The 56018-nt window shown below is 71.4% G+C and carries 57 protein-coding genes (1 of these 57 running past the window's edge); 37 read left to right on the top strand and 20 right to left on the bottom strand.

Translation table 11 applies throughout. From position 1 onward, the window contains the following. The 12 genes from RB608_RS24560 to RB608_RS24505 form a co-directional block, all read left to right on the top strand. Window positions 1-748 carry the 3' portion of a shikimate dehydrogenase gene (locus RB608_RS24560; protein WP_308090716.1) on the top strand. The gene continues 71 nt to the left of window position 1, outside the view, so 748 of the gene's 819 nt are visible here — the last part of the coding sequence; its start codon lies beyond the left edge, outside the window; it ends in the stop codon at window positions 746-748. A gap of 9 nt (window positions 749-757) precedes the next feature. Next, window positions 758-1462: an A24 family peptidase gene (locus tag RB608_RS24555; RefSeq protein WP_308090715.1), complete on the top strand. Its 705-nt coding sequence runs from the start codon at window positions 758-760 to the stop codon at window positions 1460-1462. A gap of 43 nt (window positions 1463-1505) precedes the next feature. Further along, on the top strand, window positions 1506-1760 hold the full coding sequence (locus RB608_RS24550) for a ribbon-helix-helix protein, CopG family (RefSeq protein WP_308090714.1): 255 nt from the start codon (window positions 1506-1508) through the stop codon (window positions 1758-1760). Further along, entirely contained in the window at window positions 1757-2053 is a 297-nt protein-coding gene (locus tag RB608_RS24545) for a type II toxin-antitoxin system RelE/ParE family toxin (protein WP_308090713.1), read from the top strand. Before RB608_RS24550 ends, RB608_RS24545 begins: the two co-directional genes overlap by 4 nt. Window positions 2054-2077: 24 nt before the next feature. Continuing rightward, a complete protein-coding gene (gene aroC / locus RB608_RS24540; RefSeq protein ID WP_308090712.1) occupies window positions 2078-3256 on the top strand; it encodes a chorismate synthase in 1179 nt (392 codons plus the stop codon). After that, window positions 3253-3777: a shikimate kinase gene (locus tag RB608_RS24535; protein ID WP_308090711.1), complete on the top strand. Its 525-nt coding sequence runs from the start codon at window positions 3253-3255 to the stop codon at window positions 3775-3777. Before aroC ends, RB608_RS24535 begins: the two co-directional genes overlap by 4 nt. Continuing rightward, window positions 3774-4907, top strand: a complete 1134-nt coding sequence (gene aroB, locus RB608_RS24530) for a 3-dehydroquinate synthase (protein WP_308090710.1) — start codon at window positions 3774-3776, stop codon at window positions 4905-4907. The genes RB608_RS24535 and aroB overlap by 4 nt, the downstream gene beginning before the upstream one ends. 3 nt (window positions 4908-4910) lie before the next feature. Beyond that, window positions 4911-5360, top strand: coding sequence for a type II 3-dehydroquinate dehydratase (locus RB608_RS24525; RefSeq protein WP_308090709.1), 450 nt, complete (start codon window positions 4911-4913; stop codon window positions 5358-5360). An 84-nt stretch (window positions 5361-5444) separates the two neighbouring features. Then, window positions 5445-6011: an elongation factor P gene (efp, locus tag RB608_RS24520; RefSeq protein ID WP_308090708.1), complete on the top strand. Its 567-nt coding sequence runs from the start codon at window positions 5445-5447 to the stop codon at window positions 6009-6011. A gap of 8 nt (window positions 6012-6019) precedes the next feature. Then, a complete protein-coding gene (gene nusB, locus RB608_RS24515) occupies window positions 6020-6427 on the top strand; it encodes a transcription antitermination factor NusB (RefSeq protein ID WP_308090707.1) in 408 nt (135 codons plus the stop codon). Between the two features lie 69 nt (window positions 6428-6496). Next, window positions 6497-7876, top strand: a complete 1380-nt coding sequence (locus RB608_RS24510) for an NAD(P)/FAD-dependent oxidoreductase (RefSeq protein ID WP_308090706.1) — start codon at window positions 6497-6499, stop codon at window positions 7874-7876. A 54-nt stretch (window positions 7877-7930) separates the two neighbouring features. After that, a complete protein-coding gene (locus RB608_RS24505) occupies window positions 7931-9085 on the top strand; it encodes a hypothetical protein (protein ID WP_308090705.1) in 1155 nt (384 codons plus the stop codon). Window positions 9086-9152: 67 nt separating this feature from the next. Here the strand turns inward: RB608_RS24505 and RB608_RS24500 are convergent, their stop codons facing one another. Beyond that, window positions 9153-10316 carry a steroid 3-ketoacyl-CoA thiolase gene (locus RB608_RS24500; RefSeq protein ID WP_308090704.1) on the bottom strand — a complete coding sequence of 388 codons (1164 nt, stop codon included), beginning with the start codon at window positions 10314-10316 and terminating at the stop codon, window positions 9153-9155. A 158-nt stretch (window positions 10317-10474) separates the two neighbouring features. On the opposite strand from RB608_RS24500, the gene RB608_RS24495 reads away from it, so the two are divergent. From RB608_RS24495 to RB608_RS24475, 5 genes are all read left to right on the top strand, one after another. Then, window positions 10475-11710 (top strand): cytochrome P450, encoded by a 1236-nt coding sequence (locus RB608_RS24495; RefSeq protein WP_308090703.1) that lies wholly within the window; start codon window positions 10475-10477, stop codon window positions 11708-11710. Window positions 11711-11796: 86 nt separating this feature from the next. Continuing rightward, window positions 11797-12474: a response regulator transcription factor gene (locus RB608_RS24490; protein ID WP_308090702.1), complete on the top strand. Its 678-nt coding sequence runs from the start codon at window positions 11797-11799 to the stop codon at window positions 12472-12474. A 1-nt stretch (window position 12475) separates the two neighbouring features. Next, a complete protein-coding gene (locus tag RB608_RS24485; RefSeq protein WP_308090701.1) occupies window positions 12476-13810 on the top strand; it encodes a HAMP domain-containing sensor histidine kinase in 1335 nt (444 codons plus the stop codon). An 86-nt stretch (window positions 13811-13896) separates the two neighbouring features. Then, entirely contained in the window at window positions 13897-14454 is a 558-nt protein-coding gene (locus RB608_RS24480; RefSeq protein WP_308090700.1) for a PepSY domain-containing protein, read from the top strand. Window positions 14455-14543: 89 nt separating this feature from the next. Beyond that, window positions 14544-14696, top strand: coding sequence for a hypothetical protein (locus RB608_RS24475; RefSeq protein WP_282404558.1), 153 nt, complete (start codon window positions 14544-14546; stop codon window positions 14694-14696). A gap of 4 nt (window positions 14697-14700) precedes the next feature. Here RB608_RS24475 and RB608_RS24470 read toward each other — a convergent pair whose 3' ends face one another. From RB608_RS24470 to RB608_RS24450, 5 genes are all read right to left on the bottom strand, one after another. Beyond that, complete coding sequence (locus RB608_RS24470; RefSeq protein ID WP_308090699.1) at window positions 14701-15798, bottom strand: glutamate--cysteine ligase; 1098 nt, start codon at window positions 15796-15798, stop codon at window positions 14701-14703. An 82-nt stretch (window positions 15799-15880) separates the two neighbouring features. Beyond that, the gene (map, locus tag RB608_RS24465; protein WP_308090698.1) at window positions 15881-16648 is read right to left on the bottom strand and encodes a type I methionyl aminopeptidase; all 768 of its coding nucleotides are present in this window, start codon (window positions 16646-16648) and stop codon (window positions 15881-15883) included. A gap of 64 nt (window positions 16649-16712) precedes the next feature. After that, window positions 16713-17876 (bottom strand): thiolase domain-containing protein, encoded by a 1164-nt coding sequence (locus RB608_RS24460; RefSeq protein ID WP_308090697.1) that lies wholly within the window; start codon window positions 17874-17876, stop codon window positions 16713-16715. After that, entirely contained in the window at window positions 17876-18931 is a 1056-nt protein-coding gene (locus tag RB608_RS24455; RefSeq protein ID WP_308090696.1) for a thiolase domain-containing protein, read from the bottom strand. The genes RB608_RS24460 and RB608_RS24455 overlap by 1 nt, the downstream gene beginning before the upstream one ends. A gap of 114 nt (window positions 18932-19045) precedes the next feature. Then, window positions 19046-20011: an OB-fold domain-containing protein gene (locus RB608_RS24450; protein ID WP_308090695.1), complete on the bottom strand. Its 966-nt coding sequence runs from the start codon at window positions 20009-20011 to the stop codon at window positions 19046-19048. 80 nt (window positions 20012-20091) lie between these two features. Between RB608_RS24450 and RB608_RS24445 the strand changes: the two genes are divergently transcribed. Continuing rightward, window positions 20092-21150 carry an LLM class F420-dependent oxidoreductase gene (locus tag RB608_RS24445; protein WP_308090694.1) on the top strand — a complete coding sequence of 353 codons (1059 nt, stop codon included), beginning with the start codon at window positions 20092-20094 and terminating at the stop codon, window positions 21148-21150. Between the two features lie 64 nt (window positions 21151-21214). Then, window positions 21215-21604 carry a hypothetical protein gene (locus tag RB608_RS24440; protein ID WP_308090693.1) on the top strand — a complete coding sequence of 130 codons (390 nt, stop codon included), beginning with the start codon at window positions 21215-21217 and terminating at the stop codon, window positions 21602-21604. Between the two features lie 12 nt (window positions 21605-21616). Here RB608_RS24440 and RB608_RS24435 read toward each other — a convergent pair whose 3' ends face one another. Beyond that, the gene (locus RB608_RS24435) at window positions 21617-22132 is read right to left on the bottom strand and encodes a hypothetical protein (protein WP_308090692.1); all 516 of its coding nucleotides are present in this window, start codon (window positions 22130-22132) and stop codon (window positions 21617-21619) included. Window positions 22133-22182: 50 nt separating this feature from the next. Here RB608_RS24435 and fadD8 point away from each other — a divergent pair, with 50 nt between their 5' ends. Next, window positions 22183-23781 carry a fatty-acid--CoA ligase FadD8 gene (fadD8, locus tag RB608_RS24430; protein WP_308090691.1) on the top strand — a complete coding sequence of 533 codons (1599 nt, stop codon included), beginning with the start codon at window positions 22183-22185 and terminating at the stop codon, window positions 23779-23781. Window positions 23782-23825: 44 nt separating this feature from the next. Here the strand turns inward: fadD8 and RB608_RS24425 are convergent, their stop codons facing one another. Both RB608_RS24425 and RB608_RS24420 read right to left on the bottom strand, forming a co-directional pair. Continuing rightward, window positions 23826-24548, bottom strand: a complete 723-nt coding sequence (locus tag RB608_RS24425; protein ID WP_308090690.1) for an FCD domain-containing protein — start codon at window positions 24546-24548, stop codon at window positions 23826-23828. A 12-nt stretch (window positions 24549-24560) separates the two neighbouring features. Next, window positions 24561-26003: an APC family permease gene (locus RB608_RS24420; RefSeq protein WP_308090689.1), complete on the bottom strand. Its 1443-nt coding sequence runs from the start codon at window positions 26001-26003 to the stop codon at window positions 24561-24563. A 297-nt stretch (window positions 26004-26300) separates the two neighbouring features. On the opposite strand from RB608_RS24420, the gene RB608_RS24415 reads away from it, so the two are divergent. From RB608_RS24415 to RB608_RS24390, 6 genes are all read left to right on the top strand, one after another. After that, a complete protein-coding gene (locus tag RB608_RS24415) occupies window positions 26301-27044 on the top strand; it encodes a gamma-glutamyl-gamma-aminobutyrate hydrolase family protein (protein WP_308090688.1) in 744 nt (247 codons plus the stop codon). Further along, window positions 27041-27811, top strand: a complete 771-nt coding sequence (locus tag RB608_RS24410) for a glucose 1-dehydrogenase (protein ID WP_308090687.1) — start codon at window positions 27041-27043, stop codon at window positions 27809-27811. Before RB608_RS24415 ends, RB608_RS24410 begins: the two co-directional genes overlap by 4 nt. After that, the gene (locus RB608_RS24405) at window positions 27808-29184 is read left to right on the top strand and encodes a glutamine synthetase family protein (RefSeq protein WP_308090686.1); all 1377 of its coding nucleotides are present in this window, start codon (window positions 27808-27810) and stop codon (window positions 29182-29184) included. Before RB608_RS24410 ends, RB608_RS24405 begins: the two co-directional genes overlap by 4 nt. 1 nt (window position 29185) lies before the next feature. Beyond that, window positions 29186-30637 carry an aldehyde dehydrogenase family protein gene (locus RB608_RS24400; RefSeq protein WP_308090685.1) on the top strand — a complete coding sequence of 484 codons (1452 nt, stop codon included), beginning with the start codon at window positions 29186-29188 and terminating at the stop codon, window positions 30635-30637. 66 nt (window positions 30638-30703) lie between these two features. Next, complete coding sequence (locus RB608_RS24395; protein ID WP_308090684.1) at window positions 30704-31183, top strand: hypothetical protein; 480 nt, start codon at window positions 30704-30706, stop codon at window positions 31181-31183. A 10-nt stretch (window positions 31184-31193) separates the two neighbouring features. Then, the gene (locus tag RB608_RS24390) at window positions 31194-31784 is read left to right on the top strand and encodes a cytochrome b/b6 domain-containing protein (protein ID WP_308090683.1); all 591 of its coding nucleotides are present in this window, start codon (window positions 31194-31196) and stop codon (window positions 31782-31784) included. A 12-nt stretch (window positions 31785-31796) separates the two neighbouring features. On the opposite strand, the gene RB608_RS24385 is transcribed toward RB608_RS24390, so the two are convergent. From RB608_RS24385 to RB608_RS24375, 3 genes are all read right to left on the bottom strand, one after another. Then, window positions 31797-32489: a hypothetical protein gene (locus RB608_RS24385; RefSeq protein WP_308090682.1), complete on the bottom strand. Its 693-nt coding sequence runs from the start codon at window positions 32487-32489 to the stop codon at window positions 31797-31799. A gap of 95 nt (window positions 32490-32584) precedes the next feature. Continuing rightward, complete coding sequence (locus RB608_RS24380) at window positions 32585-33538, bottom strand: hypothetical protein (RefSeq protein WP_308090681.1); 954 nt, start codon at window positions 33536-33538, stop codon at window positions 32585-32587. Between the two features lie 132 nt (window positions 33539-33670). Further along, entirely contained in the window at window positions 33671-34483 is an 813-nt protein-coding gene (locus tag RB608_RS24375) for a crotonase/enoyl-CoA hydratase family protein (RefSeq protein ID WP_308090680.1), read from the bottom strand. Window positions 34484-34530: 47 nt separating this feature from the next. On the opposite strand from RB608_RS24375, the gene RB608_RS24370 reads away from it, so the two are divergent. The 6 genes from RB608_RS24370 (at window position 34531) to RB608_RS24345 (ending at window position 41104) form a co-directional block, all read left to right on the top strand. Further along, entirely contained in the window at window positions 34531-36162 is a 1632-nt protein-coding gene (locus RB608_RS24370; RefSeq protein WP_308090679.1) for an acyl-CoA synthetase, read from the top strand. Beyond that, on the top strand, window positions 36162-37268 hold the full coding sequence (locus RB608_RS24365) for a nitronate monooxygenase family protein (RefSeq protein WP_308090678.1): 1107 nt from the start codon (window positions 36162-36164) through the stop codon (window positions 37266-37268). The genes RB608_RS24370 and RB608_RS24365 overlap by 1 nt, the downstream gene beginning before the upstream one ends. A 69-nt stretch (window positions 37269-37337) precedes the next feature. Then, window positions 37338-38279 (top strand): hypothetical protein, encoded by a 942-nt coding sequence (locus RB608_RS24360; RefSeq protein WP_308090677.1) that lies wholly within the window; start codon window positions 37338-37340, stop codon window positions 38277-38279. 47 nt (window positions 38280-38326) lie between these two features. Further along, a complete protein-coding gene (locus RB608_RS24355) occupies window positions 38327-38833 on the top strand; it encodes a hypothetical protein (RefSeq protein WP_308090676.1) in 507 nt (168 codons plus the stop codon). Between the two features lie 28 nt (window positions 38834-38861). Continuing rightward, the gene (locus tag RB608_RS24350) at window positions 38862-39515 is read left to right on the top strand and encodes an SDR family oxidoreductase (protein WP_308090675.1); all 654 of its coding nucleotides are present in this window, start codon (window positions 38862-38864) and stop codon (window positions 39513-39515) included. Window positions 39516-39604: 89 nt separating this feature from the next. Next, window positions 39605-41104, top strand: coding sequence for a hypothetical protein (locus tag RB608_RS24345; RefSeq protein ID WP_308090674.1), 1500 nt, complete (start codon window positions 39605-39607; stop codon window positions 41102-41104). Between the two features lie 18 nt (window positions 41105-41122). Here the strand turns inward: RB608_RS24345 and RB608_RS24340 are convergent, their stop codons facing one another. The 3 genes from RB608_RS24340 to RB608_RS24330 are packed head-to-tail and all read right to left on the bottom strand — an operon-like array spanning window position 41123 to window position 44897. After that, the gene (locus RB608_RS24340) at window positions 41123-42634 is read right to left on the bottom strand and encodes an AMP-binding protein (RefSeq protein WP_308090673.1); all 1512 of its coding nucleotides are present in this window, start codon (window positions 42632-42634) and stop codon (window positions 41123-41125) included. Then, window positions 42631-43674, bottom strand: a complete 1044-nt coding sequence (locus tag RB608_RS24335) for an acyl-CoA dehydrogenase (protein ID WP_308090672.1) — start codon at window positions 43672-43674, stop codon at window positions 42631-42633. The genes RB608_RS24340 and RB608_RS24335 overlap by 4 nt, the downstream gene beginning before the upstream one ends. 17 nt (window positions 43675-43691) lie before the next feature. Then, window positions 43692-44897 carry an acyl-CoA dehydrogenase family protein gene (locus RB608_RS24330; RefSeq protein ID WP_308090671.1) on the bottom strand — a complete coding sequence of 402 codons (1206 nt, stop codon included), beginning with the start codon at window positions 44895-44897 and terminating at the stop codon, window positions 43692-43694. A gap of 61 nt (window positions 44898-44958) precedes the next feature. Here RB608_RS24330 and RB608_RS24325 point away from each other — a divergent pair, with 61 nt between their 5' ends. Genes RB608_RS24325 through RB608_RS24315 form a run of 3 tightly spaced genes read left to right on the top strand, consistent with a single transcriptional unit; the run spans window position 44959 to window position 47570 of the window. Further along, the gene (locus RB608_RS24325) at window positions 44959-46119 is read left to right on the top strand and encodes a Rieske 2Fe-2S domain-containing protein (protein WP_308090670.1); all 1161 of its coding nucleotides are present in this window, start codon (window positions 44959-44961) and stop codon (window positions 46117-46119) included. A gap of 13 nt (window positions 46120-46132) precedes the next feature. Next, window positions 46133-46435, top strand: a complete 303-nt coding sequence (locus RB608_RS24320; protein WP_308090669.1) for a hypothetical protein — start codon at window positions 46133-46135, stop codon at window positions 46433-46435. 37 nt (window positions 46436-46472) lie between these two features. Then, complete coding sequence (locus RB608_RS24315; RefSeq protein WP_308090668.1) at window positions 46473-47570, top strand: ferredoxin--NADP reductase; 1098 nt, start codon at window positions 46473-46475, stop codon at window positions 47568-47570. Window positions 47571-47732: 162 nt separating this feature from the next. On the opposite strand, the gene RB608_RS24310 is transcribed toward RB608_RS24315, so the two are convergent. Together RB608_RS24310 and RB608_RS24305 are read right to left on the bottom strand one after the other, a co-directional pair. Further along, window positions 47733-48125: a hypothetical protein gene (locus RB608_RS24310; protein WP_308090667.1), complete on the bottom strand. Its 393-nt coding sequence runs from the start codon at window positions 48123-48125 to the stop codon at window positions 47733-47735. A 95-nt stretch (window positions 48126-48220) separates the two neighbouring features. Beyond that, complete coding sequence (locus RB608_RS24305) at window positions 48221-50161, bottom strand: GMC family oxidoreductase (protein ID WP_308090666.1); 1941 nt, start codon at window positions 50159-50161, stop codon at window positions 48221-48223. Window positions 50162-50206: 45 nt separating this feature from the next. On the opposite strand from RB608_RS24305, the gene RB608_RS24300 reads away from it, so the two are divergent. After that, window positions 50207-50812: a DNA-3-methyladenine glycosylase I gene (locus RB608_RS24300; protein ID WP_308090665.1), complete on the top strand. Its 606-nt coding sequence runs from the start codon at window positions 50207-50209 to the stop codon at window positions 50810-50812. On the opposite strand, the gene RB608_RS24295 is transcribed toward RB608_RS24300, so the two are convergent. The 3 genes from RB608_RS24295 to RB608_RS24285 are packed head-to-tail and all read right to left on the bottom strand — an operon-like array spanning window position 50796 to window position 52653. After that, window positions 50796-51305, bottom strand: a complete 510-nt coding sequence (locus tag RB608_RS24295) for an NUDIX domain-containing protein (RefSeq protein ID WP_308090664.1) — start codon at window positions 51303-51305, stop codon at window positions 50796-50798. The two genes, RB608_RS24300 and RB608_RS24295, sit on opposite strands and share 17 nt — an antisense overlap. Further along, window positions 51302-51973: an MBL fold metallo-hydrolase gene (locus RB608_RS24290; protein WP_308090663.1), complete on the bottom strand. Its 672-nt coding sequence runs from the start codon at window positions 51971-51973 to the stop codon at window positions 51302-51304. Before RB608_RS24290 ends, RB608_RS24295 begins: the two co-directional genes overlap by 4 nt. Then, a complete protein-coding gene (locus tag RB608_RS24285; protein WP_308090662.1) occupies window positions 51970-52653 on the bottom strand; it encodes a maleylpyruvate isomerase family mycothiol-dependent enzyme in 684 nt (227 codons plus the stop codon). Before RB608_RS24285 ends, RB608_RS24290 begins: the two co-directional genes overlap by 4 nt. 157 nt (window positions 52654-52810) lie before the next feature. Between RB608_RS24285 and uvrA the strand changes: the two genes are divergently transcribed. Then, on the top strand, window positions 52811-55834 hold the full coding sequence (gene uvrA, locus RB608_RS24280) for an excinuclease ABC subunit UvrA (protein WP_308090661.1): 3024 nt from the start codon (window positions 52811-52813) through the stop codon (window positions 55832-55834). Window positions 55835-56018: the final 184 nt, after the last annotated feature.

The following is a 56018-nucleotide window of genomic DNA, read 5'->3' as shown; positions in this document are numbered from 1 at the left end:
GGCCGGGTACGCCGCGCTCGGCATCGCGGCGACCTACGACGCCGTGCGCGTGCCGGCGGGCGAGCTGGCCGGGTACGTGGCCGGGCTGGGGTCGGAGTGGCGGGGCCTGTCGGTGACGGCGCCGCTCAAGCGCGAGGCGCTGGCGCTCGCCGACGAGGTGAGCGACGTCGCCCGCCTGGCCGGGGGCGCCAACACCCTCGTCCGCACCGCCGGCGGCTGGTCCGCCGACAACACCGACGTGCCGGGCGCGATGGCAGCGATCCGCGAGCGCTTCGCGGGTGCCACGACCGCGGCCACCGTCCTCGGCGGCGGCGCCACCGCCGCCAGCGTCGGACTGGCGCTCGCGGAGCTCGGCGCCACCCGGATCACCGTCGCCGCGCGCACGCCGGACAACGCCGCCGAGGCGGTCGCCGCGATCCGTCGCCACCCGACCGCTCCCGACGTCGTCGTGCTGAGCCTCGACGAGGTCGGCGGCACCGGTGGAGTCCTGATCTCGACGATCCCGGCCGCCGCCCAGACGGCCGAGCTGGTGGCGCGGGTGCTGCCGGCCGACGTGGTGTTCGAGGTGACCTACAACGAGTGGCCGACCCCCCTGGTCGACGCGGCGCTGCGTGCGGGCGCCCCGGTGGTCTCCGGGCTCGACCTGCTGGTGCACCAGGCGGTGCTCCAGTTCGGCATGTTCACTGGTCAGGACGGACCACTCGACGCCATGCGCTCGGCGGGCGAAGCCGCCCAGGCCGCCCGGTAGCGTCGCGGCATGCACGCCGTCCCCGCGCTGGCCTGCGCCCTGATCGGGGCGCTGGGCGGGCTCCTCGTCCCGTGGCTGATCGCGCGGTGCCCGGAGCCCGAGCACGATCCGGCCGAGAACCCGGACGACTACCCCGACCACGTGCCGTTCGCACAGCTGGCCGCACGTCCCGGCCTGCGCCTGCGCTCCGTCGTGGCCTGCGCCGTCGCCGCCGGGATCCTCGGCCTGGCCCTGGGCTGGAACTGGGGCCTGCTCTGGCTGCTCGCTCTCGTGCCGGTGTGCGCCGCGCTGACGGTCATCGACTACGTCACCTGGTACCTCCCCTCCCGCCTGATCCGACCGGCCTGGCTGCTCACCGGCGCGCTGGTCGCGGCGGTGGCCGTGGCGGTCGGCGACCCGTGGGTCGCCGGGTGGGGCCTGATCGGGTTCCTGGCGCTCGGTGGCTACTACGGCGTGATGCGTCTGGTCAGCCCGCGCGCCATGGCGGGGGGCGACGTCCGCCTCGGGGCGCTGCTCGGCATCGCGATCGGGCCGTACGGCGTCGGGGTGCTGGTCGTGTCCGTGCTGGCGGCCGCCGTGCTCGGCGTCGTGGCGATGGTGCCGATGCGGCGCAGCGGCACCATGATCCGCCGCCGGGTGCCGTACGGGCCCTTCCTGGTGCTCGGCGCCCTGGTCGCGGTGGTCGTGGGACAGGTCCTCGGCAGCGCAGCGTAGGTCCTCGCCCACGGTATGCTGATGTCATACCGAGGAGGTTCTGATGGCTGTACGCAAGGTCGCGGTGACGCTGCCCGAAGAGCTCTACGACCTGGTCGAGCGTGCCCGCGCCGTGGAACACCGCTCCCGCTCGGAGATCATTCAGGAAGCCATCCGAACGCACTTCGGGGAAGCGGTCTACGTGCCGTCCGAGGACGAGCGCCGGCGGCTGGTCGAGGCACTCGACGAGGTCGACGCCCATCCCGAGCGCCTCCGTTCCTGGAGTGAGGTGCGATCGGAGCTGTGGACCGGCCGGTGAGAATCCGGCTCTCGGCGTTGGCCGTGGCCGACATCGAGGAAGCGGTCGGCCACTACGACGAGCAGACCCCGGGGCTCGGCACCGAGTTCCTGGAGGCGATCGACCGCGTCGTCGAGCGCCTGGAGATGTTCCCCGATGGTGCGCCGCCCGTCGATGGGTTCCCCGGCGTCCGACGTGCGCGGGTGAGGCGATTCCCGTACGGCATGTTCTACACAGTGGCGTCGAACGACGTTGTGGTGCTCCGGGTCCTGCACGCTCGGCGCGATGTCGTGGGACAGGTCCTCGGCGGCTGAGCCCAGCGTGGGACACTGGTGCCCATGTTGCGCTGGCTGACTGCGGGGGAGTCCCACGGCCCCTCCCTGGTCGCGATCCTCGAGGGCCTGCCGGCCCACGTCGAGGTCACGACCGACGACATCTCCGACTCGCTCGCTCGCCGTCGTCTCGGCTACGGCCGGGGCGCCCGGATGAAGTTCGAGGCCGACGAGGTGACCATCACCGGCGGCGTCCGGCACGGCCGGACCCAGGGTGGGCCGGTCGCGATCCAGGTCGGCAACACCGAGTGGCCCAAGTGGGAGACGGTGATGTCGGCCGATCCGGTCGACCCCGCGATCCTCGAGAGCCAGGCCCGCAACGCGGCGCTGACCCGCCCGCGGCCGGGCCACGCCGACCTCGCCGGCATGCAGAAGTACGACTTCGCCGACGCCCGCCCGATCCTGGAGCGGGCCTCGGCCCGCGAGACCGCCGCCCGGGTCGCCCTGGGCCGGGTCGCGAGCAACTTCGTCGAGCAGGCGACGGGTGCCCGGATCGTCAGCCACGTGCTCGAGATCGGCGGCGTCCGCACCCCGTCGGCCGACCTGCCCTCCCCGGGCGACGTCGCGCGCCTCGACGCCGACCCGGTGCGCTGCTTCGACGCCGACGGCTCCAAGCTCATGGTCGAGCGGATCGACCAGGCGCACAAGGACGGTGACACCCTCGGCGGCGTCGTCGAGGTCGTCGTCCACGGCCTCCCGCCCGGCCTCGGCTCCCACGTGCACTGGGACCGCCGCCTCGACGCGCGCCTCGCCGGCGCGCTCATGGGCATCCAGGCGATCAAGGGCGTCGAGGTGGGCGACGGCTTCGAGCTGGCCGCCACGCCTGGCTCGCTGGCCCATGACGAGATCGTCCCGACCGAGGAGGGGCTGCGCCGGGTCTCCGGCCGCTCCGGCGGCACCGAGGGCGGGATGACCACCGGCGAGATCCTCCGGGTCCGAGCGGCGATGAAGCCGATCGCCACCGTGCCACGCGCGCTGCGGACCGTCGATCTCGCCACCGGCGAGGAGGCCGTCGCCCACCACCAGCGCTCCGACGTGTGCGCGGTGCCCGCGGCCGGCATCGTCGCCGAGGCGATGGTGGCACTCGTGCTCGCCCAGGCCGTGCTGGAGAAGTTCGGCGGCGACGCCGTCCAGGAGACCCGTCGCAACGTGCAGTCGTACCTCGACACGCTCCGGTTCAGGTGAGCGATGCGGGCGGGCCGCGCGCGGTCCTGATCGGGACCATGGGCGCCGGGAAGACCACCGTGGGGCGCCGGGTCGCGGCAGCGCTCGGTGTGGGGTTCGCCGACAGCGACGAGCTGGTCGAGGAGCAGGCCGGCAAGCCGGTGCAGGACATCTTCGTCGAGGACGGCGAGTCCGCCTTCCGGGCCCTCGAGCGCGCGACGGTCGCCCGGGCCCTGGCCGACCACGACGGTGTGCTGTCGCTGGGCGGCGGCGCCGTCCTCGACCCGGCGACGCAGGAGCTGCTCGGCTCCTACCCGGTCGTCTTCCTGCGCGTCGGTCTCGCGGACGCCGTCAAGCGGGTCGGTCTCGGCACCGGGCGCCCGCTGCTGCTCGGCAACGTCCGGGCCCGGGTCAAGCAGCTCCTCGACGAGCGCACCCCCGTCTACGAGGGGCTCGCCCGGATCACCGTCGAGACCGACGGCCGCGAGCCCGACGCCATCGCCGCCGAGATTCTCACCGCCCTCCAGGGAGACCGTGCATGAACGCACCCAACGACAGCACCGTCCTGAGAGTGGCCACCGCGTCGCCGTACGACGTCGTGGTCGGTCACGACGTCCTCGACCGCCTCCGCGGCCTGCTCCCCGAGGGAGTGCAGCGGGTCGCGATCATCACACCGGAGTCGCTGGAGGACCTGCTGGAGCCGTTCGCGGACCTGCTCGAGGGCCTCGACGTCATCGTGCTCCAGGTGCCCGACGGCGAGGAGGCGAAGACCTGGGAGGTCGCGGCGGCCTGCTGGGAGTCGCTCGGTGAGGAGGGCTTCACCCGCTCCGACGCCGTCGTCACCCTGGGCGGCGGCGCGACCACGGACCTCGGCGGCTTCGTGGCCGCCACCTGGCTGCGCGGGGTCGCGGTCGTCCACGTCCCGACCACCGTGCTCGCCATGGTCGACGCGGCGGTCGGCGGCAAGACCGGCATCAACACCCCGGCCGGCAAGAACCTGGTCGGCTCCTTCCACGAGCCGGCCGGCGTGCTGTGCGACCTCGCGCTGCTCGCCACGCTGCCGCGGGCCGAGGTCGTGGCCGGGCTCGGCGAGGTCGTGAAGTGCGGCTTCATCGCCGACCCGCGGATCCTCGAGCTCGTCGAGACGACCGAGCCGGCCGAGCTGACGGCCGACTCGCCGGTGCTGCGGGAGCTGGTCGAGCGCGCGATCCAGGTCAAGGCCGACGTCGTCGCGGGCGACCTCAAGGAGACCGGGGGAGTCGATGGCCACCCCGGCCGCGAGGTCCTCAACTACGGCCACACCCTGGCCCACGCCGTCGAGAAGGCCACCGACTACGCGATCCGCCACGGGGAGGCCGTCGCCCTGGGCTGTGTGTACGTCGCCGAGCTGGCGGCCCGCGCCGGGGGGCTGTCGCCGGAGCTGGTCGCGCGCCATCGCGCGGTGTTCGGCCGGGTCGGGCTGCCCACCTCACTGCCCACCTCGCTGCTCGGAGGGGAGGGCGTCGACTTCGACACCCTGCTCGCGACGATGCGGGTCGACAAGAAGGCCCGTGGCAACCAGCTCCGCTTCGTCGTCCTGGAGGATCTCGCCCGCCCGGTCGTCCTGGCCGGCCCGTCCGAGGCCGACCTGCGCGCGGCGTACGCGGCGCTGTCGGGTCTGGCAGGATCCTGAGCCATGGGCAAGCAGGAGGTCTACGTCCTCAACGGCCCCAACCTGGGCCGGCTCGGCAAGCGCCAGCCCGAGATCTACGGGACCACCACCCACTTCGACCTGCAGGACCGGCTGATGCCGCGTTGGGGCAAGGAGCTCGGGCTCAAGATCCACTTCTCGCAGACCAACCACGAGGGCGAGCTGCTCGACTGGCTCAACAACGCGGCGGACCGCAGCTGGCCGGTCGTGCTCAACGCCGGCGCCTGGACCCACTACTCCTACGCGCTGTACGACGCCTGCGCGCAGCTGACCGCCCCACTCGTCGAGGTGCACATCAGTGCGCCGTCGAAGCGGCCCGAGGAGTTCCGGCACACCTCGGTGGTCACCCCGCACGCCGCGAAGGTGATCGAGGGCCAGGGCATCGACGGGTACCGGCAGGCGCTCGAATTCATCGCAGCCCACGGCGCGCACTAGACTCGTCCGCTGGCCCCGGTGCGCCCCGTCTGAGGTGGCGCTGCGGCCACCCCGATCTTCGACATCTCCAGAGAAGGCTGACGCATGGCAACGACGAACGACCTCAAGAACGGCATGGTTCTCAACCTGGAGGGCCAGCTCTGGCAGGTGGTGGAGTTCCAGCACGTGAAGCCGGGCAAGGGCCCCGCGTTCGTCCGCACCAAGCTCAAGCACGTCGAGTCCGGCAAGAACGTCGACAAGACCTTCAACGCCGGCACCAAGGTCGAGACGGCCACCGTCGACCGCCGTTCGTTCCAGTACCTCTACAACGACGGCACCAACTTCGTCTTCATGGACGTGCAGGACTACGACCAGGTCGAGGTCGAGCCGTCCATCGTCGGCACCGCCGCCGGCTTCCTCCTGGAGAACCAGGAGGTCATCCTGGCCACCAACGAGGGTCGGGTCCTGTTCATCGAGATGCCCGCCTCCGTCGAGCTCCTCGTCTCCTACACCGAGCCCGGTGTCGTCGGCGACTCCGCCACCGGCCGCACCAAGCCCGCCACCCTCGAGACCGGCGCCGAGATCCAGGTCCCGCTGTTCATCGAGCAGGGCGAGAAGATCAAGGTCGACACCCGCGACGGCGGCTCGTACCTCTCACGCGTGAAGGGCTGATCCACCTCGTGGGAGCCCGGACCAAGGCCCGCAAGCGCGCCCTCGACGTCCTGTACGCCGCCGACCTGCGCGGTGAGACGGGCGCCGAGGCGCTCGAGCGGGTCACCGCCGAGGGTGAGGCCCCGGCGAACCCCTACACCGCCGTCCTCGTGCGCGGTGTCAGCGAGCGGCGCGAGCGGATCGACGAGGTGCTCGAGGAGTTCTCCACCGACTGGAGCCTCGCCCGGATGCCGGCCGTCGACCGCAACGTGCTCCGGATCGGCGTCTGGGAGCTGCTCTGGGCCGACGACGTCCCCGACACCGTCGCCGTGACCGAGGCCATGGGTCTGGTTCGTGAGCTGTCGACCGACGACTCGCCGGCGTTCGTGAACGGCGTGCTCGGCGCGATCCAGCGGAAGAAGGCCACGCTGGTCTGACCGGCGGTGCCGGTACGACGCCCGCCGGGACGCTGGTCGGGGCCTGGACAGGTGTGCCAGTGTGGCGCCATGACAGGTGAGCTGGACGCCGACGTCGTCGTGATCGGGCTCGGGCCCGGCGGTGAGCACCTCGCCGCCACGCTGGCCCGGGCCGGGCTCTCCGTGGTCGGGGTCGACCGTCGCCTCGTCGGCGGTGAGTGCCCCTACTTCGGCTGCATCCCGTCGAAGATGATGATCAGGGCCGCCGACGCGCTCGCCGAGGCCCGGCGGGTGCCGGTCCTGGGCGGCGCGACCGAGGTCCACCCCGACTGGGCGACGGTGGCCGACCGGATCCGCGACGAGGCCACCGACGACTGGGACGACACCGTCGCGGTCGAGCGGCTGGAGCAGGCCGGCGCACGGTTCGTGCGCGGGCACGGCCGGCTCGCCGGACCCGGCCGGGTGGTGATCGCCACCGACGCGGGGGACCGGGAGGTCGTCGTGCGCCGGGGCGTGGTCCTCAACACCGGCACCGAGCCCGCGGTCCCGCCCATCGACGGGCTGGCAGACACGCCCTACTGGACCAACCGCGACGCCGTGCGGCTGCGCGAGCTGCCCAGCAGCCTGGTCGTGCTCGGCGGCGGCGCCATCGGCTGCGAGCTGGCCCAGGCGTTCTCCCGGTTCGGCGTCGAGGTCACGGTCGTGGAGGCGGGGGAGCGGATCCTCGGGCCCGAGGAGCCGGAGGCCAGCGCGGTCGTCGTCGCCGCGTTGGAGGCCGAGGGCATCGTCGTCCGGGCCGGGGTCGGGGTCAGCGCCGTCGCCCACGACGGCGCCTTCCACATCGGGCTCGCCGACGGCACCTCCCTCGACGCCCAGGCGCTGCTGGTGGCCGCCGGGCGGCGTACCAACCTCGGGGACGTCGGGCTCGAGACGGTCGGTCTGGACCCGGCGGCGCGGTCGGTCGACGTCGACGAGCGGATGCGGGTGGCCGGCGCCGGAGGGCTGTGGGCGATCGGCGACATCACCGGCAAGGGCGCGTTCACACACATGTCGATGTACCAGGCCGACGTCGCCGTCCGCGACCTGACCGGCGAGGACGGCCCCTGGGCCGACTACCGTGCCGTGTCCCGGGCGACGTTCACGGATCCCGAGGTCGGCTCGGTCGGCCGGAGTGAGGCCCAGGCCCGCGCCGCGGGCATCCGGGTCGGCACCGGTACGGCGCCGCTGCCTGAGTCGAGCCGCGGCTGGTTGCACAAGGTCGGCAACGACGGTCTGATCAAGGTCGTGGCCGACCTCGACCGCGGTGTCCTGGTCGGGGCGACGGCGGTCGGTCCGGCCGGCGGCGAGATCATCGGCATGCTCGTGACGGCCGTGCACGCCGAGGTCCCGCTCGCGACGCTGCGGGGGATGCACTTCGCCTACCCGACCTTCCACCGGGCGATCGAGACGGCGCTGTCGGACGTGTCCTGACCTCGCGCGGCGGGGTAGGTTGGCGGGCGACCGCTGCCTATCTCGGAGGTACACGTGAGTCACTCCTCGACCGACCCGTTGTTCGATCCGCTCAGCGATCCGATCGGTGAGCGCCCGACGTCCCCGCCACCGGCCGACGAGCACACGGCGGTCCGCGGCCTGCACGTGGGCGCCCCCGCTCCGACCGGACCGCCGCCGAGCAGCCCGCCGCCCGGTGTACGGACGGCGTCCGCGCCACCGCCGGTCGCACCGTCCCCGGCCGAGCCGCGGCGGTTCATGACCGCCACCGACTTCCTCGACCGGCGCGACCAGGAGCTGGCGCTCGGCGCGGCGACCTGGGGCTGGCGGGGCCGGGTCCGCCGCTGGACCGGTGGCCTGGTGGCACCCGCGATGGGGCCGAAGGAGCGTGCCTACGAGGCCGACCGCGCCGCGATCCAGAAGGACTTCGACGGCCCGCGCACCATCGCGTTCGTCAATCCCAAGGGCGGTGCCGCGAAGACGACGGGAGTGCTGGCGGCCGGCTACACGTTCGGCACCGTGCGCGGCGGCGGCGTGATCGGCTGGGACAACAACGAGACCCGCGGGACGCTGGGGATCCGCGGCGCGCGCAGCACCCACCGCAACACCACCCGCGAGCTGCTCGACGACCTGGGCCGCTTCGAGGACGTCCACCAGTCACGGATCGGCGACCTCGGCGCCTTCGTCCGGTCGCAGGGTGACGCGCACTTCGACGTCCTCGCCTCCGACGAGCGGCCCGATGTCACCGGCGTCATCCACGCCGCCGACTTCGCCGAGGTCCACCGGCTCCTCGAGCGCTTCTACCGGATCCTCCTCGTCGACACCGGCAACAACCTGCGCGCCGAGAACTGGCTCGCCGCCGCCGACGCGGCCGACCTGCTCGTCGTCACCAGCACGATCCGGGAGGACACCGGTTACAGCGGCCTGTGGATGCTCGACGCGCTGCAGGACGCGGGGCACGAGAACCTGAAGTACAAGACCATCACGGTGCTCTCCGACCCGAGCCCCAAGGTCGACGAGGCGCTCGCCCGTGACCTGGTCCAGGTCTACGAGCAGCGCACCCGTGGCGTCTATCGGGTCCCGTACGACCCGGCCCTGGTCTCCGGCTCGGTCGTGCCGTACGCCGAGCTGTCCGCCGGCACCCGCCGGTCCTGGCTGCGGGCGTGCGCGGCGATGACGGCGGCGCTGTAGGTCGCGCAGGGCTCAACGACCAGGCCGCAGGCGAGTTGGCGGCCCGGGGCCGGCCGGTCCGGCCGGGTCAGATCCGCTCGATGATCGTGCCTGTCGCCATCGCGCCGCCGGCGCACATCGAGACGAGCGCGGTCGAGGCGTCGCGGCGCTCGAGCTCGTGCAGCGCGGTGGTGAGCAGGCGGACGCCGGTGGCGCCGACGGGGTGGCCGAGCGCGATGGCACCGCCGTTGACGTTGACCTTGTCCAGGTCGACGTGGTGGACACCGGCCCAGGAGAGGACCACGGAGGCGAAGGCCTCGTTGACCTCGAAGAGGTCGAAGTCGCCGATCGCCATGCCGGTCTTGTCGAGCAGCCGCTGGGTGGCGTCGATCGGACCGTCGAGGTGGAAGTACGGGTCGGAGCCGACGAGGCACTGCGCGACGATGCGTGCCCGGGGCTTCAGGCCGAGGGCCTTCGCCTTGTCCTCGTCCATGATCAGGATCGCCGCGGCGCCGTCGGAGATCTGCGACGACGTGCCGGCCGTGTGCAGGCCGCCGTCGAGGACGGAGCGCAGGCCGGCGAGCCCCTCGGCGGTGGTCGCGCGCAGGCCCTGGTCGGTGTCGACGATCCGGGTCTCACCGGTCGGCTCGCCCGAGTCGGAGAGCACGGGCGCCTCGATCGCGGCGATCTCGCGCTTGAAGCGCCCCTCGTCGACGGCGACCCTGGCCTTGGCCTGCGAGGCCAGGCCGAGCGCCTCGAGGTCCGCGCGGGTGATCCCGCGGTGCTTCGCGATCCGGTCGGCTGCCTCGAACTGGTTGGGCATGTCGATGGTCCAGTCCGCGGGTCGCGGGTCACCCATGCCCGGCGGCACGTTCGCGCCGAGCGGGATGCGCGACATCATCTCGACGCCGCAGGCGATGCCGACGTCGATGCTGCCGGCGGCGACCATGTCGTTGATCAGGTGGGTGGCCTGCTGACCGGAGCCGCACTGCGCGTCGAGGGCGGTGCCGGCGGTGGCCTGGGGGAGCCCCGCGTAGAGCCACGCGCGCCGGACGGCGTCGTTGGACTGCTCGCCGGCCTGCGTCACGCAGCCGCCGATGACCTGCTCGACGACAGCGGGGTCGACACCCGCGCGACGGAGCACCTCGGCCTGGATGAAGCCGAGGGTCTGGGCCGGGTGCAGGCCGGCCAGCCAGCCCTTGCGCTTGCCCAACGGGGAGCGGACTGCTTCGACGATCACCGGGTTGCCCATGCTCGCACCGTAGCATCGACCTAGAACACGTTCTAGTGAGACCTGCGCCACGCCGAAGTCGTTTTCACGAAACCCTTTCGTATTGACGCGATGCTTTGTACGGTGGCTCTAGAACGTGTTCCATCCTCCTGGCTGTCCCGTAGCGAAAGGTTCGTGGTGTGACCGAGCTCCTCATCCCGACGGATTGGGATCCCACCGATCCCGACATCAACGAAGTGGCCGTGCCTCACGAGCAGTTCCGTGCGCTGCGCCAGAGCGAGCCGATCCGCTGGATCGAGCAGGTCCCCGAGGCCCGCGCGGGCTTCCTCGACACCGGCTACTGGGCGTGCACCCGTCATGCCGAGGTCCGCCAGGTGTCCAAGGACAACGAGAACTGGTCGGCCATGGAGAACGGCGTCATCATCCGGTTCGCGCCGGACATGACCCGCGACCAGGTCGAGGTGCAGCGCGCGATGCTGATCCACCACGACCCGCCGGACCACACCAAGATGCGCGGCATCGTCTCCCGTGGCTTCACCCCGCGCGTGATCGCCTCGCTCAAGCAGGCCCTCAAGGACCGCGCCTACGAGATCGTCGAGCAGGCGGTCGCGAAGGGCAGCGGCGACTTCGTGGAGCAGGTCGCCTCCGAGCTGCCGCTCCAGGCGATCGCCGACTTCCTCGGGGTCCCGCAGGAGGACCGCAAGAAGCTCTTCGAGTGGTCCAACCAGATGATGGGGTACGACGACCCGGACATCGGCGCCGACCCGGCGGTCGCGTCCATGGAGATCCTCGTCTACTTCGACCAGCTCGCCAACGAGCGGCGCGCCAACCCGCAGGACGACATCGTCACCAAGCTGATCAGCGTCGGCCTGGACGACGACCACGGCGCGCTCACCAACGACGAGTTCGGCTTCTTCGTCATCCTGCTGACCGTCGCGGGCAACGAGACCACCCGCAACGCGACCACCCACGGCATGCACGCCTTCTTCGAGAACCCCGACCAGTGGGAGCTGTGGAAGAAGGACCGCCCGGAGACCGCCATCGACGAGATCGTCCGCTGGGCGACCCCGGTCACCGTCTTCCAGCGCACCGCCAAGAAGGACACCGAGCTGGCCGGCCAGGCGATCAAGAAGGGCGACCGCGTCGGCATCTTCTACGCGTCGGCGAACTTCGACGAGGACGTGTTCGAGGACCCGTTCAGGTTCGACATCCTGCGCGAGAACAACCCGCACGTCGCCTTCGGCGGCCACGGCGCGCACTACTGCCTCGGCGCCAACCTGGCCCGCCTGCAGATCAACCTGATCTTCAACGCGCTCGCCGACCTGGCGCCGAACATCTCCCTCGCCGGTGAGCCGCGCAGACTGCGCTCGGGATGGCTCAACGCCATCAAGGAGATGCAGGTCAACTACGTCTGACCCGTAGGCGCTCTTCAGCGCAGGTTCAGGGTGGCTCCGCGACACTAGGGTCGGGGGAGCCACCCTGACTGCTTTCCGGAGGTCGCATGCGTGTCCTGGTCGTCGACGACGAGCGACGGCTCGCTCGCACGCTCGAGATCGGCCTCGGCGCCGAGGGATTCGCGGTCGACCTCGCCCACGACGGCACCGACGGCCTCTGGCTCGCCCGCGAGAACGAGTACGACGCGATCGTGCTCGACCTGATGCTGCCCGGCGTCAACGGCTACAAGGTGTGCGAGACGCTGCGTCGTGAGGGCAACTGGACGCCGATCCTCATGCTCACCGCCAAGGACGGCGAGTGGGACCAGGTCGAGGGTCTCGACACCGGTGCCGACGACTACCTGACCAAGCCGTTCTCGTTCCCGGTGCTGGTCGCCCGGCTGCGGGCGGTGGCACGCCGGGGTGCCCGCGAGCGGCCGACCACGCTGGAGGTGGGTGACCTCGTGATCGATCCCGCGGCCCGGCGGGTGCGCCGCGGTGACGACGAGATCGGACTCACCGCACGTGAGTTCGCGGTGCTCGCGTTCCTCGCCCGGCACCAGGGCGACGTGGTGTCCAAGCGTCAGATCCTCGACGCCGTCTGGGACGGCGACTTCGAGGGCGACCCGAATATCGTCGAGGTCTACGTCCGTCACCTGCGCAACAAGGTCGATCGCCCGTTCGGGCGGCAGGCCATCGAGACCGTCCGCGGCGCGGGCTACCGGCTCGCCAGCGACGGCGGCTGAGGTGCGCGCCCCCGGCTCGGTGCGGCTGCGCACCACCCTCGCCGCCGTTCTCGTCGTCGCCGTGGCCCTGGTCGTCGGCGTCGCCGCCCTGATCCTGACCGTACGAGCGTCGCTGCACGACGCCGCGGAGACGACCGCCGAGCAGCGGGTCGCCGACCTCGTCGCCCAGGTCGAGACGAGCGGTCCGCCGCGCGCGACGGCCGGCGTGGAGGCCGGTGAGGAGGAGGACGACGACGAGGATCCGGAGGATGTCGTCTGGCAGGTCGTGGGCCCCGGGGGGCAGCTCGTCGCCGCGGATCCCTCCCTGCGCGGCAGGATCCCCGGCGGGGACGACGACGTGGTCGAGCTGCCCGGGGCCGAGCACCGCTATGTCGTCGCCGTCGACGATGCCGACGACGGGTCGGTCGTCACCGTCGCGGTGTCGCTCGAGGACGTCGACGAGACCACCACCGCCCTCGCCGCCCCCCTGCTGCTCGGGACGCCCCTGATGCTGCTCGTCGTGGGCGCGACCACGTGGCTGGTCGTGTCGCGGGCGCTGAGACCGGTGGAGCGGATCCGCGCCGAGGTCGAGCTGATCAGCGGGTCCAGCCTGGAGCGACGAGTGCCCGAGCCGCCGGCACGCGACGAGGTCGGCCGGCTGGCCCGCACGATGAACCAGATGCTGGCCCGGCTGCAGGGCGCCCGTGACCGGCAGGAGGAGTTCGTCGCCGACGCCTCCCACGAGCTCCGCTCCCCGCTCGCGAGCATCCGGCAGGCGGCGGAGGTCGCCCACGCCCATCCGGGTGCTCTGCCGGAGGGGGAGCTGGCCGACACCGTCCTCGAGGAGGCGCTGCGGATGCAGGCCCTCGTCGACCAGCTCCTGGCGCTCGCCCGAGCGGGCGACACCCGGGCCCGGAGCCCGTGGGTCGACGTCGACCTCGACGACCTCGTCCTCGCCGACGCCCGGCGGATCGGCCGGGACGACCTGGCGGTGGACACGCGGGGTGTCGGTCCGGGGCGGGTCCGCGGCGACGCCGTCGCCCTCGCCCAGGTGGTGCGGAACCTCGTCGACAACGCCGCCCGGCACGCGGGGTCCCGGCTCGCCCTCACGCTGCGGACGACCGACGGTGCCGTCGTCCTCACCGTGGAGGACGACGGCCTCGGGGTCCCGGAGGCCGACCGGGCCCGGGTCTTCGAGCGGTTCGTCCGGCTCGACGACGCCCGGACGCGTGACGCGGGCGGCAGCGGACTCGGCCTGGCCATCGTCCGCGAGGTCGTCGCCGACCACGGGGGGTCGGTCGCGGTCGATCGCGGCGAGCTCGGCGGTGCCCGGTTCGTCGTGCGGCTGCCTTCCTGAACGCGCCTTCAGACGGCTTCAGGGAAGGTTCAGCGACCTACCGGCAGGCTCGGGCCAACAACCGATCCGAACGAGAGGCAGCTCCCATGAACATCAGCATCCTGCGCCGCAAGCGCGTCATCCTCCCCACCCTCGCGGCGGTCGCGGTGATCGGCGCCGGCGGCGTCTTCTGGGCCGCGTCGGCCGACGACGTCTCCGGTGGGGAGCGCGACCGCGTGGCCGCGGCCGCCGTGGAGGCGGCGGGCGGCGGTGAGGCCGTCGACGTCGAGAAGAGCGACGACCCGGGGGAGGCCTACGAGGTCGAGGTCAGGCTCGCCGACGGTACCGAGGTCGACGTCACCTTGGACCGCGACCTCCGGGTCGTGGCCGAGGACCGGGACGACGACCGGTACGACGACGGCGACGACGACCGGGACGACAGCACCGGCGTCGACGCCGACGACCGGATCCTCAGCGACGCCGAGCGGGCGTCGGCCGAGCAGGCGGCATTGGCGGCCGTCGGCGGCGGTACCGTGCTCGACGTCGACCCGAGCGACGACCCGGGCGTGGCCTACGAGGCCGAGGTGCGCGACACCGCGGGCGCCGAGTGGGACGTCGACCTCGATGCGGCCTTCGCCGTGGTCGCCAAGGTCGCGGACAACTGAGTCCGGGGCCGGGTCGAGGCCTCCTCCCGGGACCGCGACGTGTGCAGTAGCGTTCGTCGTGAAGGCAGGCCGACATTCAGGAGGTTGCGATGAGCGACGTCAACGCCGACCAGTTCCCCGGGTTCTCGGAGAACCACTACCAGCACGGGATGCACTCCCTCGCGTGGATCTCGCTGTGGCTGATCGTGGGCCTGGGTGTCGCCTGCGGCGCCTTCGGGTTCATCTGGGGACTCACCCACTGAGCCGTCAGGGCGCGTTGGTACGTCGCACCAGGTCGTCCACGACGGCCGGGATGCCGGCGTCACTGCGCTCGTAGGCCGCGCGCTGGCGGGTCGCCCCTCCCTCTGCCAGCACCCGGGGGATCGCGTCGCGGACCAGGCCACCGTCGTCGTAGCGGTCGAGCTGGTCGGCAACGGTCCGCAGGAGGCCCTCGACGACCTCGCGGGCGGGCATCAGGGCGCCGGTGAGCGGGTCGAGCAGCCGGTCGGTCAGCCCGTATCTCGCGGCACGCCATCGGGCCGCCCGGAGCAGCTCGGTCCGCCAGGCCGCGGCAGGTAGGCCGCCGCCGTCGAGCTCGTGGCACACCAGCGCCCGGACCAGCACCGCCACGAGCGTGGCGTCGTCGGGGTCGGTGCACACGTCGCCGATCCGCACCTCGACGGTGGGCTGGTGCGCGGAGAGACGCGCGTCGAAGTAGAGCATGCCCGGGTCCATGGCGGCGCCGGACGCGATGAGCTGGCGGCTGAGGGCGTGGTACGCCGCAGCTGAGCCGAACGCCTCGGTCGAGCCGGCGCTCGGCCACTGCGCCCACGCCTGGGAACGCCACGAGGCGTAATGGGTGTCACGACCGTGGTAGAAGGGCGAGTTGGCACTGATCGCCAGCAGCACGGGCAACCAGGGCGCGAGCGCGTCGATCGCCCGCACCCCCTCCTCGTCGTCGTCCACCCGGACGTGGACGTGCTGGCCACACGTACCGCCGGGACGGGCCACCTCGCCGTACGTGTCCACCATCCTGAGATAGCGGTCGTCGCGCGTCGTCTGCGGCGGGCCACCCGGCAGCGGCACGGCGCCGGAGGCGGCCGTCAGGACACCGGCACCCTCCGCGGCGCGGGCGGCGCGCCGCCGCAGCCGCACGAGGTGACCACGCAGCTCGCTCGCGTGGATGACGGGCGGGGTCCGCGTCTCCAGCTGGTGGGCGAAGAGCTCGTGGTCCAGCTCGTCGAGCGGGTCCAGGTCGTGCTCGGCCGCATGCCGGAGCACCTGCTCCGCGCGCGGCGCAGCGGCGCGGGTCTCGGGATCGACGAGGATCAGCTCCTCCTCGACACCCATGGTTCGCCGGTCCATCGCACCTCGCCGTCACGTCGTTCCTGACGGAGCGGTACCCCCGGCGACGCCGGTCAGCCGCGGACGGGTCGGACCGACCGGGTCAGTCGCGCGCGGTGAGGACGAGCGGGTCGCCCGAGGTGATCGCGACCGTGTGCTCGGAGTGGGCGCCGCGGGAGCCGTCGGCGCTGCGGATCGTCCAGCCGTCGGGGTCGAACACGATCTCGTCGGTCGTGTGCAGGAACCACGGCTCGATCGCGATGACCAGGCCCGGGCGCAGCTTGATGCCGCGCCCGGCGCGGCCGTCGTTGGCGACGTGCGGCTCGCCGTGCATGGTGCGGCCGACCCCGTGGCCGCCGAACTGCAGGTTGACCTGGAGCCCGGCCTCGTGGGCGACGCTGCCGATCGCGAACGAGATGTCGCCGAGGCGGTTGCCGGCCCGGGCCGCCGCGATGCCGGCGTCGAGGGCGCGCTGGGTGACGTCGATGAGCGCGAGGTCCTTCGGGTCAGGTGTGCCGACCACCACGGACAGCGCCGAGTCGGACACCCAGCCGTCGACCGATGCCGCGAAGTCCACGGAGAGGAGGTCGCCGTCGCGCAGCGTGTAGTCGTGGGGGAGACCGTGCAGCACCGCGTCGTTGACCGAGGTGCACAGGACCTTGCCGAACGGGCTGGCGCCGAAGGACGGGTGGTAGTCGATGTAGCACGACTCGGCGCCGGCGTCCTTGATCATCCGGTGTGCCAGCTCATCGAGCTCGAGCAGGTTGACCCCGACGTCGGCCTTCTCGGAGAGCGCCTGGATCACCGAGGCCACGAAGCGCCCGGCGGGGCGCATCTGCTCGATCTGGGTCGGGGTACGAAGCTCGATCACACACCCAGACTACGGCGCACCCGCCGACGCGCGTGAGTCGGCGGGCGCGCCGCGGAGGGCGGCATCAGTTGGCCGGCTTGTCCGCGCCGACGACCCACATCGCGAAGAACTGCGAACCGCCGCCGTACGCGTGGCCCAGGGCCTTGCGGGCGCCGTCGACCTGGTGCTCCCCGGCCGCGCCGCGGACCTGGAGGGCGGCCTCGCCGAAGCGGAGCATCCCCGAGGCGCCGATCGGGTTGGACGAGAGCACCCCGCCGGAGCAGTTGACCGGGATCCGGCCGGTCATCGCGGTCTCGCCGGCCTCGGTCAGCTTCCAGCCCGCGCCCTCCTCGGCGAAGCCGAGGTTCTCCAGCCACATCGGCTCGAACCACGAGAACGGGACGTAGATCTCCGCCGCGTCGATCTCGTCGATGGGCGAGGTGATGCCGGCCTGCTTCCACAGCGCGGCCGCGGCGTCGCGGCCGGCCTGCGGGTTGACCTGGTCCCGCTCGGCGGCGGTGGTGGGCTCCGAGCGCATCACGGTGCCGTGGATCCAGGCCGGGTTCGGTGACACCGCCGCGATGTCGTCGGCGGCGATGACCAGCGCGCAGGCGCCGTCGGACGAGGGGCAGGTCTCGTCGTACCGGATCGGGTCCCAGAGCATCTGTGAGGCGAGCACCGACTCGACGGTCGTGCCCTCGTTGTGCAGGTGCGCGTAGGGGTTCTTCAGCGCGTTGGTGCGGTCCTTGGCAGCGACGATAGCGCCGATGTGCCCGGGCGCGCCGGAGCGACGGATGTAGGAGCGGACGTGCGGGGCGAAGTAGCCGCCCGCACCGGCGTGGACCGGCATCACGAACGGGACCGGCACGGAGAGCGCCCACATGGCGTTGGACTCCGACTGCTTCTCGAAGGCGACCGTGAGAACCTTCTTGTGCACACCCGACTGGACGAGCGAGGCGGCGACGATGGCCGTCGAGCCACCGACGGAGCCGGCCGTGTGGACGCGCAGCAGCGGCTTGCCCACGGCACCGAGCGCCTCGGCGAGGTAGAGCTCGGGCATCATCACGCCCTCGAACAGGTCGGGCGCCTTGCCGACGACGATCGCGTCGATCTCGTCGAGGGTCATGCCGGCGTCCTCGAGCGCCCGGTCCATCGCCTCGCGGCACAGGCCCGCCATGGAGACGTCCTCGCGCTTGGCGCGGTGGTGGGTCTGGCCCACGCCGATCACGGCTGCGGGGGTCTTGCCCATCAGATCGTTCCTTCCATGACGCAGACGAGGTTCTGCTGGAGGGCCGGCCCGCTCGTCGCGTGGCCGAGCACCTTGTCGGCACTGCCGTCCCAGATCCGGCGGGCCGCCTCGCCGATCCGGATCCCGCCGCCGGTGAACATCGGATTGCCCGCCAGCGCACCCCCGCTGGGGTTGACGCGTACGTCCTCCGCCAGTCCGAGGTCGCGGCGCAGGATCAGCTCCTGGTGGCTGAAGGGCGCGTGCAGCTCGGCGACGTCGACGCCGTCGAGGCCCCCGACCGCCGCCGCGGCGCGGGACGCCGACTCCGCGCGGGTCAGGTCGCGGGTGCCGAGGTGGAGTCCGTCGGTGACGTGCGACAGGCCGGTGATCCAGGCCGGGCGCTCGCGGACCTCGCGTGCCTTGTCGCCCGCGGCGAGCACGATCGCGGCGGCGCCGTCGGTGACCGGCGCCGCGTCGTGCTTGCGGAGCGGGTCGGCGAACATCGGCCGGGCGAGCAGCTCCTCGACGGAGGAGCCGCCCGCGCGGACGGCGTACTCGTTCTTCTCGGCGTCGGTCAGCGACCGGTTCACGACCTCCGCCATCGCGGCCTCGTCCCACGCGCCGCCGTCGATGCCGAGGCGGGCCTGGAGCGCGGCGATCGACACGGTGTCGGGCCACAGCGGGGTGAGGGTGTAGGGGTCGAGCTGGAGGCTGAGGGTGCGGCGCAGCACACCGGCCGACGCCTTGCCGAAGCCGAACACGAGGGCGGTGTCGACCTCGCCGGTCTGGATCTTCAGCCACGCCTCGTAGAGCGCCCAGGCCGCGTCCATCTCGACGTGCGACTCGTTGACCGGAGGCAGCACTCCGATCGCGTCGATCGCGCTGACGAACGAGAACGACCGGCCGGCGAGGTAGTCGGAGGACCCGGAGCACCAGAAGCCGATGTCCTTCTTCGTCCACCCGGTCTGCTCGTAGCACTCGCCGAAGATCGGCACGAGCAGCTCGGCACAGGTCGGCGACCCGTCGTAGTCCTGCATCTGTCGCTGGGCGAACCCGACGACGGCAACGTCACGCATGTTGGCTCCAATCCGGGCCGACAGCGTGTCGCACGGCCGCGAAGCGGCACGGAGCACGGTGCTCGGGCCGAAGGCTCGGGCTCAAGCTCCGTATGCGACACGCTCGGCCAAGTCTCATAGGTGGTGCTTGTAGGTGTCGTAGTCCGCGTCGGCGTCACCGGTCGGCGCGAAGTGGCTGATGTTCTCGATCGTGGTGCCCCACTCCTCGCGGGGCTTCCAGACCGCCTTGACCCGCAGGCCCATCCGGATCTCCTCGACCGGGATGTCGAGGATCAGGTGCTGCAGCGCGATGTCCGCGCCGTCGAGCAGGATGTAGGCCGACACGTACGGCGGTGTGATCTTCTGCCCCAGGAACGGCACGTTGACGATGCAGAAGGTCGTGACGGTCCCGGTGTCGGACAGCTCGATCTCCTCGACCGTCGGCACGCCGTCGACCGGGCAGGCCGGCCGCGGTGGCACGTAGACCTTGCGGCACTGCGGGCACCGCTGGGCGACGAGCCGGCCCTCGGCGAGCCCGCGGAAGAAGGCCGACTCCTCGGGCGAGGCGGCGTAGGTGTAGTCGAGACTGACCGGCGTCACGATGCCGGTGACCTCGCCCTCGCCGGCGACCGGGGCGGCCGGGGCTGCCGTACCGGTGTCGGGGACGAAGACCACGTCGGTGATGGCACCGGTGCGCTCGGTGGCCCAGCGGGCGCGGACCTTCAGGCCGGTGCTGATCTCGTCGGGGCTCGCGACGTCGACGGCGTGCAGCAGCGGTGCGTCCGTGCCGTCGAGGGTCACCAGGGCGAAGGCGAACGGCCGGTCGAACGGCTGGCCGGCGACGGGCTCGCTCACCCAGGTCCACGAGGTGACGGTGCCGGTCTCGGCGACGTCGACGAAGTCGGCCGTGGCCCGGTGGGTGACCGGGTCGAACTCCGGTGGCGGTACGACGACGCGGCCGTCGCTGAGCCGGGCGCCGACGAACTGTCCGTCGCGGAGCCCGGTGAGGAAGCGGCCGAGCACCGGGCCGACCGAGCGGGTGTAGTCGAAGGACACCGTCACCGGTGCCGACAGTGTTCGATCCTGGGGGTGGCGCCTCATGACCCGAAGTGAAACATGTTCTGGCAAAAAGTGAAACACGTTCTAGAAATGGATCTGGTCGATCCGTCATGATGCGAGGCATGAAACTGGGCTTGCAGCTGGGGTACTGGTCCGCGCAGCCGCCGCAGGGGGTCGGCGAGCTCGTCGCCGCGGCGGAGGATGCGGGCTTCGACGCGATCTTCACCGCCGAGGCCTGGGGGAGCGACGCCTTCACGCCATTGGCCTGGTGGGGTCGCGAGACCTCGCGGATCCGGCTCGGCACATCGATCGTCCAGATGTCGGGCAGGACTCCTGCCTCGATCGCCATGCACGCGCTGACCCTCGACCACCTCACCGGCGGCCGGGTGATCCTCGGCATGGGCGTGAGTGGTCCCCAGGTCGTCGAGGGCTGGTACGGCGTGCCCTTCTCGAAGCCGCTCGCCCGCACCCGCGAGGTGGTCTCGATCATCCGCCAGGTGCTGGCGCGCGAGGCGCCGGTGACCAATGACGGCCCGCACCATCCGCTGCCCTACGGCGGCCCGGGGGCGGTCGGCCTCGGCAAGCCGCTCAAGCCGATCGTGCACCCGCTGCGTGCGGACCTGCCGATCTGGCTCGGCGCCGAGGGGCCGAAGAACGTGGCCCAGACCGCGGAGATCGCCGACGGCTGGATCCCGATCTTCTACACGCCCAAGAGTGCCGGCATGTACCAGCCGTGGCTGGACGAGGGCTTCGCCCGACCGGGCGCGCGGCACGGACCCGATGGATTGGGGCGGGCCTCCTTCGAGATCGCCGCGACCTGTCACCTCCAGGTGGTCGACACGCCCGCGGAGAAGCAGTTGGTCATCGACGGCATGAAGCCGTTCGTCTCGCTCTACATGGGGGGCATGGGCGCCAAGGAGCAGAACTTCCACCACCAGGTCTTCACGCGGATGGGGTACGGCGAGCTTGCCGACGAGGTGCAGGAGCTGTACCTGTCCGGTGAGAAGGACAAGGCCACCGCGCTCATCCCCGACGAGCTCGTCGACGACATGCACATCATCGGCACGCCGTCGGAGGTCAAGGAGCGGGTGGCCCAGTGGGAGGAGACCGGCGTGACCACGCTGCTCCTGTCCTGTCGCAGCGCGGCGGAGATCCGGGGGATCGCCGACCTGCTCGCCTGATGTCCACCGCTCGGACACGCGTGGCACCCTGTCGCCTGTCGGCGGCGCGGGCTACCGTCTCCGCATGAGGCGCGAGCCGCACGAGAACGTCGCCACGGTGCTGGTCGATCCCGTCCTGCTGCCGGACCTCGAGCTGGAGCTGGTCGAGCTCGACCTGTGGGTGTGGCCGGTGCGCTCGGCGCCGATCTGCGTCGACGGGCCGCGCACGGAGTTCCAGGTACGCCGCCGGCTGCTCGAGGCGCAGCGCGGCGCCTGGGACTGCGCGGTGGCCTGGGTCCCGGTGTGGATCAGTTTCGGCGAGCGCTGGGGCAGCGGCGACGACCCCCTGCCGTGGTCCGCCCACCGCGCACTGTGGCAGCTGCTCGACGCCCATGCCGACCAGGTCCGCTTCCATCGGCGGCTGGGCGGCGTGCGACCGCTGATCGCGCCGGTCGAGCGGCGCCCGGCGAGCTGAGCCGCGCCGCGGTCAGTGGGCGAGGAGCTTCAGGCCGACCACGACGACGCCGAGCAGCACCATCGCGCCCAGGGCGACCAGGCGCTGCGCGGGCGCGAGTCCGTGGGCGCGGCGTACGCCGAGCCAGGCGACCAGGCCCAGTGTGCCGACCAGGATCGCCGTCGCGACGTGGAGGGCGGTCTCCACGCGGTACAGGTCCAGTCCGGCCAGGCCGATCGCGAGCAGGGGCGGGACGGTCACGCTGAGGGCGCCGATGCTCGCGCCGCGCATCGTGCGTCCCTCGGCATCGCTCGGGAAACCGCCGCGCACGACGACATGGGACATCAGATCGGCGGCATAGGCGGCCAGGACCGTGCCCAGCGCGCTGACCACCAGGGTCAGTGCCGCCTCGCCGGCGCCCAGGCCGTCGGCATGGAGGCCCAGGGTGAGGATCACGGCGAGACTGGTGAAGGTGACGTAGATCCGTTCGTGCAGGCGGATGGCGGTGACTTCGGCGGAGTGCTCGTCCGGCCGGCGGGAGTCGGTCATGCCCGGCATTCTCCTTGCCCAGCGAATAGAACACGTTCTAGTCTGTCGGGGTGACCGACACGCTTCACACCGCTGCCCACAACGGCCACCTGATGGTCGCGGCCCTCAAGCGCCACGCGCACCGCCCGATCGTGCACCTGGGCGACGTCACCTTGACGGGCAAGGAGACGGCGGACCGGATCTCCCAGTACATCCAGGCGTTCGAGTCCCTCGGTGCGGGACGGGGCACACCGGGCGCGCTGCTCGCGCTGAACCGGCCCGAGGTCCTCTTCATCCTCGGTGCAGGCCAGACCCAGGGCTTCCAGCGCACCTCGCTGCACCCGCTCGGCTCGGCCGACGACCACGCCTACGTCATCAACGACGCCGGCATCACGACGCTGGTCATCGACCCGTACTTCGCGGGCCGGGCCGTCGAACTGCTCGGTAAGTGCCCCGGGCTCAAGCAGGTGTTGACCATCGGGCCCGTGCCGCCGGAGCTCGCGGACGTCGGCACCGACCTCGCCGAGGTGGCGGCGTCCTTCGAGCCGCAGCCGTTCCGGGCCGCCCTCCTCGAGCCCGACCACATCACCTCGATCACCTACACCGGTGGCACGACCGGCAAACCGAAGGGTGTCATCGGCACGGTGCGCGCCTTCTCCACGATGGCGCAGGTCCAGATGGCCGAGTGGGAGTGGCCCGAGGAGCCGCGCTTCCTCATGTGCACCCCGCTGTCGCACGCCGGGGCCGCGTTCTTCGTCCCAGTCGTGCTCAAGGGCGGCACGCTCTTCGTCTCCTCGCGCTTCGACCCGGCCGAGGTGCTGCGCACCATCGAGGAGAAGCGGATCAACTCGCTGATGCTGGTGCCGACCATGCTCTACGCGCTGATGGACCATCCGGACTCCCACACGCGCGACCTCTCCTCGCTCGAGACCGTCTACTACGGCGCGTCGGCGATCAACCCGGTCCGGCTGAAGGAGGCGATCGAGCGGTTCGGCCCGGTCTTCGCCCAGTACTACGGACAGTCCGAGGCGCCGATGGTGATCAGCTACTTCCCGAAGGGCGACCACGTGGATGCGGAGGGCAGGCCGGTCGAGAGCCGGCTGACGTCGTGCGGCCGCCCCTCGGCGTACCTGCGCGCCGCGCTGCTCGACGAGGCCGGCGAGCCGGTGAAGCAGGGCGAGCCGGGCGAGATCTGCGTCGCGGGCCCGCTGCTGGCCGCCGGCTACTGGCAGCGTGAGGCCGAGACCTCGGAGACCTTCCGCGACGGCTGGATGCACACCGGTGACGTGGCGCGCGAGGACGAGGACGGCTTCTGGTACATCGTCGACCGCACCAAGGACATGATCGTGACGGGCGGCTTCAACGTGTTCCCCCGTGAGGTGGAGGACGTCATCGCCGAGCACCCGGCGATCGCCCAGGTCGGCGTCATCGGCACCCCGCACGAGAAGTTCGGCGAGGCGGTGACCGCCGTCGTCGTCCTGCGCGACGGCTTCGAGCTGACCGACGAGGTCGTCGCGGAGATCAAGGAGGCCGTCAAGGAGCGGAAGGGCTCGGTGCAGGCGCCGAAGGACGTCATCGCGGCCGACGCGCTGCCGCTGACGGCGCTCGGGAAGCCGGACAAGAAGGCGCTGCGCGCCCGATTCTGGACAGGGGAGCGCTCGGTCGGCTGAACGTCGACGGGTCGGCTCGACCGTGAATGGTGCCGTAGCCCCCGTCACCCGTCGATGAGACGCAGTATGTCGTCGCGGGAGGAGTCGATATGGCGCCGCATCGCCGCCGAGGCCGCCTCGCCGTCACCTTCGGCGATCAGGTCGAGCACGAACTGGTGCTGGGAGTGGCTCGACTCCTTGATGACCTCGAAGTCGGCCAAGTCGACGGGTTGGAACATGCTGGCACGGCTGTCCTCGATCGCGGCCGCGAGATGTTGATTGCCCGCGGCGCGCGCCACGGCGAGGTGGAAGACGGTGTCCGCGCGACGGAACTCGTCCTTGTTGCCGACGGCGCGCAGGGCCTCCTGGGCGAGCCGCATCTCGGCGAGATCGTCCTCGGTGCGCCGCGTTGCGGAGAGCCGGGCGGCGACCGACTCGAGTTCGCGACGGAACTCGATGAGGCTCAGCAGCGCGGTCCGACGCTGACGCAGCTCGTGGAGCGCAACCTCCGGGGCGACGCTGTTGTCCTGGATGATCGCCCCGCCCGCATTGCCGCGCACGATCTGGATCTGACCGCTGCCCTCCAGGACCCGGAACGCCTGGCGAAGGGTCTCCCGCGCCACTCCGAGCCGCTCGGCGAGCTTGCGCTCGGCGGGCAGCTTGTCCCCCGGCAGCAGACGGCCCAGCGAGATCTCGCGACGGATCAGATCGACGACGTCGGCGTAGCCCGCGAGCGGGTGATCGGGGCGAAGGGTCGCGGGAGTGCGCACCAGCGGTGTGTCGGCCATGACGAGGTCATCCTAGGGTGTCGGGGTCGGTGACTCCGCTTGGTCTCCCTGCCCCACGGCGTCGAGAATCGGTGCCCGTCGCTGACGGGATCCGATCACGAAGCCCACGACCGCCGTCGCGAGGATCAGCACGGGCATGGCGTTGACGAGGTCGGAGTCGCTGCCGGTCACGACCGCGTAGTTGTCGAGGATCACGAAGGCGAAGTAGGCCAGTGCCAGGGCGGCGGCGACGGGGGCGATCACGTGATGCCACGGACGCACGGCTCCGCGGCGACGGAAGTAGAACGGGACCGAGAACGAGCACAGGGCCATGAGGATGATGACGGACAGCGAGCCGATCCCGGCGGCCTGTGAGCCGAGGTCGACGTAGGGGTCCGCGCCGGCGACCACGTAGACCAGAGCGGCGAGGGCGACGATGGCGGCCTGGGTGATCCCCGCGGCCTGCGGCGTCTGCCGCTCCGGGTGGGTGCGGGCGAGGTAGCGCGGGAGCACCCCCTCGCGGCCGAAGGCCATGAGGTAGCGCGACGACATGTTGTGCAGGGCCATCAGCACGGCCAGCAGACTCGTGAGCAACAGCCAGTCGATCACCGTGGTCGAGCCGTCGCCGAGCACCGAGGCCATCGCGTCGATGGTGAAGGCGCCCGGGTCGGCGGCGGCCACGCTCCCGGCGTCCGTGCCGCCGTTGGTGCCCACGAGGATCCACGCCGTCAGCACGTAGAGCGTGCCGATCACGCTGATCGCCAGATACGTCGCCTTCGGCACGGTCCGGTGGGGGTCGCGCGCCTCCTCGCCGAAGATCGCGGTCGCCTCGAAGCCGATGAAGCAGGTCACCGCGAAGAGCAGCGCCAGGCCGGGGGAGCCGGACACGACCTCGCTCGGCGAGAACGACTCCGCCGGCAGGACGTCCAGTCCGTGCCGGGCGACGGCCACGAGGTCGAAGAGCACCAGGACTCCGGTCTCGATGAGCAGGATGACTCCGAGGGCCCGGACGTTCAGCTCGACGCCGCGGACCCCGATGACCAGCGCGATCGTGAGGGCGACGGCCGAGAACAGCCACCACGGCAGGTCGAGTCCCAGTTGCGCTTCGAAGGTCTGCTGGGAGAAGTAGCCGATGAGACCCACGACGTAGATCGTGAGCACGTTGTAGGCGACGACCGCGACCAGTCCGGCGGCCATGCCGATCCGTCGTCCGAGCCCGGCGCTGATGTAGGCGTAGAACGCGCCCGCGTTGACCACGTGGGCGCTCATCGAGGTGTAGCCGACAGCGAAGAGCGCGAGGACGACCGCGACGAGCAGGAAGGTGCCGGGCGCGGCCACGCCGTTGCCGAACCCCACGACCAGGGGCAGGGCGGTGGCCATGGCGGTCAGTGGCGCCGCGGTCGCGACGACCATGAACACGATGCCCCAGGGGGTGATGCTGTCGGCCTTGAGGGAGTCTCGCCGTGGTGCCGTCATGGGTTCTCCTCGGTGGTCCATGTATTGATGGCATGGACCGTAATATAGACCAATGGCCCATGGCGAGCGTTTGCGCAAGAACTTTTCTTCCGCGCCTCCGGCGGGACAGGCAGGGGATAGTCGAGGAACGGACCGATCTTGACGTGATGCTGGACCGCGCTGGCCCATTGGTCTACCATATGTGCCAATGCAGGCGATCGTGTCGCCTCGGAACGACAGGAGGGTGGTCATGGTTGGCCGACGAGGCTCAGGACGCCGTCAGGCGGCGGGCGGCGGGGACGCCGCGGAGGAGAGGCGGTGAGGGGGCCCCGGAGCCGTCCGGTCATCGGGCTGACCGGACGGCGTATGGCGGCGCGCGTCATCGGCGTACCGGCGGGGTTCGACGACGCGCCCCTCGACATCTACATGAGCGAGTACGCGACGTCGGTCATCGACGCCGGCGGCATCCCCCTGCACCTGCCGCTGGACATGCGGCCCGAGGACGTCCTCGACCTCGTCGACGGCGTGATCTTCGTCGGCGGCGCCGACGTGGACCCGCGCCGGTACGGCGGCGTGCCCCATCCCCGCTCGGGCGGACTCGAGCCGCTGCGCGACCAGTTCGAGCTGGACCTCGCCGCGCAGGGGCTCGGCGCGGGTGTGCCGATGCTCGGCATCTGCCGCGGTGCCCAGCTGCTCAACGTGGCGCTCGGCGGCACGCTGGTGGCGGACCTGCCGATCGGCCAGGGCGAGTCCCACGCGTCCTACGCCTACCCGCGCGCCCACCGGTCGCACGGCGTCTCCTTCACCGCCGGCTCGATGCTCGAGTCGCTCTACGGGCCCGAGGCCCTCGTCAACTCCTTCCACCACCAGGCCGTCGATCGCCCCGGTCGTGACGTCGCGGTCACGGGCCGGGCGAGCGACGGGGTGGTGGAGGCCTTCGAGGTCGCCGACCGCCCGGTCGTCGGCATCCAGTGGCACCCCGAGTGCTTCGCAGCAGATCCGATCTTCAACTGGCTGGTCGACGCGAGTGTCGCCCACAAGCTTCAGGAGAGTGCAGCATGACCGCAGTCCACGGCGGCAAGATCGCCTACGTCACGGGTGCCGGGTCGGGCATCGGTCGCGAGACCGCGCTGCGGCTGGCGCGCGAGGGCGCCCGCGTGATGGTGACCGACATCGACGTGGCCCTCGCCGAGGCCACCGTGAAGGCGATCGAGGACGACGGCGGCGTCGCGCTCGCCGCCGCGGTCGACGTACGTGACCGGGACGCCGTCGCCGCGTCGGTGCGCACGGTGGAGGAGAGCTGGGGTGCCCTGCACCTGCTCGTCAACAACGCCGGCCTGGTGACGCCCCACTCGTTCCATGACCTGACCGACGACGCCTGGGATCTCGTGCTCGACGTCAACCTCAAGGGCCAGTTCGTCGTGGCCCAGGTGGCCGCGCCGCTCATCGCCCGCTCCGGTGGGGGCGCGATCGTCAACCTGTCCACGGTCGAGGCGATCGCGGTCGTCACGTCGGGCACCACGACCCAGCCGCACTACAACGCGAGCAAGGGCGGCGTGCCGATGCTGACGAAGGCCCTCGCGATCGAGCTGGCGCCCGACAACATCCGCGTCAACTGCGTCGCCCCCGGTCCGGTCGCCACCGACTTCTTCGACCTGGAGATGGTCACCTCGGACGCCGGCTTGGAGTTCATGAAGCAGCGGCTGCTGGTGCCTCGGGTCGGGCAGCCTGCCGACATCGCCGCCGCGGTCTCGTTCCTGCTCTCGGACGAGGCGTCGTTCATCGACGGCATCCAGCTGCCGGTCGACGGCGGGTGGCTGACCCGATGAGTGCGGCATGGCTGCTGGATCCCGCCGACCTGGTCGCGCACGGCATCCACACGGTCATCGTCGCCTCGCCGGACCTCCAAGGGCGCTTGGTCGGCCGGCGGGTTCCGGTCGAGTCCTTCGACCGGGTCATCGCCGACGGCGTCGAGGTCTGCACCTGCGTGTACGCCTGGGACCTGACCCAGGATCTCGGGCTCGTCGAGGCCAACGTGTTCCCGCTGTGCGGCATGCACAACGGCGTACCGGACGTCACCTTCCGGCCCGACCTGGGCACCTTGCGGCGCGCGGCCTGGCTCGACGGCATCGCCATCTGCCTCGCCGACCCGTGGGACGCGGCGAAGGGTGAGTATCTGCCCCTGTCGCCGCGGGTGATGCTGCGGCAGCAGATCGAGCGCTTCGCAGCACACGGCCTGCGGGCCCAGATGGGCACGGAGCTGGAGTTCTACCTGTTCCGCAACGAACCGCGCGAGCTGCGGCGATCGGGCTTCCGCGATCTGGAGCCGACGACCATCGTGCCGGCTGACTTCATGATCCACGAGGGCAACACCTACGAGCCGTTCTTCCGCAAGCTCCGCGCCGACCTGAAGGCCTCCGGAATCGAGATGGAGGCCGCCCAGTCGGAGTGGGGCACGGGGCAGTGGGAGATGACCTTCCGTTACGGCGATCCGCTCGAGATGGCCGACCGCCACGCGCTCTACAAGCTCGCGGTCCGCGACAGTGCCTCGGCCGCCGGCATGAGTGCGACCTTCATGGCCAAGCCGCTGAACGGCGGGCAGCCCGGGTCGTCGTGCCACGTGCACTTCTCGGTCGTCGACGACGAGAGCCGCCCGGTCTTCTGGGACGACGCGACCCCGCATCATCTGGGGGAGAGGATGCGCCAGGCGATCGGCGGCATCCTGCAAGAGGTGCCGACGTTCATGGCCTGGTATGCCCCGACCGTGAACTCCTACCGGCGGGCGAACGGCGCCGACGTCGCCGGCTGGGGGCGCACCTGGGGTCTGGACAACCGCACGACGTCGGTCCGCGTCGTGGGCAATCGGCCTCGGGACCTGCGCTTGGAGTTCCGGTTGCCGGGCGCCGACACCAATCCGTACCTGACTCTCGCGGCCCTGCTCGCCTCGGCGCGGCAGGGCATCGCGCTGGGCGTGTCGCCGCCGCCGATGACGGAAGGCAACGGATACGAGACGCCGATCGGCTCCGAGGTCCCGCTGCACCTCGGTGAGGCGGCGAGTGCCTTCGCGGCCTCACCGTTCGCCCGTGCCGAGTACGGCGACGAGGTCGTCGAGCACTTCCGGATCCTGCTGGAGCACGAGTGGCGGTCCTTCCTGGGCACCGTCAACGACTGGGACCTCGACCGCTACTTCGACAGGATCTGACATGACGATCACTCCACCCGAGCTCGCGACCTGGGTCGACGGCACGCCGGAGCTCTCGGCCGTCGAGGTCGACGACGTCCTGCACGACCCCAACACGGCTGCACCGCTGCAGCGCAACCGGGCCTCCTCGCCCGAGCAGGTCGAGCGGGCACTGGCTGCCGCGTGGTCAGCGCACACTCTCGGCACCTGGCGCGACCTGGGACTGGCCGGACGGGCCCCGGTCCTGCGCCGTCTCGCTGCCCTGATCGACGAGCAGCAGGCGGCGATCGCCGAGCTCGACTCGCTCAACAGCGGCGTCACGCTCCGCGAGACCACCCTGTTCGCGGCCAGCCTGGCGGAAACCATCCGCACGGCGATCGAGCTGGCCGAGGAACGCGGCGAGTCGTCCGAGCTCGCGGCCGCTCAGGGGCCGGTGCGGCTGCGCCGGGTGCCGTGGGGCCCGACGGCACTCATCGCCCCGTGGAACGCTCCGTCGGCAGTGGCCGTCAAGAAGATGGCATACGCACTCGTAGCCGGGGCACCGGTCGTGCTCAAACCGTCACCGGCCTCACCGTGGAGCGCCCAGCTCCTCGCGGCGGCCGCCGCGGAGGCCGGCTTGCCGGCGGGAGTCTTCTCCCTCGTCCTCGGTGCCGGCGACGTCGGTCAGCAGATCTGCGGCGACTCCCGGATCAAGGCGATCTCCATGACTGGATCGACGGCCACGGGCCGGCTCATCGCCCAGACGAGCGCGCCGAATCTCACCCGGCTGCGCCTCGAGCTGGGCTCCAACAACCCGGCCATCGTGCTGGCCGACGCCGACGTCGCAACGACGGTCGAGCATCTGGCCAAGGGCATGACCAAGCTCAACGGACAGTGGTGCGAGGCGCCACGCCGGGTGTTCGCCGATCGGAGCGTGCACGGCGATCTGGTCGAGGGCCTGGTCGAACGTCTGAGGAGCACGCGGGTCGGATCGGCGCTCGATGCCAGCACGGACGTGGGGCCGATGGCGTTCCGGCAGCGTCGCGACGACCTCGTGGCGCAGCGTGAGCTCCTGCTCGCGGCGGGCGCGACCGCCGGGCACGACATCGACCTCCCGGACGACGGCTGGTTCGTCGCTCCGACGGTCGTCTCGTCGTCGGCGCAGGTCGATCTTCCCGGCGAGGTGTTCGGCCCGATGATCGCGATCGAGCCCTTCACGACGGTCGGGGAAGCTCTCGCGAGGTCGAACGCCGGCCCGCACGGCCTGGCCGGCTACGTGTTCGCCGGCGACGTCGAGCGGGCGATCGCCGTCGGTGGCGCCGTGGAGGCCGGGGAGGTCAAGGTCAATGGCACCAGCCTGCTCGACATGTGCGCCGGCTCGGCGCAGAGCTTCTTCGGTGACAGCGGTCTGGGCGGCCACGGGGACGTCGACGTTCTGGAGTTCTACGCGGGCAAGCAGATCGTGGGCGTCGACCTCGTCGATGCCCCCATGTAGGCCGCCCGCCCCTGCGCGGGGGCGCGGCGGCCCCGGGCCCGAACGCATCGGCACTAGCATGCTGCCATGCGTCTTCTCTCTCGGGCAGTGGCAGTGGCCCTCCTGGCGATCGCCCTGCTGGTCACCTCGTCTCCCGCGCCGGTCCAGGCCGCGTCCGCGCCGAAGGGGCCGGGCGGCAGCTACGCCGGGGCCGAGACGCCGACCGAGCCCAATCCGCTCGACCGGCTCGAGATCGACTTCCAGGTCACGAAGAACGGCCGCAAGGTCAAGAACTGGCTGGTCACCATGAACGTCATCTGCGGTCTCGACGTGAAGCTGATCGCTCAGTCGATGCCGACCATGAAGGTCAAGCCCAACGGCCGCTTCCACGGGTTGTTCGAGGGGGTCCAGGACGGCACGGCCTACCGCGTCGAGGTGGGCGGCAAGCTCGTGGCCAAGAAGCGCAAGGTCACCCAGGGCACGCTCGCCTACAAGGTCGGTGTGTGCCAGCGGGGCACTGTCGCCGGCAACCCGCTCGACTGGACGGCGAAGCGCACCGGTCGCTGACCGCCCGGCCATGCCGCTCCGCAACGGCCAGCACGGCTATGGCGTCGTCACGCGCAGCCTGCATTGGCTGACGGTGCTGCTGGTCGCCGCGCAGTTCGCCGTCGGCTACACGATGGAGACCGAGCGCAGGGATCCACGGATCGACTGTGACCCGCCGGGCGAGAGCCGCGGTGGCGGCGACACGAGCGACGCGGAGGAAGATCGCCTCGACCGGATCGAGGAGCGGTGCGAGGAGCGCCGGGAGCGTCTCGAGGAGGCGGTCGACGCCCAGGAGGACCGGCCGAGTCCTCTCCATGTCGTGCTCGGCGTCCTCCTGCTGGTCGTCGCGCTCGCCCGGGTGACCTGGCGTCGGCTCACTCCGCTTCCGCCGTGGGATCCCCGCCTCGGTCCCGACGGGCGCCGGCTGCTGCACGCCACCGAGGTGACGTTGCTGGCGACCCTGGTCGCGATGCCGCTCTCCGGGCTGCTCCTGGTGGCCGGCGCCGACGACCTGGTGGCGGCCCATGTCGCCGCCCACCTGGTCTTCTTCGCGGCCCTCGCCGCCCATCTCGGGGTGGTGCTGGCTCGGGGTCTGTTGCCTCGGATGCTCCCGTTGCGCTGACTCCGGCCCGCGTCAGCGGGGCTGCTCGCCCCGTAGCCGGTCCCACACCTGCTCGGGGATCCGGTCGAGGAGGGCGTCCATCAGATGCAGCTTCGCGTCGACCTCCGCCGGTGCGTGCGCCCCGGTCCGGATCACCAGCAGGGAGTCGCCGGTGATCCGCCACGACAGGGCGGGGTGGTGGCGCATCACGTCGCGCACCTCGGAGAGCAGGACGTCGGCCGCGAACTCCGGCGCCGGGGAGTGCACGGTGTAGACCGCGTCGAAGGCCGGGTCCCCGATCCGGATGTCGCGGCCGGTCAGCGAGTCGACCCACCGGCGCAGGGTGCTGGTCGGTGCTACCGCGAGCTCGGGTGCCCGGACACCCAGGTTGAGCGCGACGACGGAGTAGGTGTGGCGGGAGGAGTCGTCGCCGGATCCGGTCGTGAAGTGATAGTCGAAGGCGGTGAACGGCCGGCCGTCGTACCGGCCGAGGAGGACGTTGTTCGCCGTTCGGCCGTGTCCCCGGCCGAACGGCGCGCCGGCGAACCGGTCGATGAGGGCGGGGTCGCTCGGGCGGTACTCCCATTCACGGCTGTGCGCGAACGCGGCGAGGCCCTGGCGGCGCTCGGCGGCGCGCTTGGTGCCCACGACGATGCCGAACACGAGGAGCGCGAACAGCGCGACGAAGACGAGTCCGAGGACGACGAAGAGCAGGAGGGCGACCATGGCGCCATCCTGCCCGGCCCGGGCCGGCTCACTCCTCGGCGGAGAGCGTTCGCCCATTGCTGCCGAGCGCGACGTCCCTGGATGGTGCCGAACACCTAGCGCGAAGCCTCGCGCACATGTGCGCGCCGCAACGGCGCGTCGGGGTACTCACGGTCGGGACCTGTCGTTATCAGTGCGCGCCGGCCGGGCTCGATACTGCAGTCGCGGGCGATGTAGCCGCCCGCGGCGTCGGGACCAAAGAGCTCCTCGGCGGTGATCACCACGTAGAACAGCGCTAGTGGTACGGGCCCCCATGCATCGCGGGCTGCGGGGTCGCTTGCCCACGAGGTAAAGGCGGCGACGATGCGCGCGGCCTTCTCATCGGGGACGTGGACGTCGACGAGGATGCGGGTCTCGCTGTCCGAGTCACCGGCCGACATCGTGAGCGGGGAGCTGAAGACGTCGCAGAGCACGCCGTCGATGGGCACCGTGCGCGGGGTGGGCCTGCGGCGGTGAAGCGGGGCCGGGGACGACTCCGCCCACTGCCACGCGCTCGCCGGGTGTCCCGGCCAGGACGTGCGCCGGCCAGCCACGACCGGTGAGCCACCCACCGTCCCGTCGCCGCGGAACGGCAGCACGCCGAGGACCGATGAGCCGTCCCGGGCTTCGAAGACGATCCGCTCGTGCTTGATGCGCAGACTGTCGAGGTGGTAGCCGTTGCGTGGAAGATCGTCGTGGGTCTCAGTGAGTAGGCACCGGCCCCGCGGCTTGCGGAACCCGTACACCTGCCAGGTCGTCCCGATCGCGAAGCGATCCAGCTCCGGCCCGCAAATCACATCGGCGAGGCACTCACGGCGAACCATCCCATCGCCGTCGGTGTACTCGACCTCGACCAACATGATGCCGCGGTCGGGCTGCGTCCCGACTACCGTGGCCGTGCGCGCTGTGCGATCCAGCGCGGGCAGCGGTTTGCGAATGGTGGCCTCCGCGCGCCGCACGATCAGGGTGAAGACGATCATCACCACGATCGCGCCGACGCCGATGAGATACTCCAGCACGTCATCTGACATGCAGCGATTCTCCGTCAAGGCTGTCCTCAACTGGTCACGCTGGTGCCGTCGACACCAAGCCCGAGCCGAACCCGGCGCTGTCGCTATGCCGCCAGAGGCGCCTGACCATCAGTGCGGCTGTAGTCCTAGGTCCTAGCGCCCCTTGAACTCCGGTGCCCGCTTCTCCAGGAACGCCCGGGGACCCTCCTTGGCGTCCTCGGAGGAGAACACCGCCGCGCCGATCTTGGCGTCGTCGGCCCAGCACTCCTCCTCGTGCTTGCCCTCGGAATCGCGCATCGTCTTGAGGATGGCCTGGACGGCGAGCGGGCCGTTGGCGGCGATCTTGTCGGCGATCTCGTGGGCCTTCGCCAGGGCCTCGCCGTCGGGGACGACGTGGCCGATCAGGCCGAGCTCCTTGGCCTCGGCTGCCCCCAGGGTGCGACCGGTCAGCAGCAACTCCGCGGCGACGGTGTAGGGGATCTGGCGGGGGAGGCGCACCGCGGAGCCGCCCAGGGGGTACAGCGACCAGCGGGCCTCGGCCACCCCGAACTTCGCCGACGCGCCGGCGACCCGGATGTCGGTGCCCTGGAGGATCTCGGTGCCGCCGGCGATCGCCGGTCCCTCGACCGCCGCGACGAGCGGCTTGGTGAGCCGGAAGCCCTTGAGCAGACCCTTGATCGTGGTCGGGTCGTAGGCACCGGACTCGAAGCTCTCGGACGGCGGCCGGTCGTCGGCGGCCTTGAGATCCATGCCCGCGCAGAAGTAGCCGCCGGCTCCGGTGAGGATGCAGACCCGGATCTCCGGGTCCTCGTTCACCCGGTCCCAGGCGGCCTCCATGATCCGCAGCATCTCGCTCGACAGCGCGTTGCGACGCTCCGGACGGTTCATGGTGACGATCAGCTTGTGGCCGTCCTGCTCGACGAGGCAGTCGGCGGAGGCGTCGGGGGCGACTTCGGTGGCGGACATGTGAACAACGCTAGCGAAAAAGTGAAACGTGTTCTACTGTCGGCCTCGTGGCCCTGAACATCGCCGACCTCTTCGAACACGCCGTCGACGCCGTCCCGGACAAGCCTGCCGTCCAGGTGGGGGACCGCGTCATCTCCTTCGCCGAGCTGGAGGCGGAGTCCAACAAGCTCGCCCACTACCTGCAGGCGCAGGGCATCGGGACCGGGGACCACGTCGGTCTCTACGCGAAGAACAGCATCGAGCACGTGATCGCGCTGATCGCGATCCTCAAGGTCCGGGCCGTCTCGATCAACGTGAACTTCCGCTACGTCGCCGGTGAGCTCGAGTACCTCTTCGACAACGCTGACCTGGTGGGCCTCGTCCACGACCGCGTCTACGCGCCGCTCGTGGCCGAGGTGCTCCCCAGGGTCGGCGCCATGAAGGCGGTCGTCGCGGTGCCGAACCCGCTGGAGCCCGACGACGCGAGCGAGCTCTCGTCGTTCGGCGGCGTCACGCTGGAGGAGGCCGTCGCCGGCCAGTCCGCCGCCCGCGACTTCGGCGAGCGCAGCCCCGACGACATCCACATCATCTACACCGGCGGCACCACGGGCTTCCCCAAGGGCGTGATGTGGCGCCATGAGGACTTCTGGCGGGTGCTCGGCGGTGGGATCGACTTCATGACGTCGGAGCCGCTCGAGGAGTACGACCAGTCCAAGAAGGCCCTCCAGGACAGCCTGGTCACGCTGCCGCTCAGTCCGCTCATGCACGGTGGCGCGCAGGCCTCGCTGCTGATGCACCTCTTCGCCGGCCAGGTCACCATCCTCGAGCCGAAGTTCGACCCGGTCCGCACCTGGGAGCTGGTCGACCAGCACGGCGTCCAGATGCTCTTCATGACCGGCGACGCGATGGCGGTCCCGCTCATCGACGCCTACGAGGCGGGCGGCTACGACGGGCAGACGCTCTTCGCGATCGCCTCCAGCGCCGCGATCTTCTCCAAGTCGGTCAAGGAGCGTTGGATGAAGGCGTTCCCCAACGCCGTGTTCACCGACTCCGTCGGCTCCTCCGAGACCGGCTTCCAGGGCACCGGACTGCAGGACGCGAGCGCCCTGTCCACCGACGGCCCGGTCATCTCGCTGCCGCCGACGACGGTCATCCTCGGCGACGACGGCCGTCCGCTCGACCCGGTGAAGGACGTCGGCAAGATCGGCCGCACCGCCCGGTCGGGCAACGTTCCGGTCGGCTACTACAAGGATCCCGAGAAGTCGGCCAAGACCTTCGTCGAGATCGACGGCGTGCGCTACTCCATCCCCGGCGACAACGCCCGGATCGAGGAGGGCAACCGGATCACGCTGCTCGGCCGCGGCTCCAACTGCATCAACACCGGTGGCGAGAAGGTCTACCCCGAGGAGGTCGAGCAGGCGATCAAGGCGCACCCCGGCGTCTACGACGTCCTGGTGGTCGGCCTCCCCGACGACAAGTACGGCCAGACGGTGGCCGCGGTCGTCGAGCCGCGACCCGGTCACGCCGTGGAGCTCGACGAGCTGCGCACCTTCCTGCGCGCGCACCTGTCCGGCTACAAGCTGCCACGCGCGCTCACCCTCGTCGAGGAGATCCCGCGCAACGCGACGGGCAAGGCGCAGTACCCGCGGGCCAAGGAGATGGCCCTCGCGGACCGGGCCGAGACGGAGGTGAGCGTCTGATGCGCACCGCGCTGTGCGATGCCTTCGGCATCGAGTACCCGATCTTCGCGTTCACGCCCTCCGAGCACGTCGCGGCCGCCGTGTCCCGCGCGGGCGGCCTGGGCGTGCTGGGCTGCGTGCGGTTCAACGACACCGACGAGCTCGACCGGGTCCTCACCTGGATGGACGAGAACACCGACGGCAGGCCCTACGGCGTCGACGTGGTCATGCCGATGAAGATCCCCACGGAGGGCACCTCGGCCGACCTGTCGTCGTACATCCCCGAGGACCACAGGAAGTTCGTCGACGAGACCCTGCTCAAGCTCGGCGTGCCGCCGCTGCCCGAGGGCGAGGGCCGTGAGGGCGTCCTCGGCTGGCTGCACTCGGTCGCCCGCTCCCACGTGGACGTCGCGCTGCAGCACCGACCGGTGCTCATCGCCAACGCCCTCGGCTCGCCGCCGGTCGATGTCATCGAGCAGTGCCACGACGCCGGTCTCAAGGTCGCCGCGCTGGCCGGCGCCCCGAAGCACGCGCTGAGCCACGTCGCGAACGGCGTCGACATCATCATCGCCCAGGGCTACGAGGCCGGCGGGCACACCGGTGAGATCGCGTCCATGGTGCTCACGCCCGACATCGTCGATGCCGTCGGCCCCGACGTCCCGGTGCTCGGCGCCGGCGGCATCGGCTCGGGCCGGCAGATCGCGGCCTCGCTCGCCCTCGGCGCGCAGGGCGTGTGGACCGGCTCGATCTGGCTGGGCACCGAGGAGTACCGCAACCTCGCCGGCAACAAGGGCTGGGAGACCGCGTTCCTGCGGGCCACCTCGTCCGACACCGTGCGGACCCGGATCTACACGGGCAAGCCGGCCCGCCTGCTCAAGACGAAGTGGACCGAGGCGTGGTCGGAGGAGGACGCTCCGGCGCCGCTGCCGATGCCGCTGCAGAACCTCCTCGTCGCCGACGCCCACAACCGGATCAACGCCTCCGGCGACCCCGATGTCATCTCCATGCCGATCGGGCAGATCGTCGGCCGGATGAACGAGGTCCGCCCGGTCGCCGAGGTGGTCGCCGACCTGGTCGCCGAGTTCGAGACGACGGTCAAGAAGCTCGACGGGATCGCCGGCCTCTGACTCGAGGACCCGGGGCGGTGCGGATCTTGCGGTGTGGATCTTTTGGGGGACCGTCGCGCACCTGTAGGCGTGACTGATCCGCACCTGCTCCCGTGGAGCTTCGACGACATCGCCGCGTTCGGCGCGCGGCCCCACCGGGCCCGGCACCTGCTGCACGAGCAGCCGATGTTCACCGACGACGCGCTGGCTGACCTGCTCGACCGGCTGCCGCGCTCGGTCGTGCACCCGTACACCATGGGCGACGACCCGCTGCGCCTGGAGGACTGGCGCCGCGGAGCGCCGACCGACCTGCCGGGCAAGGAGCTCTTGGAGATCGTGGCGCGCGGCCACCTGTGGCTCAACCTGGTCGGCATCGACGCTCACGACCGCGACGTCGCCCGCCAGGTCGAGCAGCTCTACGGCGAGATCCGCGAGCTCGTGCCCGGGTTCAGCCCGATCCGGACGTCCGCGACGCTGATCGTCTCCTCTCCCTCGGCGATGGTCTACTACCACGCCGACAACCAACCGAACCTGCTCTGGCACGTGCGCGGCCGCAAGCGTGCCTACGTCTACCCGCGCGCGGAGCGGTTCGTGAGCGACGTGAACCTGGAGCGCCTGGTCGCGGGCGAGACCGACGAGGAGCTGCCCTTCGACCTCGGGTACGACGAGCACGCGGCGGTGCTCGACCTGGAGCCCGGGGAGGTGGCCTGGTGGCCGCAGAACAGCCCGCACCGCGTCGAGAACGTCGGCGGGATGAACGTCTCGTTGTCCACCGAGCACTGGACGGCGGCCTCGGCGCGCCGGGAGCACCTGTGGGCGGCCAACTACTACCTGCGCAACCGGCTGGGGCGGGCGCCGCGGTCCACCCGCGAGCGCGGGCTGGTCCCGGCGGCGAAGGTCGCCGCCATGCGACTCGGCCGGCGCGCCGGCGTCCTGGACCCCGGCCGGCGACAGGGCCCGCGCCCGAGCTTCACGGTCGACCCCGACGTCGCCTCCGGCGTCGGGCCGCTCCGTGCGGGCTCGCTCCGCTGAGCCCTCGTACTCAACCGCGGAAGGGCGCGGGTACGGAGGATCGGACCATGATCGCCCCCACGCGCCGCGGCGCCCGCCCCACGCTCTTCCTTGCTCTCGCCCTCGGCGGTGTCTCCCTCACGGCATGTGGGAACGCCGTCACCACCGAGATCGTCGGCACGGTCGGGATCACCGTCGACGCCGAGGATCACCCGCTGGTCCTGGTCCGCGTGTGCGAAGGACGGATCGACACGATCGAGGTCCACGGCGACCGCGCCGGGCTCGCCGAGGACGAGGCCAATCCGATCCTCGGGAGCTGGCACGCGGAGACCGGCCGGGATGGCCTGGTCGAGCTGGCGCTCGGCGCCGCGAACGACGGGTGGTCCGGCCCGGACGACCTCTCCCTGGCCGACGGTCGCACCTACGTCGTGACCGCCGACGACTCGGGCGAGGACGCCGAGGCGACCCAGGTGTCCTTCACGACGGCCCAGCTCGCGGCGCTGACGCCCGACCAGGTGATCGTGGGCGAGGGCAGCACGCGGCCGCGATCTGAGTTCGGCGCCTGCGATCGCTAGCGGGGCGGCGGCGCATTACGCTGCCGGGATGACCCGCAGCGTGCTGATCGCAGGAGCCGGACCCGGGGTGAGCGGATCGCTCGCCCGCCTCTATGCCGCCGAGGGCGGCAGCGTCGGCCTGCTCGGTGCCGAGGAGGACGTGCTGAGTGTCCTGCGCGCGGACATCGAGGCGGCAGGCGCGCTGGCCGGATCGTCCGTCGTCGATCTCACCGACGACGCGGCCACGCGGTCCGCGGTCACCCGGATGGGCGAGCACGTCGGGCACTTCGACGTCGTCCACTTCAACCCGTCGGCCTACCGGGAGAAGGATCCGCTCAGCCTCACCCCGGACGAGCTGCTCGAGGACGTCCGCCTGGGCGTCGGCGCGCTGCTGTCGGTTGTCCAGGCGGCCCGCCCGTTCCTGCGGCCCGGTGGCCGGATCACCGTCACCGGCAGCATGGCCGCCGACCGGCCGTGGCACGGCGCCGCCTCGCTCGGTGTGCAGAAGGCCGGTGTCCAGAATCTGGTGCACAGCATCGACGCGACGCTCAAGGAGGACGGCATCCGGGCGGTGTCGGTGACCGTCCGTGGTCTGCTGAAGAAGGAGGGCCCGTTCGCTCCCGACAATGTCGCGCGTGCGTTGCGGGCCGCGATCGACCAGGACGAGGCGGCATGGCGCACGGAGCTGCCCTACCCGGGCTGAGCCGTCCCGACCGACGGTCGACGGAGCCTGGGTGATCGTGCGAGGGTGAGCCCACCTGGCGGCCGCGGCGCCGCCGTACCAGAGACGACATGGGGGTCGGCATAGTGCACGAGGAGACGACGGACCGCGCCCGGCGGCAGGCGGTGCGCAGACTGGCCCTGGCGGCGTCGGCGGCCGCGCTGATGCTGGCCGGGGCCGTGGTGACGGCGGGCTCGTCGCAGGCGGACCTCTCGCTGGGCGGAGTGCCGCGGGCGACCTGCGTCGCCGGCGACCCGGTGGAGACGGGGACCCAGGGCCGGGTGCCGGCCGCGGACTACACGTCCGGGCGGGCGCGGCAGGGCTACCGGTGCAACACGGTGCAGGTCGGTCATCACGGCAAGCGCTCGACCCTCGGCTCCGGCGGCTACAAGGTCCAGCGCTACACCGATGCGACCGGGCGGACCTGCGCCTACTACGACTCGGCGCTGATGGTGGGCCTCAACCTGCCCGGCCTGCTGACCGGTGGCGCCGGGCTGGGCGTCGTAGTGCTCGACATGACCGACCCGGCGAAGCCGGTGCGGACCGCGAACCTGGTCACGCCGGCCATGCTCCAGCCCCACGAGTCGCTGCTGGTCAACGAGGAGCGGGGCCTGCTTGCCGCGGTGATGGGCACCCTGGCCACGGCGCCGGGCGTCCTCGACGTCTACGACATCAGCCAGGACTGCCGCAAGCCTCGGCTGAGGTCGACGACGCTGTCGGGCGTGATGGGCCACGAGAGCGGCTTCTCTCCGGACGGCCGGACCTTCTGGACAGCGGGCGCGGCGGGGTTCACGCTGACCGCGGTCGACCTGACCGAGCCACGCCGGCCGCGGATCCTCCACACCAAGACCGGTGTGGTCTACCACGGCCTGCGTCTCTCCGACGACGGCCGCACCATGTACGTCGCCAACATCGGCAGCCCGAGCGTGCTCACGGGTGGCCTGCTCGACGGGGCCGGCCTGGACATCCTCGACGTCTCCGACATCCAGGACCGGCGCCCGAAGCCCACGATCCGCACGCTCTCCCGGCTGACCTGGGAGGAGTCGTCCATCCCCCAGGTGGCGGAGCCGTTCACCAGCGGCGGGCGGCGGTACGTCCTCGAGGTCGACGAGTTCAGCGACCTGTTCGGCGACTTCACCCGGATCAACTCGCCGAAGAGCCCGGTCGGAGCGGCGCGGATCATCGACGTCACCGACCCGCGCGCCCCTGTCGTCGTGTCCAACGTGAGGCTGGAGGTCCACGATCCGCTGGTCCGCGGGGACGTCATGACCGACCCGGGTGCGCGGATGATCGTCCGCAGCTACACCGGGCACTACTGCTCGGTGCCGACGCGGGACGACCCGAAGATCGCCGGCTGCTCGATGATCGGCTCGGGGCTGCGCCTGTTCGACATCTCCGACGTCACCCGTCCCCGGGAGGTCGGCTACTTCAACCAGCCTGGTCCGAACGGCGCCGCGGCGCTGTCCCAGCCGGCGTGGGACCTCGAGCGGGGCCAGGTCTGGTACACCGACATGGACGAGGGCTTCTTCGCCGTCGGCCTCCGGGGGGCGGCCGCGGCGCTGCTGCCCTGAGCCCTCGATCCGGGCCGATCAGGCGTACGCCGTCCCGCGTTCGGCCCGCACCCACACCGGCGCGTCGTCGGCCGGGACGACGCCGGCGGCCGTGAGCTCGCGCTTGACCACCTTGTTGGTGGCGGTGCGGGGCAAGCTGTCGACGATGCGCACATAGCGTGGCCAGGCCTGGCGGGAGAGGTCCGCCTGATCCGCGAGGAAGGCCTCGAAAGCCCCGGGGGTCAGCGCCCCGCGCAGGATGAGGGCGCAGGCGACCTGGTCGCCGACCTTCGGGTCCGGGACGGCGTACACGGCCGCCTCGCCGATCGCCGGGTGCCGCAGCAGGATCCGCTCGATGGGCGCCGCCGCGAGGTTCTCCCCGTCGACCCGCAGCCACTCGCCGGACCGGCCGGCGAAGTAGACCCAGCCGTCGGCGTCGCGGTAGGCGAGGTCGCCGGACCAGTACCTGCCGCCGCGCATCCGCTCGGCCTCGGCGGCGGCGTCGCCGTAGTAGCCGGCGAAGGCGCCGGCACCCGTGGTGTTGACCAGCTCGCCGATGGCCTCGTCGGGGTTCAGGAGGCGGCCCGCATCGTCGAAGACCGCGTCGGCGGTCACCTCGCCGGAGTCGGGGGCCAGCACGGCCACGCCCGGCAGTGGCCGGCCGAGGGCGCCGCGGGGCATGCCCGGCCGGCGCTGCACGATGACGGCGTTCTCCGTCGAGGAGTAGGAGTCGACGACCTCGCACCCGAAGCGCGTGGCGAAGGCCGCGATGTCTGCCTCGTTGGCCTCGTTGCCGAACGCGAGACGCAGCGGGTTGTCGGCGTCGTCGGGCCGTTCGGGCGTCGCGAGGACGTAGGTCAGCGGCTTTCCGACGTAGTTGGCGTAGGTCGCCCCGAAGTCGCGGACGTCGGGCAGGAATCCGCGTGCGGAGAAGGCCGCGACCGCGAACGAGGCACCGGTGGTGAGCGCCGGCGCCCAGCCCGCCATCACGGCGTTGGAGTGGAACATCGGCATCGACACGTAGTGCACGTCGTGAGCCGTGAGCCCGAGCCGGCGCACGAGGTGGGTGCCGGGACCGGTGATCTTCTCGTGGGTGACGCGCACGGCCTTCGGCGAGCCGCTGGTGCCGCTGGTGAAGATGAGCATGAACAGTGACTCGGGTGTGGGCGTCGCGCCAGGGAGCGCGGCGTCCTCGGTGGCGGCGAGGGCGCTGAGCGCGAGGTCGGGGGAGTCGATGACGAACTGGCAGTCGGCCTTGGCGACATCGGCGTCGAGGGCCTCGCCCCGGCGCGTCGTGTTCAGGCCCACCAGGACATGGCCGCCGAGGCCGGCGGCCGCCAGGTGCAGCGCGAAGGCGGGCCCGTTGGGCAGCAGCACTCCGACATGGGGTGGTACGTCGGGCGCGAGCCGACGCTCGACTCCGGCGGCCAGGCGAGCCGCCGCGGCGGCGTACTGCCGCCACGACAGCTCGCGGACCGCGCCTGCCTCCCGCCAGCGCAGCGCCGGCCGGTCGTCGTCGGCCCGGGCGAGGAGCAGGTCCCGGACCGTCACGCGAAGCTGCGGCCGATCGCCAGGGCCTGCTCGGTCGCGCCCCCGAAGAGGAACTCGAACCGCTTGCCGCTGGTGAAGTAGCGGTGCGCCTCGCCGTCGAGATCGATGCCCACGCCACCGTGGACGTGGACCGTGGTGTGGGCGATCCGGTGCCCGGCGTCGGCGGCCCACAGCTTCGCGGTCGCCACCTCGGTCGCCGCGGGCAGTCCGGCCTGGAGACGCCACACGGCCTGCCACAGGGTGAGGCGCTGGCCGAGGACGTCGATGAAGCCGTCGGCGAGACGCTGGGACACCGCCTGGAAGGTGCCGATCGGGCGTCCGAACTGCTCGCGGGTCTTGGCGTACTCGGCGGTGAGGCGCAGCGCCCCCTCCGTGACGCCCAGCTGCTCGGCCGCGGCGAGCGCGACGAGGAGCTGGCCGAGCTGCTCGGGTGCCTCGGCGCCGCCCACGGGGGTGGCGGCCGCGGCGGAGAAGGTCACCAGGGCCGCGGCGTCGCCATCGCTGGTGCGCTGCGCGACCCGATCGACGCCGGGCGCCGTCGCGTCGACGAGGTAGACGCCCGGGCCGGACGGGCCCGTGGCGGTCACGAGCAGGGCGTCGGCGGCCGTCCCGGCCCGGACGAGCGTCTTGACGCCGGTCAGCGCCTCGTCCGCGGAGGCGGTGACGACAGGTGAGGCTGGTAGGTGCGCGTGCTCCTCGGCGACCGCGGCGGCATAGAGCCGGTCGCCGACCGGCAGTCCCTGCCCGGCGAGCAGCGCGGTGCAGGCGCCGTGGACGGCGAGCGGCACGGGAGCGACCCGCTTGCCGACCTCGACCAGGATGCGGGCCAGCTCGATCAGGCCGAGCCCGGCGCCGCCCTGGTCCTCGGGAAGGTGCAGGCTCAGCAGGCCCGCCTCCTCGAGGTCGCGCCACAGCGCGCGGTCGAACCGGTCGCCGCCGGCCTCGACCTCCTTGAGCCGCTCGTTGGCGGTCTTGTCGGTGAGGATCCGCGCGGCCAGCTCGGCGGCCTCGTCCTGCTCGGGGGTGAAGAGGAAGTCCATGGTGTGCTCCTGTGCGCTCAGGCTCGCTTGGCGGCGGGCAGGCCGAGGCCGACGTACCCGATGATGTCGCGCTGGATCTCGTTGGTGCCGCCACCGAAGGTCATCACCAGCGAGGAGCGGTGGAACCTCTCGAGACGGCCCGCGAGCACGGCACCGGGCGAGTCGCCGGTGACGCCCGCGTGGGGGCCGACGATCTCCATCAGCGAGCGGTAGACCTCGGTGGCGAGCTCGGAGCCGTAGATCTTCGTGGCCGAGGCCTCGGCGGGGGAGAGCGGTACGCCGTGGTCGGCATCGGCCGCGAGCTTCCAGTTGATCAGCGAGAGCGCCTCGACCCGGGCATGGGCGCGACCGAGCGCGATCTGCACCCACTCGGTGTCGATGACGCGCGCCCCGGCGCCCCCCGAGGTCGAGGGGAGCCGGGTCTCGGCGGCCCAGTCCTTCACGAGCTGCAGCGAGTGCACGAGCGGAGCGGCCGAGGTGAGCGCCACGCGCTCGTGGTTGAGCTGGTTGGTCATCAGGGCCCAGCCACCGCCGCGCTCGCTGACCAGGTTGGCGGCGGGCACGCGCACGTCGGAGTAGTACGTCGCCGAGGTGCCGACGCCGGCGACGGTGTGGACCGGGGTGTAGGACACGCCGGGCGCGTCGGCCGGCACCAGGATCATGGAGAGACCCTTGTGGCGAGGCGCATCCGGCTCGGTGCGGCAGGCCATCCAGAGCCAGTCGGCGTACTGGATGAGGGAGGTCCACATCTTCTGGCCGTTGATCACCCACTCGTCGCCCTCGAGCGTCGCCTTCGTCTTGAGCGAGGCGAGATCGGTGCCCGAGCCGGGCTCCGAGTAGCCGATCGAGAAGTGCAGCTCGCCGGCGAGGATCCTCGGGAGGAAGTAGTCCTTCTGCTCGGTCGACCCGTAGCGCATGATCGTCGGGCCCACCGTGTTGAGCGTCAGGTACGGGATCGGCACCCCGGCGATCGCGGCGACGTCGGTGAAGATCAGCTGCTCGACCATGGAGCGGGCCTGGCCGCCGTACTCCTTGGGCCAGCCGATGCCGAGCCAGCCGTCCTTGCCGATCTGGCGGATGACGTCCTTGTAGACGCCCGCCTCGCCGAACTCGCCGGTGGCGGACGCGAGGCCGGCCCGGACCTCGGGCGTGACGAGCTGGGCGAAGTACGCGCGGAGCTCCTCGCGCAGGGCTACCTGCTGCGGCTCCAGATCGATGTTCATCGGGTCTCCTCGAAGGGCTGGGTTGTTGTCAGCCTAACGGCAAAACTGTAACGTGTTCTACATGACCGCGACCCCCGCAGCCGTTGTGCGCAGCCTCGACCAGGGAACGACGCCGATCCGCTTCGCGCGAGGATGGCACTGCCTGGGGCTGGCCGCGGACTTCGCCGACGGCAAGCCGCACGCCGTCCACGGGTTCGGCACCAAGCTGGTGGTCTGGCAAGACGGCGAGGGCGAGCTCAACGCGCTCGACGGCTTCTGTCGGCACATGGGCGGCGACCTGACCCAGGGCGAGGTCAAGGGCGACCACATCGCCTGCCCGTTCCACGACTGGCGGTGGGGTGGCGACGGCAAGTGCAAGGAGATCCCGTATGCGCGCCGGGTCCCCCTGCGGGCCCGCACCCAGCGCTACGAGACGGTCGTGCGCAACGGTCAGCTGCTCATCTGGCACGACCCCGAGGGCTCCGCGGCCGACCACGACATCCTGCCGCCCGAGCTGCCCGACGTGATGTCGGACAAGTACACGCCCTGGTCGTGGCACACCAAGGAGATCAACGGCTCGCACTGCCGCGAGCTCATCGACAACGTCGCCGACATGGCGCACTTCTACTACGTGCACTTCGCGTTCCCGACGAGCTTCCGCAACGTGTTCGACGGGCACACCGCGACCCAGTTCATGGAGTCCAAGGGCCGTCCCGACACCTCGGGCGGCAGCGGGTACGGCGACGAGAACTCGATGCTCAAGTCGGTCGCGACCTACTACGGACCGGCGTACATGATCAACTGGCTCGAGGTGGACTACAAGGGTTTCGTCACCGAGGTCATCCTGATCAACTGCCACATCCCGACCGGGCCCGAGTCGTTCACGCTGCAGTACGGCATCAGCGTGCGCAAGCCCGAGGGGCTCGACGACAAGACCTGCGCCTACATCGCCGAGCGCTACACGGAGTCCTTCGGCGACGGCTTCCTGCAGGACGTCGCGATCTGGGAGAACAAGGTCGCCGTCCAGAACCCGCTGCTCTGCGAGGAGGACGGCCCGGTCTACCAGCTGCGCCGGTGGTACGAGCAGTTCTACGTCGACGTCGCCGACGTCAAGCCCGAGATGGTCGACCGGTTCGAGTTCGAGGTCGACACCACGAAGGCCAACGAGTACTGGCACGCCGAGGTCGCCGAGAACCTGGCCAAGCGCGCCGCGGCCGACGCCGCGGCGCCTGCCGACGCCTGACGGGCCGATCCGGATGGCATCTTTCGTCCCCACCCGCGAGGAGACCCTCGCCGACCTCCGGCGCTACACCGAGGACCGCCTGGTCGAGGTGGCCTGCCTGGACTGCCTGGCCCGGGTCCGGGTCAAGAAGAACAGCGACCATCAGACGTCCGTGCAGTGGACCGGACAGTCCCGGTCGGACTGTCAAGAGTTCCAGCGACGAGGCGAGGCTCCCGGAGGGCGGGACGTGCACAAGCCGTGCCCCCGGTTGATGGCTAGCATCGACGAGGCAGTTCGGGCCGGCGATGTCCCGATCGGTGCGTACGACGGGTACTGACCCCGTCCTTCCAGCAACAGTCTCGATAGGGAGTTCCGTGGACATCGAGTCCTTCGTCCTTGACGTCGTCGGTGTGGTCGAGGAGACCGCCGACGCGAAGTCGATCAGCTTCGCCGTGCCCGACGGCGCGGAGGAGCGGTTCGACTACAAGCCCGGCCAGTTCCTGACCGTGGCGGTGCCGAGCGACCGGACCGGCATCGCGGCGCGGTGCTACTCGCTGTCCAGCAGCCCCCACGACGGCGGGCCGCTGACCGTCACCGTCAAGCGCACCGCCGACGGGTACGCCTCCAACTGGATCTGCGACCATCTCGCCGTCGGCGACACGCTGCGCGTGCTGCCGCCCTCGGGCATCTTCACGCCCTCGTCGCTCGACGCGGACCTGCTGCTGTTCGCCGGCGGGTCCGGGATCACGCCGGTCATGTCGATCACCCGCACCGCGCTGGCCGAGGGCAAGGGCCGGATCGTGCTGTTCTACGCCAACCGCGACGAGAGCTCGGTGATCTTCGCCGCCGAGCTGACCCGGCTCGCGGCCGAGCACCCCGACCGGCTCCAGGTGATCCACTGGCTCGAGTCCGTCCAGGGCATCCCGACCGACGCGCAGATGAGGGTCTTCGCCTCGGCGTACGGCGGCTTCGACTCGTTCGTCTGCGGTCCCGCGCCCTTCATGAAGATGGTGACCACCGTGCTCAAGGAGCTCGAGGTCCCGCGCAGCCTGCGGCACCAGGAGAAGTTCGTCTCGCTGGGGGGCAACCCGTTCGGCGACCTCGAGGAGCTCCAGCGGGCGGAGAGCGAGATCGCGCTCGCCGAGTCCGACGACGACGGCCCCGGCGCCGACGTCTTCGCGGACGCCCCGGCCGGCCCGGTCAAGCTCGAGGTCGAGCTCGACGGCCAGGATTACACCTTCGACGACTGGGATCCGCGCACCAAGCTCCTCGACTTCCTCGAGAGCAAGGGCGTCAAGGCGCCGTACTCCTGCCGCGAGGGCGAGTGCTCGGCCTGTGCCATCCGGCTCGTCGACGGCGACGTCAGGATGCTCTACAACGACGTGCTCGACAAGGACGATCTGGACGACGGCATCCGCCTCGGTTGCCAGTCCGTGCCGTTGACGGACACGGTCAAGGTCAGCTACTCCTAGATCGGCGCGAGCGCGTCGCTCCTTCTGTCGCTCCCTATGCCTCCTCGCCCGCCGTTCCCACCGCAGCCGGCCGAGCATGGGGAGAGACGACAACGGCCGCCGGCTGCACCCCCCTAGGATGCAGCCGGCGGCCGTCGGTCTCGGTGGCCTCCGGTGGGCCGGTCAGGCGGCCGGTGCCGGCGCGGGCGCCGGAGTCTTGGCCAGGCACTTGTCGAGCCGCTCCTGGGCGTGCGCGACGCGCTGGACCTGGAACTTCTTCGCCTTCTTGACCTGGGCCTTCTTCTCCTTGGCGCTGGCCACGGCGGCCCGGGCGGACCGCTTCTCCTGGGCCGTCTCGGACGCCTTCGCCTCGGCCTTGGCCTCGGCGATCGCCTCCTTCTTGGTGGCCAGCTTCGCGGTCAGCGACTCGAGCTTCGCCTGGGCCTTGTCGAGCTGGCCCTGCTCCTTGGCGCACGGGGTGTCCGTCGGTGGTGCGGCGACGGCGCCGGCGAGCGGCGCGACGGTGATGCCGAGGGCGAGGACGGCCGCCGCGGCGGCGGTGCGGGCGAGGGTCATGGGTGACGCTCCTTCGTGGGTCGAATCGTTCGTCACCCGGTACATGTCGCCAGCGGCGCGGCCCGTTACATCCGTCTCGCGCGGGTTCGGACCGCTCAGGTCAGCCGCGCGGCGAGTCGAGTGGCCGTCATGTGGGCGATCGACTCGATCGAGATCATCGGATTGACGCCCGAGGCGGTCGGGAAGCAGGAGCCGTCGGCGACGTACAGGCCCTCGATCTCCCAGGTCCGGCCGTCGGGGTCGAGCGCCGAGGTGGCGGCGGAGCCGCCCATCCGCGCGCTGCCCATGATGTGGAGCGCGGCGAGCGCGAGGGTGGCCGGCGCGGCCCCGGCGGAGCGCAGGTCCCGTTCGAAGCCCGCCGCGGAGCCGCGTACGCCGGGCTCGTAGCTGACCGTGCGGTGGTGGGTCGAGGCGATCCAGCGTGCCCCCGCGGCCTCCGCGATCCGGGCGCCGCCCACGAGCCCCTGGATCAGGTGCTCGGTGTCGGGCGGCGAGAGCCGGTAGCGGACGACGGGCTCGCCGTGCCGGTCGATCCGCACCGTGCCGCCGGGATCGCGGTCGCGCACGATCACCGCGACGCCGAGGGTGTGCCGCAGCTCGGTCATCCGGCGCCGGAAGTCGTCGGAGCCGCGCCAGTTGACGAAGCCGGTGCCGAAGGCGGGCGTGAGTGGAGCCGTCTCGAAGAGGACGCCGTAGCCGCGGCCGTCGAGGTCGGTGAGCGCGTCGACGTACCTGCTCTGCATGGCGCCGGTCCAGCCGTCGACGGGCTCCTCCATCCGGCCCCACACGGCCGTGGCGGGATGCAGGCGGAGATGGCGGCCGATCTGGGGATTGGTGAGGCCGCTGCGCTGGAGCAGGGCAGGTGTCTGGACCGCGCCGGCGGCGACGACCACCGCGCGCGCCCGGACCCGGACCTGGTGCCCCTCGGCGGTGACACCCTCGACGCCCGTGGCTCGCCCGAAGCTGGTGACGACGGTGCGGACGGTGACGCCGGTGCAGATCCGGGCGCCCGTGCGGGCGGCGTCCTCGAGCCAGGTCTTCGCCGTCGACTGCTTCGCGCCGAGGCGGCAGCCCATCCCGCACCGGCCGCACTCGACGTCCTGGTCACAGCCGACGACATTGCGCGGCATCGCGGCCACGTCCCAGCCGAGGGCGCGGGCGCCGCGCTCCAGGATCGCGTCGCGCGGTGCGGCCCGGTCGTGGTCGGTGTTGACGCCGAGCCGAGCGCACACGGCATCCATCGAGGCGGCGTACTCCTCGGTCGCGAACTGCGGCACACCGTGGCCGGCCCATTCCTCGCGCACGTGGTCGGGGGTGCGGAAGGAGGTCGTGTAGTTGACGACGGTGCCGCCGCCGAGCCCGCGCCCGGCGAGCAGCGCGAGCTGGCCCTCGGCCGTCGACTGGGGACTGAGCGCGTAGAGCTCCAGGAATCCGGTCTCCTCGCCGCCGTCGAAGTGGCGCTCGTCGTGCATCCCACCGGCCTCGAGGACGACCACGTCCAGCCCCGCCGCGGTGAGGACACCGGCGGCCGTGCCGCCGCCCGCGCCGGAGCCGACGACCACCACGTCGCAGCTCATCGCGGTGTCGTGGGTGATCGGCGTCGGCCGGATGACCGGTGCGGGCGGGTCGGGGCGGAGGCCGAGAGGGCCGGAGTAGCCGAGGCCGTCCCACAACGGCGGGCCGCCGGTCATGTAGTAGGGGAGCAGGGACGCGGTCTTGAGCCCCTGGAAGAGCACTCGCTTGGCGCCGACCCGGCTGTCGGAGAGCGAGAGCAGGACCCGTTCGCGCCCGGCACGGTCCAGCTCGGAGAAGCGCTGCGGCCGCCCGGTGAGGGCCAGGCCGAGCGCCCGGCTGTCCCACGCGTCGAGGAGCGCGCGCAGCTGGCGCAGCTCCTTCGTGCGGGGATTCGCCGCCGCGATCCGCAGAGCCAACTCATGCGCCCCGGTCTCCGTCGGCGACGGCACCTCGTCGCCGCCGGACGCGAACGTGTCGGCGATGAGGCCCATCGCCCGGACCTGCCTCGCGCTGAACTCCATGCCGGGACTGTAGGGCGTGTCGGCGGCCCGTGGGAGGGTCTGCGCATGAACGCTGCCGCTGCCGGGCCCGATGGTCTGCCTCGCTGTCCGTGGTCCCTGTCGCCCGTTGAGCTGCCCTACCACGATGCCGAGTGGGGCTTCCCCGTCGCCGACGACCGGCGGCTGTTCGAGAAGATCAGCCTCGAGGGATTCCAGGCGGGGCTGAGCTGGCGCACCATCCTGGTCAAGCGCCCCGCCTTCCGCGCGGCCTTCGCCGACTTCGACTTCCGGGTCGTGGCCGGCTACGACGAGAGCGACGTCGAGCGGCTGCTCGCCGACGCCGGCATCGTGCGCCACCGCGGCAAGATCGAGGCGACGGTCAACAACGCGGCGCGCGCGCTGGAGACCGTCGCCGAGCACGGATCGCTCGCCGCCTACCTGTGGGGCTTCGAGCCGGCGACCGCCGACCTGGCGGAGCCGCAGACCCTCACCACCTCGCCGGCCGCGACGGCCCTGTCCAAGGACCTCAAGAAGCGCGGCTGGAAGTTCGTGGGGCCCACCACGATGTTCGCCTTCATGCAGGCGATGGGCCTGGTCAACGACCATGTGGTCGGCTGCGTGATCCGTGACGAGGTCACGGCCGCCCGCGGGAGGTTCACGCCTCCGGCATGAGCCGGTCGCCCAGCACCGCCAGTGTGTCCGGCACGAACGGCAGCCTCGTCACCATCTCGCGCAGCCGCTCCACCCCGACCCACGCGCCCCAGGCGACCTCCTCGGGCTGCCAGGTGATCGGGCCGTCGTAGACGCAGGTGTAGGCGAACGCGTGGTACGTCGTGTGCTCGTCGGCGTAGTCGGCCTCACCGAGCGGCTCCAGCTCGACGCCGCTGACGCCCAGTTCCTCGGCCGCCTCGCGGACCGCGGCGTCGTACGGCTCCTCGCCGGCCTGGAGCACGCCGCCGGCCGCGAAGTCGTAGCGCCCCGGGAAGACGTCCTTGGTGTCCGTGCGTCGATGGACGTAGACCTCGCCCCTGCTGTTGCGCACGACGATCAGCGTCGCCGCGTGGCGGAGGTTCCGGGCCCGCATCTGCGAGCGGGGGACCACTGCGCCGGTCGGGCGGCCGTCGTCGCCGTACAGGGCGACCTGCTCCTCCAGCGAGCCGGTCACCAGCCCCGCTCGCGCCACTCGGCCAAGTGCGGACGCTCGGAACCTATGGTTCCGTCGTTGCCGTGGCCGGGGTAGAACCAGGTGTCGTCGGGCAGCGTGCCGAACAGCTTGGCCTCCACGTCGTCGACCAGGGTCGTGAACGCGTCGGCGTCGCCGAAGGTGTTGCCGACGCCGCCGGGGAAGAGGGAGTCGCCGGTGAACAGGTGGGGGTGGCCCTCGGGGTCGCGGTAGAGCAGGCAGATCGAGCCGGGGGTGTGGCCGGTGATCCGGATCACCTCCAGCACACACGAGCCGACGGCCACCGTGTCGCCGTCGGCGACCCGGCGGTCCACGGTCACGCCGGTCTGCTGGTTGATGGCGTCGGCGTCGGGCTCGCCCGCGACAACGCTCGCGCCGGTCGCGCCGACGACCTCGGCGAGCGCGCGGTGGTGGTCCCAGTGCTGGTGGGTGGTGACCACGGCGGTGAGGCCGGCGTCGCCGACGAGGGGCAGCAGTGTCTCGGGCGCGGCGGCGGCGTCGATCAGCACCTGCTCGCCCGAGTCGTGGCAGCGCAGCAGGTAGCAGTTGTTCGACATCTTCTCGTCGACGGCGACCTTGGTGATGGTCAGGCCGGCCAGCTCGCGCACGTCGGCGGGGCCGCCGACCGTGACCTCTCCGGTGTAGCTCATCGTCCCTCCAGGCTCGGCAGCGTTCCGGTCGTGCTCGACAGTACTGCCGCGGGCTCGCGGCCCGTCGCCCACCAGGCGAGGGCGCCGAGGGGGCCGCTGACCGTCGGCGCGTTCGCGGTGGGGGAGCCGAAGGCCCAGCGGGCCGGCTCGTCGGTCGCGACCACGTGGAAGCCGGGGCCGTCGTACCGCGCGGCGTCATGGCCGAGGAACGCGATCGCGGTGGCCGGCGGCCAGTCGGCGGCGGAGTAGCCCGCGTCGAGGTCGGCGTGGTGGATCTCGACCTCCCGCAGCCTCAGTCCCGGTACGCCGTCCGCCGGCATCAGCTGGCCGCCCGGGGTCCGCTCGAAGGTGGTGCCCGGGGCCAGGCCGGCCGAGACGCCGGTGACCTCGGCCAGCGCCGCGGAGCCGGCGACGAGCCGGTCGAGCACGGCCGCCGGAGGCTCGGCGGCCAGCACGTCGATGTCACCGTCGCGGGCGCCGTCGGAGGCGTACATCGCCGTCGGCCGACCGTCCCGGATGCCGCGGAGCACGCCGGCGAGCGCCTCCGCGTTGAGCGCCAGGTGGGCGAGCACGTGGGCGCGACTCCAGCCGGTGCACAGTGAGGGGGTGGCCCAGCCGTCGGCAGGCAGGGCCCGGGCCGTGGTGAGGAGCCGCTCGGTTGCGGCGGTGAGAGAGGTCACGGCCCCATCATGCCTGGGCGGGGAGCGCGGACCGTGGGGCTGTCGGTGGTGGGTGAGAGGCTGTTCCCGTGCGTGGCGACTTGCCTGCCGACGTACGATGACGAACACTTGTTCGAAGGGTCTCGACAGGCTCGACCACCGACGCAAGAGGACTGCAGTGACCGATCAGCTGATCATCCGTGGGGCGCGCGAGCACAACCTCAAGGACGTCTCGATCGACCTTCCCCGCGACTCCCTGATCGTGTTCACCGGGCTCTCCGGCTCCGGCAAGTCGAGCCTGGCGTTCGACACGATCTTCGCCGAGGGCCAGCGGCGCTACGTCGAGTCGCTGTCGGCGTACGCCCGCCAGTTCCTCGGCCAGATGGACAAGCCCGACGTCGACTTCATCGAGGGCCTCTCGCCGGCGGTCTCGATCGACCAGAAGTCGACGTCCAAGAACCCGCGCTCGACGGTCGGCACGATCACCGAGGTCTACGACTACCTCCGGCTGCTCTACGCCCGTGCCGGTCGCGCGCACTGCCCGACCTGCGGCGCGCCGATCGAGCGACAGACGCCCCAGCAGATCGTCGACCGGATGCTCACCCTCGAGGACGGCACCCGGTTCCAGGTGCTGGCACCGGTCGTCCGGGGTCGCAAGGGCGAGTACGTCGAGCTCTTCCGCCAGCTGCAGACCCAGGGCTTCTCCCGGGTCAGAGTGGACGGCGAGACCCACAATCTCGACAGCCCGCCGACCCTGGACAAGAAGCTCAAGCACACGATCGAGGTCGTCGTCGACCGGCTCGCGGTCAAGGAGTCGGCGAAGCGCCGGCTGACCGACTCCGTCGAGACCGCGCTCGGCCTCGCCGGCGGCCTCGTCGTCTTCGACCTCGTCGACGGCGGCCAGGAGCTCAAGTTCTCCGAGAAGATGGCCTGCCCCAACGACCACCCGATCGAGACCGACGACCTGGAGCCGCGGTCGTTCTCCTTCAACTCGCCGTTCGGCGCCTGCCCGGCCTGCACCGGCCTCGGCACGCGGATGGAGGTCGACCCCGAGCTGGTCGTGCCCGACCCGACCGCGACGCTCGCCGAGGGCGCGCTGCAGCCGTGGAGCCACGCCCATGTCGCCGACTACTTCGGCCGCCTGCTGATCGCCCTGGGCGACGAGCTGGGTTTCGACGTCGACACGCCCTGGGAGCAGCTCTCGCCCAAGGCTCGCAAGGCGATCCTCGAGGGCCACGCGACCAAGGTGCACGTCGTCACCCGCAACCGCTACGGTCGCGAGCGCTCCTACTACGCCGACTTCGAGGGCGTCCGCACCTACGTCGAGCGCCGCCACCGCGAGGCCGAGAGCGACACCAGCCGGGAGCGCTTCGAGGGCTTCATGCGCGAGGTGCCGTGCCCGGTCTGCGCCGGCAGCCGGCTCAAGCCGGTCTCGATGTCGGTCACCCTCGGGCCCCGCGACCGCGGCGGCAAGAACATCGCCGAGGTGTGCGCCCTGCCGATCAACGAGGCGGCCGCCTATCTCGCCGACCTCGACCTGTCCGCGCGGGAGCGGCAGATCGGCGAGCGGGTGCTCAAGGAGATCCAGGAGCGCCTCAACTTCCTCCTCGACGTCGGTCTCGACTACCTCTCCCTCGACCGGCCCTCGGGCTCGCTCTCGGGTGGCGAGGCGCAGCGGATCCGGCTCGCGACCCAGATCGGGGCCGGCCTGGTCGGCGTCCTCTACGTCCTCGACGAGCCGTCCATCGGCCTGCACCAGCGCGACAACCAGAAGCTGATCGAGACCCTGGTCCGGCTCAAGGACCTCGGCAACACGCTCATCGTCGTCGAGCACGACGAGGACACCATCCGGGTCGCCGACTGGATCGTCGACATCGGTCCGGGCGCCGGCGAGCACGGCGGTCAGGTCGTCCACTCCGGCACGGTCAAGGACCTGCTGGAGCACCCCGACTCGATGACCGGCCAGTACCTCTCCGGACGCCGCGAGATCCCCGTGCCCGCCGTGCGTCGCCCCCGCACCAAGGGGCGCGAGCTCAAGGTCATCGGCGCCCGCGAGCACAACCTCAAGGACGTCGACGTCGCCTTTCCGCTGGGCGTCTTCACAGCGGTCACCGGCGTCTCCGGCTCCGGCAAGTCCACCCTGGTCAACGACATCCTCTACACCTCGCTGGCCAAGCAGATCTACAACGCCCGCGCGATCCCGGGCCGGCACCAGAAGATCACCGGCCTCGAGCACGTCGACAAGGTGATCCACGTCGACCAGTCGCCGATCGGCCGCACTCCGCGGTCCAACCCGGCGACGTACACCGGCGTGTTCGACCACGTCCGCAAGCTGTTCGCGCAGACGCCCGAGGCCAAGATGCGCGGCTACCAGCAGGGCCGGTTCTCGTTCAACGTCAAGGGCGGCCGCTGCGAGGCGTGCGCCGGCGACGGCACGATCAAGATCGAGATGAACTTCCTGCCGGACGTCTACGTCCCGTGCGAGGTCTGCCACGGTGCCCGCTACAACCGCGAGACCCTCGAGGTGCACTACAAGGGCAAGACCATCGCCGAGGTCCTCGACATGCCGATCGAGGAGGCCCAGGAGTTCTTCGCCGCCGTGCCGCCGATCGCGCGGCACATGAAGACGCTGACCGAGGTCGGGCTCGGGTACGTCCGGCTCGGTCAGCCGGCGACCACCCTCTCCGGTGGCGAGGCGCAGCGGGTCAAGCTCGCCGCCGAGCTGCAGAAGCGCTCCACCGGCCGCACCGTCTACGTCCTCGACGAGCCGACCACCGGCCTGCATTTCGATGACATCCGCAAGCTGCTCGGCGTCCTGTCCGGACTGGTCGACAAGGGCAACACGGTCCTGGTCATCGAGCACAACCTCGACGTGATCAAGACCGCCGACTGGCTGATCGACATGGGCCCCGAGGGCGGCTCGCGTGGGGGCACCGTGGTCGCGGAGGGCACCCCCGAGGACATCGCCGCGACGCCGGGCAGCCACACCGGTCACTTCCTGCGGCCACTGCTCGACGGCCGGGCGGCCGAGCAGCCGACCGGGCTCAAGCGACCGCCGGCGGCGGTCCTCCCGGCCAAGAAGGCGGCTGCCAAGAAGGCCCCGGCGAAGAAGGCTCCCGCCAAGAAGGCCGCCGCGACCAAGAAGGCCGCCGCGACCAAGAAGGCCACGGCCAAGAAGACCTCATCGACCGGGAAGAAGTGACCGACGAGGCTGCGCCTGAGTAGGGCCTCCTGGTCGCTGAGATCGACGACCCTCGAGCACGCCCCCTAGTGTCGCGTGTCGTTAGTTCTTGAACAGTTTGGATTCTGAAATCATGGGAGCATGGCGAATCGTCCTGCCCCTGCATTGGTGCTGCGTGATGGTGACCGGGAGAAGCTCGAAGGGT

Source organism: Nocardioides sp. LHD-245 (assembly GCF_030929495.1).
Taxonomy (GTDB): domain Bacteria; phylum Actinomycetota; class Actinomycetes; order Propionibacteriales; family Nocardioidaceae; genus Nocardioides.
This window is presented reverse-complemented; position numbering and strand designations above follow the sequence as displayed.

Coding starts and splice junctions, on each gene's coding strand:
- RB608_RS24355 (WP_308090676.1), top strand. CDS start 38,327: ATGATCGCCCCCACGCGCCGCGGCGCCCGCCCCACGCTCTTCCTTGCT.
- efp (WP_308090708.1), top strand. CDS start 5,445: ATGGCAACGACGAACGACCTCAAGAACGGCATGGTTCTCAACCTGGAG.
- RB608_RS24290 (WP_308090663.1), bottom strand. CDS start 51,973: ATGAGCTACACCGGAGAGGTCACGGTCGGCGGCCCCGCCGACGTGCGC.
- RB608_RS24375 (WP_308090680.1), bottom strand. CDS start 34,483: ATGTCCGCCACCGAAGTCGCCCCCGACGCCTCCGCCGACTGCCTCGTC.
- RB608_RS24400 (WP_308090685.1), top strand. CDS start 29,186: ATGACGATCACTCCACCCGAGCTCGCGACCTGGGTCGACGGCACGCCG.
- RB608_RS24475 (WP_282404558.1), top strand. CDS start 14,544: ATGAGCGACGTCAACGCCGACCAGTTCCCCGGGTTCTCGGAGAACCAC.
- RB608_RS24555 (WP_308090715.1), top strand. CDS start 758: ATGCACGCCGTCCCCGCGCTGGCCTGCGCCCTGATCGGGGCGCTGGGC.
- RB608_RS24550 (WP_308090714.1), top strand. CDS start 1,506: ATGGCTGTACGCAAGGTCGCGGTGACGCTGCCCGAAGAGCTCTACGAC.
- RB608_RS24325 (WP_308090670.1), top strand. CDS start 44,959: ATGACCGCGACCCCCGCAGCCGTTGTGCGCAGCCTCGACCAGGGAACG.
- RB608_RS24390 (WP_308090683.1), top strand. CDS start 31,194: ATGCCGCTCCGCAACGGCCAGCACGGCTATGGCGTCGTCACGCGCAGC.
- RB608_RS24445 (WP_308090694.1), top strand. CDS start 20,092: ATGAAACTGGGCTTGCAGCTGGGGTACTGGTCCGCGCAGCCGCCGCAG.
- RB608_RS24300 (WP_308090665.1), top strand. CDS start 50,207: ATGAACGCTGCCGCTGCCGGGCCCGATGGTCTGCCTCGCTGTCCGTGG.
- RB608_RS24490 (WP_308090702.1), top strand. CDS start 11,797: ATGCGTGTCCTGGTCGTCGACGACGAGCGACGGCTCGCTCGCACGCTC.
- RB608_RS24330 (WP_308090671.1), bottom strand. CDS start 44,897: ATGAACATCGATCTGGAGCCGCAGCAGGTAGCCCTGCGCGAGGAGCTC.
- RB608_RS24345 (WP_308090674.1), top strand. CDS start 39,605: ATGGGGGTCGGCATAGTGCACGAGGAGACGACGGACCGCGCCCGGCGG.
- RB608_RS24380 (WP_308090681.1), bottom strand. CDS start 33,538: ATGTCAGATGACGTGCTGGAGTATCTCATCGGCGTCGGCGCGATCGTG.
- RB608_RS24510 (WP_308090706.1), top strand. CDS start 6,497: ATGACAGGTGAGCTGGACGCCGACGTCGTCGTGATCGGGCTCGGGCCC.
- RB608_RS24405 (WP_308090686.1), top strand. CDS start 27,808: ATGAGTGCGGCATGGCTGCTGGATCCCGCCGACCTGGTCGCGCACGGC.
- RB608_RS24350 (WP_308090675.1), top strand. CDS start 38,862: ATGACCCGCAGCGTGCTGATCGCAGGAGCCGGACCCGGGGTGAGCGGA.
- RB608_RS24310 (WP_308090667.1), bottom strand. CDS start 48,125: ATGACCCTCGCCCGCACCGCCGCCGCGGCGGCCGTCCTCGCCCTCGGC.
- RB608_RS24440 (WP_308090693.1), top strand. CDS start 21,215: ATGAGGCGCGAGCCGCACGAGAACGTCGCCACGGTGCTGGTCGATCCC.
- RB608_RS24305 (WP_308090666.1), bottom strand. CDS start 50,161: ATGGAGTTCAGCGCGAGGCAGGTCCGGGCGATGGGCCTCATCGCCGAC.
- RB608_RS24425 (WP_308090690.1), bottom strand. CDS start 24,548: ATGGCCGACACACCGCTGGTGCGCACTCCCGCGACCCTTCGCCCCGAT.
- RB608_RS24365 (WP_308090678.1), top strand. CDS start 36,162: ATGCGCACCGCGCTGTGCGATGCCTTCGGCATCGAGTACCCGATCTTC.
- RB608_RS24525 (WP_308090709.1), top strand. CDS start 4,911: ATGGGCAAGCAGGAGGTCTACGTCCTCAACGGCCCCAACCTGGGCCGG.
- RB608_RS24435 (WP_308090692.1), bottom strand. CDS start 22,132: ATGACCGACTCCCGCCGGCCGGACGAGCACTCCGCCGAAGTCACCGCC.
- RB608_RS24335 (WP_308090672.1), bottom strand. CDS start 43,674: ATGGACTTCCTCTTCACCCCCGAGCAGGACGAGGCCGCCGAGCTGGCC.
- RB608_RS24450 (WP_308090695.1), bottom strand. CDS start 20,011: ATGAGGCGCCACCCCCAGGATCGAACACTGTCGGCACCGGTGACGGTG.
- RB608_RS24420 (WP_308090689.1), bottom strand. CDS start 26,003: ATGACGGCACCACGGCGAGACTCCCTCAAGGCCGACAGCATCACCCCC.
- RB608_RS24320 (WP_308090669.1), top strand. CDS start 46,133: ATGGCATCTTTCGTCCCCACCCGCGAGGAGACCCTCGCCGACCTCCGG.
- aroC (WP_308090712.1), top strand. CDS start 2,078: ATGTTGCGCTGGCTGACTGCGGGGGAGTCCCACGGCCCCTCCCTGGTC.
- RB608_RS24480 (WP_308090700.1), top strand. CDS start 13,897: ATGAACATCAGCATCCTGCGCCGCAAGCGCGTCATCCTCCCCACCCTC.
- aroB (WP_308090710.1), top strand. CDS start 3,774: ATGAACGCACCCAACGACAGCACCGTCCTGAGAGTGGCCACCGCGTCG.
- RB608_RS24460 (WP_308090697.1), bottom strand. CDS start 17,876: ATGGGCAAGACCCCCGCAGCCGTGATCGGCGTGGGCCAGACCCACCAC.
- RB608_RS24385 (WP_308090682.1), bottom strand. CDS start 32,489: ATGGTCGCCCTCCTGCTCTTCGTCGTCCTCGGACTCGTCTTCGTCGCG.
- RB608_RS24500 (WP_308090704.1), bottom strand. CDS start 10,316: ATGGGCAACCCGGTGATCGTCGAAGCAGTCCGCTCCCCGTTGGGCAAG.
- RB608_RS24470 (WP_308090699.1), bottom strand. CDS start 15,798: ATGGACCGGCGAACCATGGGTGTCGAGGAGGAGCTGATCCTCGTCGAT.
- RB608_RS24395 (WP_308090684.1), top strand. CDS start 30,704: ATGCGTCTTCTCTCTCGGGCAGTGGCAGTGGCCCTCCTGGCGATCGCC.
- RB608_RS24410 (WP_308090687.1), top strand. CDS start 27,041: ATGACCGCAGTCCACGGCGGCAAGATCGCCTACGTCACGGGTGCCGGG.
- RB608_RS24455 (WP_308090696.1), bottom strand. CDS start 18,931: ATGCGTGACGTTGCCGTCGTCGGGTTCGCCCAGCGACAGATGCAGGAC.